Origin of the sequence: Fictibacillus norfolkensis, from assembly GCF_014836645.1 — a bacterium.
Lineage (GTDB): Bacteria > Bacillota > Bacilli > Bacillales > Fictibacillaceae > Fictibacillus > Fictibacillus norfolkensis.
In genome coordinates this window covers 115,344-173,014 of sequence record NZ_JACSQM010000006.1, presented here as the reverse complement: position 1 = coordinate 173,014, position 57,671 = coordinate 115,344, and the positions used below count along the sequence as shown (strand labels likewise).

Sequence of the window (57,671 nt, the reverse complement as noted above, 5' to 3'; positions counted from 1 at the left end):
GCGATTACAAACGAGAATTCGAAACGTTATTCAACGGAGAATATCCCGATGATCCAACCATCTATATTTCAAATTCTTCTGTAACCGATCCATCCGTTTCCCCTGACGGAGACAACCTGTTCATATTGGTAAATGCACCACATATACGAGCTGCTTCTTCTAAAAGCCTCGATGATTATGAGCAATACAGAGATTTAGTATATGACCGTCTAGAGTCGTTCGGTCTACATATTAGGCCGCATATACTGCATGAGAAGATGATAACTCCTCACGACATACAAGCTAAGTTTGGAGCATTTCGAGGGGCATTATATGGTATATCAGCGAATGAACGTAAGAACACGTTCCTCCGCCCTTCTAATCGCTCTAAAGACATCCGCAATTTGTATTTCGCTGGAGGTACAACCCATCCTGGAGGCGGCTCCCCGATGGTCATCATGAGCGGCCGCAATGTCGCCCGCGAACTGCTGAAGGGGTCAGTCCCCAAACAATTATCATAAATCAATGAAAACGAGCAAACGCCCGAAGCGTTTGCTCGTTTTTGAATTCATCTTTCATACTCTTTCCATTTTGTGGTACACTAATTTTCAAAAACATTGGGGGATATTGCATGGAAGTCCGTCTCTTAAAACCTGAAGATGCAAAAGCTTATTGGGAGCTTCGACTTGAAGCATTAAAATCAAATCCAGAAGCGTTTGCTTCAAGCTATGAAGAAGCGATTAGAAGAAAAGATCCACTAAAGGAAGTAGCGAGCAGATTACAAGAAGAAGGCAGCTATACGTTCGGCATGTATGATGAAGATCAGTTGATCGGCAATGTAACGTTAGTCCAGGAAAAAGCTTTAAAAATGCAGCACCGCGGCAACATTTATGCCATGTACGTAAGCGCTAATAACCGTAAAGCAGGTGTCGGTCGCTCTTTGATGAAAACCGTTATTGAACATGCAAAACGTATACCTGTTCTTGAAAAACTGAACTTAACAGTTGAAGCTAACAATGAAAAAGCAAAGAACCTTTACACTTCACTCGGTTTCAAAACATATGGATATGAAGAAAAAGCCCTTAAAGTAGATGATCAGTATCACGATGAAGAACACATGGTGCTGTTTTTATAGTATTGTTTAAAGTTTTTCCTTTTCAAGAGTATTTTTCTATGAATTAAACTGTCTTTGTCCATTTAGCTCCTTAAATGTAAACTGTTTTTGCACCTGTAACCGCTGTATGGATATACCATCTAGGGTATGCAACCCGTTATTACTAGAAATTTCACCTATAATTCTAGTAATTATTGAATTAATACGGCGAGATTCGGCCAGAATACGGCGAGTTTTGCACATATATCGGCGAGTCGACATTATTCGACTCCTGACACACTGCTCTATACCCCTCTCCCCAGAACTTGACCAACTAAAACAGAAACTTAGAAATTCAAAAAGAGCTGACAACACAGGCAACGACCTGTTTATCAGCTCTTTTACAAGTATCAGGCTATTTCACAGCAATCTGCTTCAACAGATCCCCTTTTTCAGCACTTGATACAAACACTCTTCCGCTAAACACTTTATAATTCTGTTTACGAACCTTGTTCAGAATCTCACGGTAATAGATCGCTGCTAGCTGGACAGGCATTCTTGATTCGATCGGATAGTGCTCTAGCGTTTCATTAAATTTTGCATAAAAGACTTCCGCACGAAGCGCTATACTCTCCCATGCCGCAATAAAGCGATCATCAACGATTTCCTTTTTCAAATCTTCTTCTGTATAGCTGTGTTCAGCCATCACTTTCGCTGGAACATACACTCTGTCACGATCTAAATCTTCTGCGATATCCCGTAATACATTCGTAAACTGCATGCCGATCCCAAGTGCGATCGCTCCTTCGCGAAGCCGATCTTTTTGTTCAGGAGCTAATATTGGTAATAGCATCAAACCAACTGTACTAGCAACATGATACGAGTAGTACTCTAATTCTTCCACCGTATCATAATGCGTCTTATACAGATCCATTTCTTGTCCTTTAACCATATCTAAAAAAGCTTGATGATCCATCTCAAAGTTTTGAAAAACATCCTGCAGTGCGATCCACATTGGCTCGGCTGCAGGAATTTTGCCGTTAAGAAACTGATTGAACTCTGCCTTAAAGACAGCTAGCTCTTTCTCGGGGCTATCTCCCTCATCTACAATATCATCTACCGTTCTGCAAAATGAGTACACGGCCCAAACGGCACGTCGCTTTTCTTCTGGTAAGTATGAAAATGCTTTATAAAAGGTTTTAGAATGAACTTTAATGATCTCTTCACAATAAAAATACGATTCCTGAACCGTTACCAACTGTTTCACGCCCTTTCAAGATATTTGGCTAGATGTTTTGCACTCTGCATAACGATGGGAACTCCTCCACCTGGATGGATCGATGCACCTACCGCGTACAGATTTTCATATGGAAGAGGTTTAATCTGTGGTCGAAACACACCAGATTGTTTTAAAGTAGGCGCAATACCAAAACTGCCTCCTTGGTAAAGCCCATCTGTAAGTGCATCGTTAGGTGTTCGAATTTCGCTCCACACGATAGAATCCTTCAGCCCTGGATATCCTCGTTTTTCCAATGAATGAATAATAAAATCTGCATAACTTTGTTTCTCTGACTCCCAATCTACCGTGTCTCCTGAAGGAACCGGAACAAGTACGTATAATACGCTTTTTCCTTCTGGCGCGAGTGTTGGGTCTATCTTTGAAGGATAGAACGTATAAATAGCTGGATCCTGAGGCAGCTTCTTTTGTAAAAACACTTCTTGCATATGTTCATCGAAGTGATCAGTCATAAAGAACTGATGAACATCCGCCTCATCATACATTCTGTCTAGGCCAAGATATAAAAGGAAACAACCAGAAGAAGATTCGTAGTTTTTCTTGACCGGCTTTGGTCCTGGAATGAGATGGTGAATACCAGGAAAATCACCATTATAAATGACCATGTCATGCAGATGAGTACCTTCTTTTGTCACAACCCCGTTACACGAGTTGCTTTGCAACGACAACGCTTCTACAGGGGTGCTCAAACGGATCTCCACACCTTGCTCGACTAGCTTTCTTTGGAGCAAGTCTACTACACTTCCATATCCGCCTTTTACATACCAGATCCCGTGAGCATGTTCACTAAATGGCACGAGCGAATACATGGCGGGGGAGTTTTCAGGTGATCCTCCGATATACAAGGTTTGAAACGAAAAAGCTTCCTGCATTCTCGGATGACTGAAATACGCTTCTGCTAATTTTTTTACAGATTGATAAGCTTTTAGTTTTGTAAGTGTGTGCAGGTTTTTCGGTGTCCAGAAATCTCTTCGGTTTACAAATGAACGATCTAAGAAGGCCGTTTTCCCTTGATGAAAACGCTCGTACATATCCGTTACGTAACGTAAGAACCCTTGCTCTTCTCCTGGAAACATTCTCTTAATCTCGTTAAGCTGTCCAGGCAAGTCACTCGTTTTATAAAAATGAGATCCATCTGGATAATTCAACTTATACATCGGACTGCACAAGATCAGCTCTAGTTCCTCACGCTCAATGCCAACCTCACTTAAAATCTCATAGATCATTTCAGGAAGCAGCACGATTGTAGGACCGCTATCAATTTTGTATCCTTCCTTTTCAAAAAAGTTCAGCCTGCCGCCAAGTCTGGAACTTTTCTCGTAGATCGTAACCTCTTTACCTTGTTTTCTTAAGTAGAGTGCTGTAATTAAGCCACCAATACCTCCGCCAACAATTCCAGCATTCATACGGATCGAACCTCCATTGCATCATGTTTCTCTGCCATCATGGTTGTTGTGATACGGGCTGATTCCATGATCGTAGGAAGACCGCTTCCCGGATGAGTACCACCGCCTACTAGCCATAATCCTTCGATTTCTTTTTGTTTATTATGTGGCCTAAAATACATCATCTGGGTTAATTGATGACCAAGGTTAAACGTTGCACCTTTGTAAACTGAGAGTTTGTTTTCCCAATCAAGCGGCGTGAACATATATTCTGTTTCGATATGCTGATCCAAATCTTTAAAATCTGTTCGTTCTTGAAGCTGCTCTAGAACTAGCTTTTTAAAATCATGCTTATGATGCTCCCAATCGATCAAGCTAAAATTGTTAGGAACAGGGGCTAAGATGTAAAGCGCTGATTTTCCTTCAGGAGCAAGAGTTGGATCTGTTACGGAAGGATTATGAATATAGATGGAAGGATCTTGAGACAAAATCTTCTTCTTCGTAATCTCTTCAACATTCTTGCGATAATCTTCAGAAAAAACAATTGTATGATGCGGAAGGTCGTATTTCTTATCCACACCCACGTAAAGCATAAATGCAGAACAAGAATAGCTCTTCTTCATCAATTTATCGCTCGTGTATTTTTTTGTAGATCCTTCAGGCATCAACTTTTCCATCGCATGAGCGAAGTCCGCATTAATCACTACTTCATCCGCAAACACTTTTTCACCTGAATCGAGTTGAAGTCCCTTCACTCTGCCTTTTTCAATAATGAGCTCTTTTACACCTGATGAAGTGACTACTTCACCACCGTACTCTTTAATTACTTTAACCATTGCCTCTGTAATTTTGTTCACACCGCCTACAGGATGATAAACCCCGTATGCGTGTTCCATATAAGAAAGAATCGTAAACGCACCCGGACATTCCCAAGGAGACATGCCCAAATATTTTGCCTGAAACGTAAAGGCGAGTCGGAGTCTTTCATCTGAAAAATACTTTGATAGTTGATCGTGCAATGAATTCGTCACCGTTAACTTCGGCAAAGCTTTTATAAATTTAAGCTGTAAATAATCCAACAAAGAATCATGCTTATTTTGTAAGATGGGCATGAGTGCTTCGAACTTCTCTTTTTCTTTCTTCATAAAACGTCGATAGCCTTCACCGTTTCCAGGAAAGACAGCTTCAATATTCTGATACATGACAGATTGATCAGTTGTAGAATCAATCGTTGCATCTTTAAATTTCAGCTGATACATCGGTTCAAGTCTTTTTAACTCGATATAATCTTCTAAGCGTCGATCTGCAAGCTGAAACATTTCCTCCAAGATGTGAGGCATATTTAAAAAGGTTGGACCCCTATCAAACGTATAACCATCTTGATGAAAAGCAGAAGTACGCCCACCGATAAACGGTTGTTTTTCGTATACTGTCACTTGATATCCCTTACTGGCTAATAGCATTCCCGCAGTTAGACCACCAGGACCCGCACCAATTACAGCTACTGGTTTCATACATGCATACCTACCTTCTACTTTTACAAACTATATACAAAATATTATACAAAAATTATACGATGTGTGTTCTACGATTGGCAAATTTAAAAGATATAAAAAAGCACACTCAAAAAAAGATTCATTGATGTGTGCTTCTTCACATATGGTGTGTATGTAACTTCGACGAAAAAAATAGAAAACCTTCCTAAACAGTTAAATAAAATAAACTTTAAACATAAAACATAAAATGAGATAAATGACCAAAAAAGCCTGTAGATTCTACAGGCTTTCTGAACATCATTCTTTTGAATGTTTTTCTTTATGATTAAGATAGTCTTCTTCTTCATTTTTTGGCTTTTTCTTTTTAGCTTGGCGCACAATTAATATGACAATAATGACAACTAATAATAAGCTGACATTCAAAAAGCCTCCAAAAAACTTAAAGAGTTCATCCATGCTGCTTCACCTCTTCTCAGCATTTTCCCCTTTTTTGCGGTTTTTAAACCGGTTCTCTACTAAGAAGATGCGTGAGGGGCAGCGTGACACTGACTTTCGTACCTTTTCCTAACTTGCTCGTATAATCAACTCTTCCTCCCATTGATTCAATGATTCGCGTAGATACCATCGTCCCCAAACCAGTACCTTGCTCTTTGGTAGAAAAGAAAAGAGAACCTACACGCGCGAGCTGTTCTTTTGTCATTCCTTTACCCGTATCCCTCACAATAATCTTAACAGTGTCATCCTCTTCCATTAGTTTTATTGTCACACGCCCTTCTGTTGGCGTTGCCTCTACTGCATTTTTCAAAATATTTATAAGTGCTTGTTTTAACTGATTGCGGTCCGTAGTAATGACAGCGTCTGATTCAATAGTGTGTGTGAGCGAAATTCCTTCCTTTAACGCATAAGGATTTAAAAGAATACTTAATTCCATGACTAATAAAGGAAGAGGAAATGTTTCAATCTTTTTAAATTCAGGTTTGGCAAAGTTTAGATAATCACTAATAATATTTTCCGCTCTGCCTAATTCACTTAGGATGAGTGGATAGTAATGCTTATGCCGCTCGTCTTCACCTTCCATCAACTGAAGAAATCCTTTTACAACGGTTAGCGGATTACGAACTTCATGTGCGATGGATGCAGCGAGTTCCCCGAGCGTATGCTGTTTCTCTGAACGTCGAATCTCATCTTTCATCAAGTTTCTTTCAATGACAGATTCATTAAGAACAGCTGCGAATACAAAGGCTAAAATTTGAATCGTACCAAAAACAGCTATATATGACAGAAGTCTTTGATCAAATACTAAAAAATCATCCTTTTTGAAATAAATGTAGATAAAAAGGATTATCAACTGAACAAGCGTGGGCCAAGAACCTATGATAATTGAAAGGTAAACTCTTTTTTTCGGATTGGATTGCCAGAAGTAATTATAGATGAGAAAAGGTACGGCACAAGAAATAACTGCTGTAATATACGCTAAGAACAGGGTTTCACCACCCATAGCTGTTCTGGTTAGCATAAGAGCAGCAATCGTTATTACCCCTGATATCGGACCACCATAAAAAATAGACAGGACGACCGGAACATACCTTAGATCCCAGTACAGAGAGGAATCATAATAGGCAAAATACATACAGAGCGATGCGGCTGCTCCATATAACAGTCCTAAAAAATATGGAGACCTCCCTATTTTTCGATGTTCGAACAAAAAGCTATAGCTCAATACGGGCGCAAGAACAATTAATACATGTAAAAGCAGCTTTTCAACGATCATACTTTACTCCTTAGTCCTTTAGTGTCTTATGCTCTATCAATACGACAAAAAAAGGGTAATTCCTTCAAGAATCACCCTTTCATAATGACTAAAGTCTTATTCCCAATCATATTCACCTATCATGCATCTTGCTTCAATTGGCTGTGATAGAGAGAATGATAGAATTTCTTGTTCTTGAGTAATTCATCATGTGTCCCTTTTTCAAGGATACCACCATCGTGAAGGACTAAGATTTGATCAGCCTGTTGAATCGTGTTCAATCGATGTGCGATCACAAAGCTGGTTCTTCCCTGCATAAGACGCTGCAAAGCTTCTTGTATCTTCATCTCGGTAATCGTATCAATAGAGCTAGTCGCTTCATCTAAGATCAGTAGTGACGGATCTGCTAAAATAGCTCTTGCGATAGATAGAAGCTGCTTCTGTCCTTGGCTGATGCCGCTTCCTTCTTGGTTCAGTATCGTTTTATACCCTTTAGGCAGTTTCTGAACGAAAGAATGAGCATTCGCTAGTTTAGCAGCGTTTACGACTTCTTCATCTGTCGCATTTAAACGCCCGTACCGAATATTTTCAAGGATGGTACCTTCAAACAAAAAAGAATCTTGAAGGACAAACCCCATATGACTGCGGAGCGAGCTTCTTTTCACTTTTTTAATATCATGTCCATCGATTAAGATCTGACCGCTATCGCTCTCGTAAAATCTAGAAAGCAGATTTACGATAGTTGTCTTGCCTGCACCAGTCGGTCCTACTAACGCTACCGTCTCTCCTTCTTTTACCGAAAAATTCAATCCACTCACGGTTTTTTCATCCTTTTCATAAGAGAAAGAAACATCTTGGAACACTACTTTACCTTTTACAGCAGACAGTTCAGCAGCATCTGTTTCATCCATCTCCTCTTGTGATTCATCCAGGATTTCAAAGACTCTCTCCGCACCAGCAACGGCAGACAATAACGTATTAAATTGGTTGGCTAAATCATTGAGCGGTCTTGTAAATTGTCTAGAATACTCAACGAATATAACGATCACGCCGATCGATACTTTCCCATTCAACGCAAGTACGCCGCCGATTCCAGCTATTAACGCAAAGCTTCCATTGTTAAGCACGTTCATCAACTTCGGAATAAAGCCTGAGAAGGTCTGCGCCCAATATCCAGACTCTCTCAACCGTTCATTCTTAGTCATGAATTCTTCCATTACTCTTTTTTCCTGCGAAAATGATTTAACGATGCGCTGGCCAGAAGTGATCTCTTCAATATAGCCATTGATCTCGCCCAGATTTCTTTGCTGTTCTTTAAACCGTGCGCCCGTTCTTTTCGTAATCCACTTTAACCCAAAGAACATGAGTGGCACGATAGATAAAGAGATCAGCGTCAATATCGGACTTAAATAGATCATGACACCGACTGTTCCAACCAGGGTGAGTATGCTTGAAAACACTTGAATAAACGAACTGTTTAACGTGGAACTGACGTTTTCTATATCATTCGTCACCCGGCTCATCAGTTCACCATGTTGCCGTTTATCAAAAAAGGAAATCGATAATCGGTGAAACTGGTTAAACAGATCGTTTCTCATTTTTAACACGGTATCTTGTGCGATTCCGATCATCCAATAGTTTTGCAGCCAAGTAGAAAGGGATTGACCTACAAAAACAATGATAAGACCTAATAAAAGTTTGTTTAGTCCTTCTATATTTTCTTTTACAATATATGAGTCTATAGCCATACCGATCAGAAAAGGCCCAAGTAAGCTTAATGCCGAGCTTATGATGACCATGAGCAAGACTAGACTAAGCAGGAATTTTTGATCAGAAAAGTAACTTCCGATTCGTTTAATGGTACTTGCCCAATTTTTCGGTTTTACTTTTTTTCCAAATAAATGGTTATGTGGATGAGGTCTGTTTGAATCCTTTGACATGCTGGAAGTCCTCCTCCCCAAACTGTGATTGAACGATTTTTACATATAAAGGTGAGGTGTTCAACAGTTCTTCATGTGTACCCCATGCCTCAACAGCTCCATCGTCTAAAAGCAAAATATGATCAGCTTCCATCGCAGTACTAATTTTTTGTGTAATAATGAACGTTGTACAAGAATACGTTCTTAACGCTTTTAACAGCTTTCCTTCTGTTTTCAAGTCCAAAGCACTCGTACTATCATCGAGCATGAGTATTTTTGGTTTACGAACGAGCGCTCTAGCAATAGACAAGCGCTGTTTCTGTCCGCCAGAAAGGTTTACACCTCGCTGGCCGACTCGCGTATCGTATTGGTTCGGTAATTTTTCCACAGTCTCGTGAATTTGTGCATCGATGGCTGCAGATATGATCTCATCAGAAGCAGCTCCCTCTTTACCCCATCCAATATTCTCTGAAATTGATCCGGTAAAAAGAACAGCTTCTTGAGGAACCACTCCAATTCCTTTTCGCAATGTTTCAATCGGATAATTCATTACATTTTTTCCATCAACTAGTACTTCGCCTCCTGTTACATCATATAACCTCGGTACGAGTTGAAAGAGTGAGGTCTTACCTGAACCAGTTGAACCAAGTATCGCTAACGTCTCTCCTGGTTTTACAGAAAAAGAAAGATCTTTTAGAACCGGAACATCACTTCCTGGATAGTGAAAAGAAACTTTATTAAATTCGACTGCTCCATTAACTATCTTCAGAGAGCGGTCTGTATCTTGTGATTCAACGAGGTCTATTTCTGTATCTAGCACTTCTCCAATTCGCTGTGCAGATGCTTTTGCACGCGAGAAAGCCATAATAATAAACGATATTATCGTCAGTACAGAGGAAATACGGAATGAGTAGTTTACGATCGCTACCACCTCTCCTACTTCAATTGACCCCATACTCACCTGTCTGCTGCCGAACCAAAGAATAAACAGAATTCCAATATTCATGACAAACAATAAGACAGGAATCGATACTTCGATCAAACGAAGAGAGGAGACTGTTTTTTCCTTCAACTCTCCACTCGCTTGTTCAAAGCGATTTTTCTCAAAATCTCTCCGTAAGAATGCTTTAATCAGTCGCATTCCCATCAGATTTTCACGCATGACACGATTCACACCATCCAGCTTATCTTGCACATCTCTAAACATACTTCCAGCCGTCTGGAGAACCCATTTTAAGAAAAATAACAAAAACGGTAATATAACGACTAGCACTAAAGCCAGTTTCGAGTTTACGATTAAAGACATGATCACACCACCGGCTAGTAATAGTGGTGCTCGAAGCATGATCCTCAAACTCATAAATACCGTATTCTGAAGTTGCGTTACATCATTCGTCATTCGTGTTATTAATGAAGAAGCAGGAAACTTATTGAAATTTACAAAAGAAAAGGACTGTACCTTCTCAAATACACGCCGTCTAATATCAAAACCATAGTTCTGACTAACATGTGCGGAGAAGAATGAATTTGCAATACCTGCTGCAAATGCGACTAGAGCTAGTCCAAACATGACAGCTCCCCAGTACTTTATAACACTCAAGTCGCTCTTCAAGATGCCATCATCAATAATCTTAGCCATGATCAACGGCTGCAGAAGTTCAACCCCAAGTTCAGTTAACGTTAAAAAAAGAGCAACACCTATTGCGACACGGTACGCTTTTAAATACGAAAATACTTTCCACATAATTTATCCCCCGAACGTTACCGATGTTTAACATACTTAACCATCTATTAATATTCTATCCTTTTTCTAAAAAATATTTAACTATTTCGACTTCTTATCCTATTTTTTAGTAAAAAGAAAACCCGCCTAAGTGTTCAGCGGGTCTTTTCTGTCTTATCTTCTTTTCCGTTCACTTCAATTTCTGCTTTCTTTGGCCACGTTTTTACATGGTCAGTTTCTAATATTCCCATCGTAACATCACCAATGTCTGTATCTTCTAAAAGCTTATCTCTCACCCGATACTTTATATCATCTGCGTCTGCCAGAGTAAATCCTTCTTTAAGTTCAATATAGCTTTCTACATGATATCTTCGGCCTTCTTGCAAAATTCGTAGTTCTTTAATATCCACGACATCTTGATCTGAAAGAATCACATTCGCAATACGGTCTTCAACTACTTTTGGGGCTGCAACTCCAATCAGTCCTCGAGTGTTTTCGATTCCTAACTTAAATGCTACAACAACGAGAAGGAATCCGATCAATAATGTTCCGATACCATCTAATATATATGCTCCGGTTAGGTCTGCTAATACGATAGATATAAGTGCTAATAAAGCCCCAGAAGTCGCGATTAAGTCTTCATAAAAAACTAAGCGGGTTGGGGGCGCAGCTAAAGCAACATTCTTAAAAGATTCCTTTACGATCCCGAAACCTTTTGCATCACTTCTCGTCTCGTGAACAATCTCCTTCATCGCCTTTATAAGAATAAAGCCATCAACTAAGATCGCTAGTATCATGATTGATATATTCAATAACAGATTCGTTGAAGAATGTGGATCTTGTATAAGCTTCCATCCTTTTAATATCGTTTCGTAAGCCATGATAGAAACTACGATTACAGCCACTAAAACGAACAGATTCACCACGCGGCCAAAACCTGCCGGAAATCGTTTAGTCGGTTCCTTTTCAGAAAGAGCACTTCCGAAAAATACAAACGCCTGATTTAGTGCATCTGCAGCCGAATGCAGAGTTGTTGCAAACATGGCACCACTTCCGCTGACTGCAGCAGCAATTCCTTTAGCAATAGCAAGTACTGTGTTTCCTATTGCGGCAATGCCGGACGATTTATTTCCTTTTTTAAGTAGTTCAATCAAAGGTCTGCCTCCACTCTTGTTTTGTTTTTTTTTTAATTAAAATAGTTAGGAATGTCATTTATCCTTATTGACTAGGTTAATCCAAATGTATATTGCGTGCCTCCTATAATATTTAATTAGGGTAGAAGCTCTCACTGCCTCCCCTTGGAAAGCTAGTATCTTGTTACGGAAATCACTTACTTCCAAAAGCAACAAATAATAAGAAAACACTTGTTACGCAGTTTTCTAAAAGATTGCTGCTTTAAGATGTTTTCTTTTTTTCTCTTCCTATGACAAGTTGATTGAAGCGCAAGGTGGCGAGACTCCTAATGGCGCAGAGCGGCAGGAGGCTCACCGTTCGCCCCATGGAAAGCGAGCAACCTGGAGCGGAAATCAACTACTTCCAAAAGCAACAAAGGATACGAAAAACATCTTTTTAATAAGAATTCCTGTAATGCTTCTTATTTAAACCACAATAAAAAAACAGGCTGCTACAAACAGCCTGTTCATAATCGTTAACTATGATACTTTCTCTTCATTATTACCTTGTGACTCTTTATAGCCACCTTCCCAATACTCAGCGTTCTTTATGCCTAGTTTGGTTGAATCAAAAACAGGATCTAACCCCGCTTTCTTTTGCTCCTCGTAATCTTTTAATACGCGAAGTGCCGGCTTAGCTAAGATCAGGATAGCGATCAAGTTCAGCCAAACCATGATTCCTAGGCCAAGATCTCCTAGGGCCCAAGCTAAGTCTGCTGTTTTCACAGCTCCGTAATACGTCGTTCCTAACAATACAATCTTAAGCAAGAACATAGGAATTTTGTTATTCCGGCCTCTCATGAGGTATGCGATATTCGTTTCTGCAATATAGTAATACGCCATGATCGTTGTGAATGCAAAGAAAAATAATGATACAGCAACGAATCCAGAACCGAAACCAGGAAGAACAGATTCAATGGCCTCTTGAGTAAAAGCAGTACCCGCTTCTACGTTAGGAATGTTCTCGACAATAAACGACTTGTCCGCTTCATTTTGAACGTTGTACATGCCTGTAAAGAGAATCATGAACGCTGTAGCTGTACATACAAGCCATGTGTCAATATATACAGAGAACGCTTGTACAAGTCCTTGTTTAGCAGGATGCGATACTTCAGCCGCCGCAGCTGGATGAGCCCCAGTTCCTTGACCCGCTTCGTTCGAATAGATTCCACGCTTAACGCCCCACATGATCGCTGAACCTACAATTCCACCAAATGCAGAATCAAAAGAGAACGCACTTCTGAAAATTAAAGAAAGCACCTCAGGAATTTGAGGAATATGAAAAGCAACGATGATTAATGAAACAAGCACATAGCCAATTGCCATAAACGGAACCACATATTGTGCTACATTGGCAATCCTTTTAACACCACCAAAAATGATAGCGGCTAAAATAATAATTAAGAAAATACCAGTTACGGACGGATTGATGTTAAAAGCATTATCAAGTCCAGCAGCAATTGAATTAGACTGGATACCTGGCATCAATAGCGCCATAGCAGCTAAAGCTGATACTGCGAAAATAATCCCGTACCATTTCCACCCGATGCCCTTTTCAATATAATATGCAGGACCACCTCGATATTCCCCGTCCTGTTTCACTTTATAAACTTGAGCAAGTGCTGATTCAACAAAAGCACTCGAAGCACCGATAAACGCGATCATCCACATCCAGAAAACCGCACCAGGTCCACCAAAGCCTATCGCTGTTGCTGTTCCTGCGATGTTACCCGTTCCTACTCGGCCTGATAACGCAATCGCTAATGCTTGGAAAGAGGAAACCCCCGCTTTAGAACTTTTTCCTTCTAACATGAGTTTAATCATTTCTTTAAAGTGACGAACTTGCAAAAATCTCGTTAAAATTGAAAATAATAGCCCTACGCCTAAACAAAAGTAAATCATCGGCTGACTCCATAGAATCGCCACTGCATCTCCTACAAACGTTTCAAAGCTGTTCAATAACTTTACCCCCTTGTATTTGACTGAAAATTTTCTCTATTTGTAATTATAAGATAAATCATATATGATTACAAATTGTGACTCAAAAAGCCAATATCTGTTTACGTTGTTTCCTTATTATGAAGTTAGTCATGGTAAGAAAACAAGATAAAATTCTTTCCAGTATGGACATTTGTATCTTTTGTCGTGTACAAGTTCCTAGTTGAATACCAAAATTCAGATAATTAATAGTAAAATATAAGCATTAATAGATGTGCAAAAAAACCACCTGATCATCAGATGGCTTTACATACCTATTATTTTGTTAATGCGTCTTGTTTACAATCGTCTTAAGCTTTGATTTCCGAATAATCTGGTTGACCACTTCAGAGAAAACGAGACCAATAGCAATGGATCCTGAAATCATAAAGGCTTTTGCTGCTAAATTAATCGCAACGTTGTAATCATTCTCCACGAAGCTTCTCATCGCATTGTATGCAATACCGCCTGGTACTAAAGGAATGATGCCAGCTACGCTATATATGATAACGGGTGTCTTATACTTTTTGGCAAAGTATTGTGAAGCGATAGCGATCGTAAACGATGCGATAACCGTTGCTAACACCATATCTACACCATTTGTTTCTAATAAAAAATAGAATATCCAACCTATCATTCCCACTAAGCCACAGTGAAACAGGGAGCGCTTTGGACCGTTAAAAATGATAACAAACGCTGCTGATGCTATAAAACTCGTAATGATCTGTTCAACAATTGTCATCGTGAACGCTCCTTCTTAAAAAAATGAAAAGATTACAGCAATTCCTGCACCTATTGCAAAAGCTGTTAAAAAAGCATCTGCGCCTTTAGCCAGGCCCGAAATAAGGTGTCCTGCCATTAAATCACGAACAGCATTCGTAATCAGCAACCCCGGTACCAAAGGCATAACGGACCCAATAATAATTTTATCCAGCTCACCACCAATTCCTGTCGAAACAAAGAAGAGAGCTTGTAATCCAATTAAAAGGGAAGCAGAAAACTCTGAGAAAAACTTTATCGGAACTAGCTGGTGAAAATAAAGAAGGGACAAGAACCCTAGTCCACCTGTAATAAAAGCGGGCAAAAAGTCTCTCCATTCCCCTTGAAACATGATCAAGAAGCAGCCTGAAGAGACAGCTGCTGCTAATACGTGAATCCACAAAGAATAAGGAGAACCTGATGCACTAATCATTTTTAGCTCTTTATATGCTTCTTCGATCGTAAATTCACCAGCGCTGATTCTACGCGATATGCCATTCACTTGTGCGACCTTCTCTAGATCTGTTGTTCGTTCGACGATTCGAATGAGCTTCGTCTTTGTCGGCTCATCACCTTCTACAGAAAAAAGAATTCCTGTTGGTGTTACGTAAGGGTGCGACTGATAAGCACCAAAAGAAGAAGCGATACGCATCATCGTATCCTCCACACGGTACGTTTCAGCTCCGCTTTGCAGCATAATTTTGCCTGCTAGTAGACAAACTGCCATTATATCGTAGGTTTCTTGTTTCTCCATTTCCATTTAGCATACTCTCCAATTAATTACTTACCTTCATTCTACCCAAAAGTAGAGCGTTAATATTTTTACAGTTTAACTGATTGTGACTAATTTCGGCAATGGAGTTGAACAAGTTTACAGATGTTACTACAATAAATTTAATTGGTTAGTCACCATACACATCAAATAAATAACTAAACCGATCCTTTTTATCCCTTTTCTTTTGGGGCAGCCCGCTTTTTTCCTGAAGTGAAACTGTAAACGAAGACAGGTATAGGACTGAGAAGCACATGAAACTAAGACTAACGATGCCAGTTAAAATCACCATACGGCATACCTCCTTTTGTGTATATGCAAAGGGTATGGTATGAAACGCGTTTCAGAGCAAGCAAAACTTTTTTAAAAGAAAAGGTGAAGGCATGACCAATATAAGAGATATCGCAAAGATGGCCGGTGTTTCTGTTACGACAGTCTCACGTGTAATCAATAATCATCCATATGTTAGCGAGGAAAAAGTATCTGCTGTAAAAGCTGCTATAAAAAAATTTAACTATCACCGTAACATTAACGCCGTTCATTTGAGCAAAGGAAAAACTCATTTAATCGGTGTAGTTGTTCCGTTCTCTAACCATCCTTACTTTGGTCTATTGATTGAAGGAATCGCGAATGCCGCATTAGATCATAATTATAAGCTTGTTCTTATTCAAACGAACTATGAAGAAACAAAAGAAATGGAAGCTTTGAGGATGCTTGAAGACAAGCAGATCGATGCGCTGATCATCTGTTCGAGGATCTGTCCATGGGACGTTATTGAAAGTTACAGTGTGTATGGACCTATCATCCTTTGTGAAGATTCAAGAAACAACAAGATTTCCTCTACATTTATTGATCATTATAAAACATTTACCATGGCTCTTGATTATTTATACCAAAAAGGACATCAACAAATCGGCTATACGATCGGAAGGCAGACAGGTACAAACAGCAGCCAGAGAGATGCTGCTTATAAAGACTTCTTAATAAGTAACGCCTTATGTTTTGAACCAAATTACATCTTCACAAATCGTTTTGATGTTGAAGATGGTGTTAACGTAGCAGAGCATCTATTGGACATGAAAAATCGTCCGACCGCTCTACTTGTCACGAGCGATCAAGTAGCCGCTGGAATCCTAACAGGTTGCAGAGAAAACGGCCTAGCCGTTCCAGACGACCTCGCAATCATGAGCTTTGATAATCAACCCATCTCAAGGGTTATGCATATTACAACACTTGAAATTCCTTTTTTTGAAGTCGGCAAAAAACTTTTTCAGCAAGCATTGAACGGTAAGGAAGCAGCACATGAAGAGGTTCAGGTACGATTGATTGAGCGGAAGACAGTTTAACATAAAAAGAAAGCTAGCACTTAGAAGGGGTTAAACTCACCTCGTAAGAGCTAGCTTTTTTGTTAAGGATGACTGTTTAATGTTGTTTTGTTTTTTTTCTCATACCAGGTATGAGTAGTGCTAATAATACCGCAACGCCTAGAATAATTAAGGCAGAATAGATCACCGATATTGAAGATCCTGTTGTATCCTTATTCTGCTCTTCCCCATCATCGACAGCTGATAGATTATCTTCTCTTCCAGAAGCGAATAGTCCCATCGTTTTAGCTTTAGATGCCGTACTATTATCCACCTTAACAGATTGATCAAACAATCCATCTTGCAAATCTTCCAATTGGTTATCTGCCGTCTTCGTAAACGTTAAATCCTTCTGCTCTTCCGGAAGCCGTTTTTTCTTTCCGGACAGAGATTCCTCTTGAAGATATTCAGTGCTTTCTTTAATCTGATTTTCTTCATATAGATTTGGCGCTAAATCTCTAATGCTTGCACCTGCAAATACTGTTTCTGGTCCAATGCATATGAGAAATAGTATCATGACCGATAAAATCTTTTTAATAAGCTTCATGCGCCTGGTCCGTATTTGTTTTCTTAGATGGTTTTTTCCATAATTGAACGGCATATGGAATTAACGACAATATGATAATCAAACCAACTAAGAAAAAACAGCCTATTAAATAATCATTATCTGCACCGTATTGTATGGACAGATATATAGCAGACATTGGATCATCATATTGGAAGTTAGGTGCTGCTAGAGCAAGTAATGGGCTAACAAAGAATAAGATTAGACCTACACTAGCAATCCATCCGATGAATTGACCAACATTAAACGCTGAGCGTACTAAGGTTGATGCAGCTGTAAGTAATAGTATAGTGAAAACAGAAAACTGAATCGAATTTGTATTTGATAATGAGTAGATCTCAAGACCAAACAAACTAATAACTAGACCTACGATCAAGTTCAACAACCCGAAAACAGAATTTTTCACTAAAAATGGAAGCGGGCTAAAATAATAACTGAAATAGCCAATTAGTAAACTACTGATTAAAATAACGATAAGAATTGCCACTGGCGGTACAGCTTTAACAGCTTGTGAATCTACCTGTGGATTATCACCAGAAACTTTTAATGGATTAGCTAAGTAATCATATACGTACCCATTACTTTGCCCATCTAGGTAAGTATTGCCGAGTACATCAAATACATCATCTCTTACCAACTTGGTAGATTCTACGTTCGTTGTCCATTTTTCATTTAATACCGTTGCATCATTCTGAACACTACTTACTTTTGTTTGTAGATCACCCGTATAATTTACGACTGATGTTTGTCTTTCACCTATATTATTCATTAAGTCATTAATCATCATTACTTCTTGATTAATGCTTTGTTGATTTGATATTAATTGTGAACCTTCATTAGCTTGAGATGGCTCATTCATTTTTATTTCTTGTAATTTCATTAACGCTTTGTTTGCACTATCTTCTATTGAACCTATGTTCTTCATAAGTTCCTGTTGTTGTTCGTCTAAGCTTAACTGATAATCCTGTTTAAAGTTAGTGAAGTTATCTCCTAATCCCTTCATTTCTTGCTGTGTTACTGGAAAATTAGTTTGAAGTTCATTCCATTTATTTCTTTCCTCTTCATCTAAACTAAGAGTCAGCTTTATTCGTGTCTTTAGGTCCTCATTAGAAAGTACTGCTTCTTTACTGCTGTTATCATTTCCTATTAGTACCGCTTCATATTGCGACAAAAGTGCAAAATAGGAAAGTGTTCCTTCCAAATTACCCATAGGAAGTGGAGAATTAAACAATCCGGACAAGCCGTTGTTTAATTTTAATATCTCTCCTTCTTTCTCTTGGATTTGAATAAATAATTTTAAATTACCTTCTCTTAGTTTTTTATTGGCATTAATAATCTCTTGATAATTTACAAAAAGATTATTATAAAGTTCCTTTAGCTTTGAATATTCTATTTTCCAGCTATCTTCATTCGCTTTTGTTTCAATTTTTACTTTTAAATCTGAAATTTTCACACTAATCGCTGTTAATTGTTCTATAGCTGTAATAACCTCTGGTTGTGGATTTGGAATTGCAACCAACAGATCTTTCACTTGTGTTACTTGTTGATTAATGGCGAGTAATTCATTCAACTCTTCATCAAAACTTGCTTTATTTGGATCTTCTGGATCAACTGGATTACCAATATCACCTGGATCTCCGTCTTGAGCATTTCCTAGTTGAGCTCGTGCAACTTTTATTTTTTCTTCTAACTGTCTTAGATCTGTCTGCCTTTGTTGACTTACATAAGCATCTATAATATCACTATGAATTACATCCATATCTGATATTTGTCTTTCAACTTGCTCTATTCTTTCTTTATTTAGATCATTAATAGATTGATTGTTACCTTCCAACAATTTATTTATCCCAGACATATTAGTAATAAACCTTTCACCTTGATCATTAAAAATACGTTGGGACTCGCTGTGTCTAGCGATAAAATTTTCTTTTCCAGCATCAATTAAAGCCAAATTTTGTTGTTGCGCTTCCCCCAATAAAGCCTGCTGATCAGCTTGATAATCTTTATATTTTTCGACATATTGAACAAATGATGAAAGTGTTTGTTCAAATTGATTTAAGCTATTTGCTCGTTGTGGTGATGTCTCATCCGCTTGCTTCATACTTGATTGAAGCTGAACAAGCATATCTTTTTGCCTTTCTAGCTCTCCGGCAAGTTCACCGGAACTAGGCTTATAAAAACTAATCATCGTTGTTTGGAACTCAATCTCTTTCTCCAATATACGGTCAAACTCTGTTCTAACCTTTTTCATATCTTGAGAGACATAGTTCCAATAAAGCGATGTCATTTGTTTATTTAATCGATTACCCGCATAATCCAGTTCACGTAATATTTTTTCTTTATTTACAGCCGTTAACTGCGATTGAACTGTGTATTGAAAATCAGCTTTAGTAGGCTGTTTTTCATCATATGTCATAACATTAGAAGTAAAGTTTGAAGGGATATAAACAACAGCATCATACTTCTTGTTTTTAAGACCGCTATCTGCTGCACTTCTGCTGATAACTGTGTACTTATAGTCTGATCCGTCTTTTAGAATAGCTGGAACTTCCCTGCCTAACTGTAATTGATTCTCCTCTTCTTCTGAACCGAGATCTTCATTTACAATTGCTATAGAACGGGTCCCGTTAGCTTTTACTTCCATAGGATTCTCCCCCAAAAAGTTCATAAACAGTTGGGGGAATACTAGAATAATAGCCACAGCCAGAAGCATCTTTATCCTATATTTCCATGAGTTCATCATGTGTATATCTTCCTTTCGATGACACTTAGAGGAATTTGAATTTTTGTTTCTTTTCCATTTTCTACGTAATAACCGTACCCTGCATGAACATCTTCTTCTTTCCTGTTATAAGGTAAGGTAAACAGGCTTTGTTCCGATTTTTTCATTAATACGAGCGCTTGGCGTATTTGCTTGATCTCATTCGTGAACAAGTCAAAACCTTTTGTGATTTCGTTGTTGTTTCCTGAGACAATAACATTAAATCCAAGATGACTGTAATTTTTCATGTACTTAGATAATCGATCTTGAAGCAGACTATCTGTAGATTGAAGGAACCTTGAGTACCCATCAACTACAAAGTATAAAGGGGTAAAAGTTTGATTCAATGTTGTGCCTTTTGATAAAGCTTCTACATATTCCCTCTCTCTGTGCTTAAGTATTTCTTCTGTTTGATCTAGCCATGCTGAGATTTGTTCTTTCGTTTCGAGATACACGACTTTTTCCTCTCCAACATAATTGGAAAGTCCACGATCCACTGAATCAAACATACCTATCGTTTCTGTATCTTGAAGCAAAATGGTATTTAGCATAACTCTTAACGCATTGGTTTTTCCTTTTTGCGTTTGTCCAACGATTAAGCAATGCTTGTTCTTAAGAAAGTTCACATAGACCGGCTGCACAAATTCCTCGTCAAGCCCAATTGGTAATATACCTGGTCTTTGATTCCCTTTTGTATATTGGGTGAAGTTCACCATCGTTAGTTCAGAAGGCAGCATTGGTATTGGTTCTGGACTCGTACTATCTTTGTACTTTTCAACAATGCCCATAATATCTTGTTTCATATATTCTAATAGTTCATAATCGTCATCGCCCCGAGTTGGCAGATAAACTTGAGAGAAATATGCTTCTTCTCGCTTAATAATTGCTCTTCCAGGGATAGGCTCTAACGAAAATGGCACCTTACCTAGAACAGTATACGATTCTGAATGATCCATTAAATAATGCACGATCTTAGTTTTTAAGTTATTCATGAGAGACTGTCTAACCGAATTGATTCTTGTAGCTGTAAAGATCATATAAATCCCTAACGTTTGTCCATCCCGTGCAAACTGAGTCATCTGCATTTCTAAGTCAGGCATCTCTTCTTTGACTAGATCAAAGTTATCAATCGTTAAAAATAGGATTGGTAGCTTTTGCTCGTGAAGTTTGTTATACATTTTTATACTGCTTACTTCACTTTTTTGAAATTGCTGTTTACGTTCTGCTATTTCATCTTTTAAAAATCTCATGAACTTTTCTATCTTTCTTTCTTCGTCCATCAAGAAGTAATCTGCCGTATGAGGAAGTTGTTTTAAAGGTAGAAGAGCACCATTTCCAAAGTCAAACAGATAATAGTGTAACTCCTCAGGACTTAACTTTGTTGCCATGGATAACAAAATTGTCATAACGGAATGTGACTTACCATAACCCGATGAACCGAAGATCCCAATGTTTCCATCATCCATTAATTTGTATACATAAGGAGTTTGTGACTGTTTCTCAGGCTCGTCAACTAAACCTAAATAAATATCAGAGTCTTTTTCCTCAAATTCTATTTTATGAATTAAACGATTGTTTAATGGAGGCAGCCAAGGACTGTTCAACTTTTTAATTCCCATTTCCTTCTGCAGCTCTTCAATTCGATCAACAATTACATCTATTTCTGCTTCTGCATCCTTTTTCTTTTTAGAATCGGATGATAGTCCGGATAAAGGTACCAGACCTAAATCTGTTACAAGTGCGACTTCATCTTCACTAACCACGTTTTCCTCCAAGTATGGCGCACCACTCCAAGCCGATTGGAATAATTCGTAAACTTCATTATTACCGACCTGAAGGTAACCTCTACCCGTCACTGTTATGGAAGAAGCATCAGCATTTTTTAAAATTTCTCTACTATCTGCTGCATCCTGAACCTTTAAAGCTATTTTAAATCGAGCATTACTCCAAATCTGATCGTCGATGACCCCGCCTGGTTTTTGTGTAGCAAGTATAAGATGCACACCCAAACTTCTTCCGATCCTCGCAGCACTGACTAATTCTTTAATGAATTCAGGTTCTTCACTTTTCAATTCTGCAAATTCATCAGAAATTAAAAACAGATGCGGCATCGGTTCTTTGGTTTCACCACGTTTATACAGATTTGTATATTCATTGATGTGGTTTACTTCATATTTATCAAATAGTCTTTGCCGTCTTTTTAACTCACTTTTGATGGAAGCAAGTGCCCTTGCAGTAAAGTTTCGGCTTCCTTCTATATTAGTGATTGTACCTAACAGATGTGGCATATTCTTAAATGGTTGGGCCATTCCGCCACCTTTATAATCAATTAACAAAAAGGCAACTTCATGAGGATGAAAATTAACAGCTAGAGATAAGATATAAGTTTGTAAGAATTCACTCTTACCAGACCCTGTCGTCCCTGCTAAAAGACCATGTGGACCATGAGCTTTTTCGTGCAAATTGAGTTCAACTAGATCTTCTTTACCCTTTAACCCTATTGGTACTGCAAGTGACTTAGAAGATTCTCTGGTTGTCCAATTGTGCTGAATCGGCAGATCTATAACTTCTTTTGCTCCAAATAGCTCAAGAAATGACACACTGTTTGGAATGGAATTTGTCATTCCAACAAGATGATTCAATGTCTTCAGGGTTCTTGCATATCTTTCATTTCCGTCTTGCTTATGTGCATCGAGTTTGAAAGGTATTTGTACAGCTTTTTTATCCTCGATTAATATGTCGCCCTCTGCCTCGTTGATGTAACGAACAAGAGTATGAATATTGTCAGTTAAACTTTCTTTTGTTTCTGCTGCAAACACTACCGAAATGCCTAAGTGAGAGTATTCTCCTTCTAAATATTCAAGCAATACATGTTCTGAAAGCAACTGTTGATCGAGTACGATAAAAACTAGATGAGGAGAAAACCTGATTTTATCTTTTTGGCTGTGCGTATCTAAATCTCGCTCCCGAATCAATTCATAAACTGAGGATAATAGTTGATCCCTCGTCTGTTCATTATAGATTAGACCTTTAGCATGAGAGTTAGGCAGCTGAAAATGAGGCAGCCATTTTACCCATTCCCATTGGCTGTAGTCTTTTTCATTAAAGATAAAAATTAACCGTACATCATGGTAGCTATGGAAAAATGCCAATTGGCCGATGAGCTGATGAAGTTCATTCTTCATTACTGATTCTTTCCCTATAAGACCCATTGCTCCATTTGATAAGTTAACGGTGATTGGAACGTTTTTAACTTCTTGGTATACTTTTTCCATCTTTTGTGATTGCTCTAGCAGGTCATCGATTTCCCTATTTGCCATATCTCCACTGTTTAAAGAAAGCGTATAGCTAGAAGGAACGTTTCCTAGTCCTATTCTTATTTGAAGAAGATCGTGGCTTTCAAGTGTTCTTTCCCAAATTCGATCAGATATTTCTTCTGTGTAATATTTCATCTGCTCAAACGACGGATAATGATACTGAAGGACATTCCTCTGCTTTTCCGCTAACTCTTCAAGTTCTTTTCTCTTGTTATCGAGATACAAGTTGTAAACCTTCTGGCGTTTAATCTTTCTTTTCTTGAAGTTTCCACGTTCTTTAAAATACTGAACCGAAGAAGTAACAAGTGTAGTAGCAAACATCACCATTGAAACGATAATAAAAATCCCTCTAGGTTGTACGATTGCAACAATACCCATAACAAGCATCATTAATAGAGGAGGCATGATAATTAACCAAAGACCTCTATTGGGGTTTTCACCCTCTTGTGATGGAAATGACAGCGTTACTTTATCTTTGGGTAGATCAAAAACCATTCGTGGTGTTCTTCGATAATTTGGATATTTCTTGCTCATTTCTGAAACAGGCTTCTTTGCTGCAGGGAGTTTGGTTGTGAAATCTTTTCTACTAATAACCTGAATTAAGTCTGTATCCAATAATTTAATGGACATGAAAGGCCAAAATAGAAGATCACCTACCTCAAATTTAGTAGGACCTGCAATTTTATGACCGTTCAGATAAAGCTCGCCTTTATTCGGTGAAATCATCCATCTCTCTCTAGCTTTTATTAGAACGAATGAAACTTCTTCAGAACCAAAGCTCTCTATAGGTTGATAAGTGAGATCAGCCTCAGAGCCTGTTGCAGAAAACGTGTACTCTTTTTCAAAACCAATATAATAAGATTTCTTTAATTCAATATCTGTTGTAAGGTAGATTCGTAATGTTTGATCTCCATCCGATACCTGAAATAAATTCTCTTCCGTCACAGGACCGATGACTTTACCATCTTGGTAAACCTCTATCTTTTCCTTGTTTCGACTGATTGTTAAAGGACCCTTGCTAAATGGAAATTTTCTAACCGTAACCGTATCTGAAATGTTCGGACCGATCGTTAACGATTTTAGAGACTCGTTATCCAAGTTGATCTGCTGATAGTTCATATTAAAAAACACCCATAGTGTGCTCATACTTCACCCCCTTTAATTCGCATTGGTCGGTTTCGGTGGTGTTGCAGGCTTTTGCTTCTTTTCAGCAGCTGCTGCTTCTTCCTTAGCCTTTTGTTCCATTGCTTCTTGTTCTTTTTGCTTTTCTTCTTCAGCTTTTCTTTCTTCTTCTTTAAGTCTCGCTTCTTCTTCTTTCATTGCTTCTTGCTCTTCGAGATACTCATCTATTTCAGCTTGTACTTCTTTAATTTTTTGCTGTTTTTCCTCACTGCTTAATTTATCATCAGACTTTAATACTTCACGATATTTAATAAGTGAGAACATAATAAGGTCCTTATCTTCTAACGAACGTGCAATGTCAAGCGCTTCCTTCGCATTCCCTCTTCCGATATGTATCCAATATTGAAAATAGAGAGGTTCCGATTGTAAAGAAACAGTGTTTTGGATATTTTCCTTTTGCTCTTCAGTCAGTGATTCATTGATTATGTATGATGACGCTAGCTGGTATTGAACTACATTAGGCATGTCCTCGACATCATAATCAGACATTACCTCAACGACTTCACTGTATTCTTTACCTAGAAAATGTTCGTTACTGCTAACAAATGCTTCTTGTCTGGGCTGTAAAAAGAACAGGGAATAGATCGTATATACAATAGCTGGGATGAAACATATCAATAATCCTAATGATGCATATTGTGTAAACTTCCATTTCTTTTGTGGAATATTTAGCATCAATTTATCTTTTTCATCTATATCATTTAATTTTTTTTGTATGAAAAGTAACAGTCCATTCAAATCATCTACTTCTAATGCCTCTTTAGCAGTGGTTGATAATTCGATGGTTTCATGAAGCTTTAAGTAATCATGAAAGGAATGTTTACCGTCTACTAAGAAAGCAATCGTAGCTTTAAGCTCTTTCCAAACTCTTTCATGCTCTGCTTCGTAAGGAGGAATACTTTCTTTCACTCCATAATGTAGAAAAGCTGGTGATAGACTTTGATCAAATACTATGTTTTCAGGACATACTACCAAATGTAAACGATTCAACGTGTGTTCTTTTACTTTTTTTGTTAATTGAAACGCAAACATCCATTTACTTCTATCATTTTGACTTGTTAATTCGGGAAAATACCGGTAATTAGAGTGGGGGAGGATAGTTATCTTAAGCTCGTTTTCATCAACGATAATGGACCGTTGGATATCTGTATCTAATTCTTTTAAAAGTTCTACTTCAATTACGTTATCTAGTTTTATTTTTTCTTTTTGAAATGCAAAAGTAATAGAATCCTCATCTCTACTAATCTGGGATTCTAAGATTTGTTCCAAATATGTTTTATTTTTTTCGGTCATTGCTTAGACCCCCTCAAAGAATTTCAAAACGATCACCTGTTAATATTCCACTCTCTATCAGCTTTTGGTTTCCGGAGAGTACAATATTTTTATTTGGCACACGTACCCAGTAACCGTCTCTAGGCGGAGAGTCAATTTCTTTTGTTTGCCAAACAATATCTATCACTTTTTTAACAGTATGGAAGTTTGAAAGTCGAAGATCAAAAGCTTCCCCTGTATAATTTTTTAAATCTACGGTAACTTCAATGTACATAATCATCACCTCAAAAAATGAAGAGCGCCTTTAATAAAGAAGGCGCCCCCATGAAACAAAGTACCAAAAGTTAAAAAGGTTACCCTCTAATTTGGCTTGCGATTTGGTTATCAGCGTCTTCTAGAGCTCTAGATGTATTGTTAAGTTGAGCGGAGATATCTTCAAGCAACTGTTGCATTTGAAGGAAAGATGGTTTTAATGCCTCATATTGTTGGCTGAAAGCTTTACTTGCTTCCCCTTCCCACATACCTTCTAATTGGCTGATCATTGCATTTAATCTAGAGATTTGTTCTCCTACTTGACTGCTTTCATTGGAGTAACGACCTGACATATCTACTAACTCTGCTGGTGTAACGCGAATAATTCCTGACATTTTCTTCTCTCCCTTATTTTTTAAAATTTATAAACAACGATCTTTAAGATCGGTTGCTTCTAACTAGAAATGGATAAATACACCTATATTTGCCCTATTATGGAAATAACGAAACCATAAATTTGTAAATTTTTGATACTATTTACTTATCACTACCAAAACCCTTGATATGAGTGACGTTAGAGCAACGGAATATTTTCTACCCAAACCAATTACTACCATATTTTTACACGATATTTCAATAACTATCTTGTCTTTTATCGAATTTTGAATCCTTATAACCATGATTAAAGTCCCAAAATATTTTTTCGTAAGTTAATCCCTCTCCCTTTTATACTATAAAATTACCTTTAATTTAAAACGTTGATTTGTATTCTCAAATAGTTTATATGGAGGTTAATCTTCAATTTTTTAAAGTAAAGCAGATAAAAAGACGCATGGACTCAAATCCCTGCGTCTTTTAGCTTTTAGATTCTATAATGATCTGCTTTCCAGTTCGTAATCGCTTGTTTAATTTCCTTCGGTTTCATGTTTTCAGCTGCTGCTTTCTCAGCCAAGAGCGGAAGTTCTTCGTCTGATGCGAATCGAAGGGCTACGATCTGCCCTGCTGTGAGTCTTCCATCCAACAACTTTCCTGTTAAAACGTAATAGCGCAAGTTCTCTTCTGCTCGAATCGCACGATCTTGAGCCTTCAATGGATATAAGCGAAGTAAAGCAAACATCACTAACAGACTGAGTCCCATCACAATGAGTATCACGCCTAGGAACTTATCATCTGCTTTAAACAGATAGACAATGCTCGCGATAAGACCTCCAAGCACGAGCAATGAAAGTACATAATGATAGATGGGGTGCATTCGTGCATGATTCTTATAATTTTGTGTATTCATTTTATTCTCCTCTTTGTGCTTATTCTATTCCCACTTAAACGTAAAACTTGCCACGATAAACGCTCCGATCAACCAACCGCCGAGAATCATGGCCTCCATGCCAAGATTTAAAAACGAAGCACCTACGTTCATCGTCTCACGAAGAGCATGGCTTAAGTGAGCGATCGGTAGAATTTGTACAAACGGCTGTAAAAACTCCGGCATATCTCGTATCGGAAAGAACACACCACCTAAGAACAGCATCGGAAACGATAGAAAACCAGCAATCGGTCCAGCACTCTCAGGAGTCTTGGCAATCCCTGCGATAATAAAGCCGATTGCCATAAAGGCTAACGTCCCAAGCGTTACGAACGCGATTACGGTTAACCATGACCCTCTTACTTCAATGCCGAACGCTGCCCAAGCGACAGCTAATACGATCATCGCTTGCAAACCGTTTAACATAAAACGAGCGGTGATCTGCGCTGCGATAAATGTAGAGGCTTTAAGTGTTGTTCCTTGCATACGACGTAAGATTCCACGTTCACGCCAGGATGAAATCTGGCCTGCTACTCCGTTCATATTATTGCTCATGATCATCATCGCCACAATTCCGGGTACTAGGAAGTCGATGTAACGAAGGTTCAGTGCTTCTACCCCTTTTGATTCTGTTACAACAACAGGCTCATAGCTCACTGATTTTTTACTGATCGCGTCCACCGCATTATCGACAAGCTGAAGTCCAACTTGGGACATCGCCATGTTTGTTTCATTATAATAAACAGGCAGTTTAAAAGGATCGGCTTTGTTTCCTGCAGCAAGATTTTCACCATAGCCTTTTGGAATGGTAACTACGAGCGTTAAATCACCTTGTTTCAGCTGACTTAACACATCTTTTTCGTTTGAACTTTTTTCAAGGGATACCGCTTCGTTTTTTTCCATTTCTTTTACTAAGTTCTTCGACTGTTCACTCTTATCCTGATCAACAACAGCTGCCGTAATGGAAACCCCGTTACCGTTTCCTAAGAATGAACCTAACATGACCATCAGAACGATAGGAAATGCGAGGGTCCAAAACAGTACTTGTCTGTTTCTGAGGAAGATCCGAAGCTGAGCAAGTGTTAGTAGGTAGTATGATCTCATCCTTCTCTTAACCTTCTTCCTGTCATGTGGATAAACACATCTTCAAGTGTTGCCGTTCTCGTTTGTAGATCGACAAGCTTCAGCTCTCTTTCAGAAGCGATAGCTATTAAACTCGTTAAAGTCTTCTGTAGATCATCCGTATAGAGAACATGTACATCTTTCTGACTGCCCACTTGCTTCACTCCGTCAATCTCTGATAAAACAATATCTACTTCATCGTTAAACTTAAATTCAACCGCGCTGTCCGACTGAAGATTTCTCACAAGTTCACTAGGCGTATCTAGAGCAATTAGCTTTCCTTGATCCATAATGGCGATACGGTCGCATAACACGTGTGCCTCATCCATATAATGAGTCGTCAGTACAACGGTTTTGCCCCGTTCCTTCAAGCGTAAAATAATATCCCATAACGTACGGCGTGCTTGTGGATCGAGTCCAGTCGTAGGTTCGTCCAAGAAAATAATCTGCGGATCGTGAACGAGTGCAAGTGCGATCGCAAGTCTCTGCTTTTGACCACCAGACAAACCTTTTATTCTGCTATTCTTTTTCTCTGTTAATAGCATGTCATCAATCAATTCAGGAATCGAGATATGTTCCCGGTAAAAACTGCCGTAAAGATGAAGGATCTCATCTACGGTCAATAGCTCAAAAAGAGTTGTAGATTGAAGCTGTACACCAATTACCTCTTTTACTTTATCAAGCTCTTTTGTGATATCAAATCCACCGACGATCGCCGTTCCTTCATCAGGCTTACGAAGACCAACTAACATCTCAAGCGTCGTCGTCTTCCCTGCTCCGTTCGGGCCGAGCAGACCAAATACTTCGCCATTATGTACAGAGAACTCACTTCCATCCACGGCAGTAAAATCTCCATATCGTTTCACCAGTTTCTGCACCTTTATTATTTCTTGCTGCGTTTCCATTGTTCACACTCCAAGCATACGTTTCACTGCTTCTTTTGTTTGCAGCAAAACATACCTTCAAATTTTGTCCATAGCTGTTTAAGCGTAGAGATCCATTCACATGCTCCGTCCATTGCGTCCGGCTGTATCGCGTAATAGCGATAGCGCCCCTCTTTTCGGTGTGTGACAAGACCTGCATTCTCTAGAACTTTCAAATGCTTTGAGATCGCAGGGAGCGACATATCAAAAGGCTGGGCTAACTCTCGCACACTCCTTTCTCCTTTTGATAGCTGCTCGATGATCGTACGCCGAGTCGGGTCAGATAGAACTGAAAATACATCATTTAAGTGTTCTGCATTATATTTAACCATTTGGTTAAGTATAATGTGCAACGTATCAGACTGTCAATTTATACCTGTCCTTTCTAACTAAACGTATACTGAATTTTTACAGAGGCTGTAATCTTATTCTCGCCTGGCTGTATTGGTGTTTCGACACTTTGTGCATATATAACAGCTTGAAACGGAACAGGTCTAGGAGGTAAGGATTGAGATACTTCTTGAACGTTGACCGGTACCGGTCGAAGTGTAACTTGTAATACCCTTGCCATCGAAATAGCTTTTTGCTGAGCATTTTGAATAGCTAATGACAATGCTTGATTATAAAAGGCATCTGGGTTTGCAACGGTGAATTGAATGGACGATATTGAGTTAGCTCCGTTCGCTACCGCTTGATCGATTGCCTGCCCTGTTTGCCGAATATCTTTTACCGTTACCTGCAACTGGTGCTCTACACGATATCCTCTAAATTGCTGCTGACCATTTTCATAGTTATATTGAGGTTCAATTCGAAAACTAGATGTTTGAATATCACTTTGAGAAATACCTAGTGACATCAGTGTTCGAATAACAGAAGCCGTTTTATCAGCGTTCTCTTTTTGAGCCACACTTAAATTTGGGTTTTCTGTAATGACACCTATTGTAAGAAGAGCTCGATCCGGCACAGCAGAAACAGAGCCTTCACCCGATACAATTAGGCGATTCATCGTTGTCAGGTCGTCTTGCTGCCTCATACCTGTATTTTGGAAACCTGGATGGTTGTAGTGCATAACAGACTCCTTTCGCCTAGTTACTCTATATAAGCTATGAGAGTTTATGGGAAAAAAGAAGAGCATATGAAGAGGGCTTTTGGGGAAGTTTTGCTAGGTCAAGAAGACTTATGCTCGGTCGTGTGGTTTTATGATCGTTCATGGGACGGTTATGCTCGTTCACGTGGTTTTATGATCGTTCGTGAAGATTTATGCTCGGTCACAGACTTTTATGCTCGTTCGTGAAGATTTATGCTCGGTCACAGACTTTTATGATCGTTCCCGAAGATTTATGCTCGCTTATAGAATTTTATGATCGTTCGCGGCAATTACGCTCGTTCGCTGCTAACACTAATATCCTTCTCCATAGAAAAAAGCTGACATCCCGGGAGAATGACAGCCTTTCCTTTCAAGCTATATCTTAGAAATAAAATTCATGAAGTTCTGAGAAGCAAATCCTCGGACCTCTTCTTCGGAATAATGTTTTAATAGCTCATTGATTAAGTTTTGAGTCATAGATGCATCTTCTAAATCCGTAATAAGTTGCGAGATGCCGTCAAAATCAGAGCCGAGGCCGATTTGTTTTACCCCGCCAAGTCCACAAAAATGGTCGATGTGCTTAATTAAGTCACCAATACTTGCTGCCCCTTCTTTCTTCGTAAATGGCGGGTTATACACAACATGCACGACTCCACCTTTACTAAACATCTCTTTTGCCATCTCATCCGTAAGGTTACGCGGATGGTCACACAGTACGCGTGAATTAGAATGACTGGCAAGCGGATAATCAGCAATGTCCATCACATCCCAAAAAGCTCGATCACATAAATGAGACACATCGGTTAAAATTTTATTTTTATTATTGAACGCCACGATTTCTTTTCCAAATACCGTCAGACCAGCTCCACGCGGTTCTTGTGCACCATCAGCTGCAAGATTCGCGTGATTCCATGTTAGGCCGATCAAAAGAACACCGAGTTGATGCAGGATGCTTAACTTCGTAAGATCATCACCGATCGCATCCACTCCTTCAAGCGTAAGCACTGCTCCGATTTCTCCATCCTTCAATGTTTGAAAGTCGTGCCAGTTCTTCAAATGCTTCATTTCTGGATTTTTACCAAGAACCTCTTTATAAAAATAATCTACTTGTTGAAGAGCAGATTGGAATTTTTGATCGCTCGGAATAAAGGGTTCAATAAAAATCGCAAAGAACTGTACGTTCACTTTTCCCTTTTGCAGCCGTTTCTTATTTGTAGCAAGCTGTGGCGCATCTGCATACCGCAGCCTGCCGTCCGTTTCCCATAGTTTTAATAATGCATCGCAATGCAAGTCAATGACATTCATGTTGATCCCACCATTTCTTTGTTAAATAATCTCCATATCCCAAAAAGAATACGTTTAGTTGAAATTTATTTTTGTTATAATGTAAAGTATATCTTAATTTACATATAAGGAAAGGCTTGATACGGGATGGAGAATAGTTCTTCTAATTTTATTAAAACAATCATCCAAAACGATCTGGAATCCGGAAATCATAAGAAAATCGTTACTCGTTTTCCTCCAGAACCAAATGGATATCTTCATATTGGACATGCAAAATCAATCGTAATCAACTTTGGACTTGCGGACGAGTTTGGCGGAGAAACAAATCTGCGCTTTGATGATACGAACCCATTAAAAGAGGACCAAGAATACGTTGATGCAATTAAGAAAGACGTTGAGTGGCTTGGGTTTGAATGGGAGAACCTTCGCTTTGCTTCCGATTACTTTGAAGAAATGTATGCGCGCGCTGTGCTTTTAATTAAAAAAGGAAAAGCGTATGTGGATGACCTGACTGCTGATGAGATTCGTGAATATCGCGGAACGTTGACAGAGCCAGGTAAAGAAAGTCCTTATCGCAACCGTTCTGTAAAAGAGAACTTAGATCTATTCGATCGCATGCGTAAAGGCGAGTTCGAGAACGGTCAAAAAGTACTTCGTGCGAAGATCGACATGAGTTCACCTAATATTAACTTACGTGACCCTGTCATCTATCGTGTCTCTCACGCTACTCATCACAATACCGGTGATACGTGGTGCATCTATCCGATGTATGCATTTGCTCATCCGATCGAGGATGCGATCGAAGGCGTTACACATTCTCTTTGTACAACAGAATTTGAAGACCAACGACCTCTTTACAACTGGGTTGTAGAAGAATGTGAGATGGAGAGCCAGCCACAGCAGATCGAATTCGGCCGCCTAGGATTGACGAATACGGTAATGAGTAAACGTAAGCTTAAGCAGCTTGTAGACGAAGGCTATGTGGATGGATGGGATGATCCACGCATGCCTACAATCTCCGGACTACGCCGTAAAGGGTACACACCAGAGTCAATCGTTGAGTTTGTAAAAGCAGCTGGTGTTTCTAAAGGGTCTGGTGTGACCGACACAGCGATGCTTGAGCACTTTATCCGTGAAGATCTTAAAGTAAAAGCACCTCGTACGATGGGTATTGTTGATCCATTAAAAGTGGTAATCACAAACTATCCTGAAGGACAGGTTGAAATGTTAGATGCTGAGATCAATCCAGAAAACCCTGAAATGGGATCACGTCAGATTCCGTTCTCGCGTGAAATTTATATCGAGCGTGAGGATTTTATGGAAGATCCTCCGAAAAAGTACTTCCGTCTCTTCCCTGGAAACGAAGTTCGCTTAAAGCACGCTTACTTCATTAAATGCGAAGATTTCATAAAAGATGAAAACGGTAATGTCGTTGAACTACATTGTACGTATGATGTGGAGACGAAATCCGGCTCAGGTTTTACAGGCCGTAAAGTAAAAGGAACACTTCACTGGGTAGAAGCGACACAAGCTGTACCTGCAGAGTTCCGTATTTATGAGCCACTTATCTCAGATGCAGATATGGAAAAGGAAGAAGATAGCGAAGGCAAGACATTCTTGGATTACGTGAACAAAGATTCTCTTATCGTAAAACAAGGATATATTGAAGCAAACATGAAGGACGCGAAACCTCAAGATAAGTTCCAGTTCTTCCGTCACGGCTACTTCAATGTTGATCCGAAACATACAACAAAAGATAAAATTGTATTTAATGAAATCGTTTCTCTGAAGAGTTCGTTTAAATTATAGACAATAAAAGAAGGATCCGGCTGGATCCTTCTTTTTGTATATGTATATTAGTTCTTTTTAACTTTATCTCTTTTTCGAGCTAAAAAGAATCACTTAGATAGAAACAAGCGCAATTACTATTAAAGACGAAACAAAAGTTTTGTATTCTTGTGTTCATTTTATAAGGGTTTTTAACGTGATTTTACTAGTATGCTAAATTAGCCCAGGTTAAATATCCATTATTTTTATTTACTAAAAAATGATGGGTACTTCTCCCAAATTTATCAGTGTGTTTCGCATCACCTTCACATACTATAGACGGATGATTATTTGCTACTGATAAATATAAAAACTTCAGATCTACCGGTTCATCCTTTTCAAAAATTAGCTTTCCATCTGTTGAATACCCTAATAACCTTGTTACACCAATAGTATTACTTGTAATAAACAGAACAAGGATTTCATCTTTATAAATTTTCGCATTGTTTATAGAATTAAGGACAAGATCTACTTTCAAACCATTATGTAACCAAAATGTTTTACCAGTGTTTTTGTTATAATAAAATTGAACAATTCCTTCAAATGATATATTGAACACTTCATCCTCTGAGTTTTTCTCTCCACATACCACATAAATATAGTTTTCCTCTACATTTGCATGCATAATATTGGAGATGCAAAAAGTTTTACTTTCACCTTTGAAAGTCCATCCGACTAATGAAGAATTCCAATTCAAATCATCAATAATCATTAATAAGCTCCCTGTTAGTAAATACACTTTATTAAGACCTAGGATATAGATAATTGCATATCGAAAAAAAGAATCAATCTAGTCTGTTGTAATTGGTTTAGAAGTACAAAAAATATTTAGACTCGATTATTATATAGTATATTAATTTGTGATTGATGGGATCTGAAATCTTCCCATTGAATGATTTTTCCCCAACTAAAAGAGTTTTCGTCTAACAATCCTTGAGGATATCCAATTTGTTTACATAACCACTCACCATGTTGATTTGCTTTAGCCACGTAATCCCAATCGTCTAAAGTAAAATCTGAAACAACAAGGTTAACAGACGATATTTCTTCTTTAAATCTCAACTTAACTATTTACTGTCCAGTAAAACAGCTTGTTTGAACCTAACTGCTTCATTTATAACTTTAATTTTTTCACTAGGAAAATATGTAATAAAAATCAATCATCTTTGTTTTAGGAGTTACCATTAATCCTTCGATAATAATATTTCCCTCTTTCAAACTTCCCTTCATGAGACACTCCTCTATTTTTATATCATTATTATTCATGTATACAGGACCTAGTCATTCTCAACCGATTATCTTACTATTTAGTACACATTATATGTACTCAATTGCAATTCCCACTTCTCCACTCTTCTGATCGATGTATGAGGTAATTTGACCAAAAGGAAACGAATAAATTGTAGACATTTCTTTTATATATGAAGGTTCTCCAACATTCCTTTTCAACCAATGATCATGAATGTCTTTCTTTTTTTTTATTTTAGAATTAGACCAGTCGTTGTAATTATTTATTAACGATTCTTCAGCATTTTCCAATACAATCCTTTAAAACAAAGTCATTTTTAAAATGTACAATTATCCAAAAGTTCATCTCATTCAATAGAATCGGTTTTTTAAACATGAATGTGCTTGATTCAACATTTGTAATTAATAAATACCTCGAAAATAAATTAATAAATTTCTCTTTCAGAATCTTGTTATCAAGAAATTCTCCATGAACATTAATATTAAAATTATTATCAGCCAAGTTATTCACCTTTATAAAGCGTTCTGGGTTATTCAGCTCAATTCAAAGGATATCTTACTCTCAATAATATCTACTTCTTCCCACTCTACATTCTTTGTATATAAATATTTATCTGTTCTCTCAAAGCCTAGCTTTTCTGCTATCTTTGCATCTGGTGTAGATATTATTAACTGTTCATTACCTAATTTCGATCCTTTAAACCACTCACCTTCATAATTAAAGAGTGGATCAATATAATACATTTCATCTACATCGCTTACTTTTACTTCTTTAGTAAATACTCCCGGAGAATATAACACAAAGCCCTTTTCATTAGGATGATAACTAATTAATTTTCTCTTGTTCTTCTGCTTCAGTAAACTTATATTCTTTCCCTTTATATCTTACGTAGGTTCCTTTACGAAACATAAATCTCAACCTTTAAAAATACCTAGAATTCTTCTCTGAAAGAATTATTTAATAAATAATTCAATATCCTTATCACTAAATGCCTTATTTATAATGTTTTCCTCTAGTAACCTCTTCTCTACTTGCTTAAGCAAAAATAGAGAATATGTAAATCTATACATTGCAAATATTTCCCTTTTTGTAGGTAATGGCATTGTAGTAAAACTCTTTTGGTTCAAACTGTTAATAAAACTTATCTCTATGTGATGATTGCTATCCAAATCACCATAAATTTCAATTGGTTTAACATGGTCAAAACTAAAATATTCATCTGTAACGCCTAAAGCATATAAGTATTGTGTTAGTTCATTTAAATCATTAATTTGATGTGCTGGATTATTAGGAGGAAATATCTCTTTGAAATAGGATTTCTTTAATAAGTGTATAAAGAAATATTGTAAAGCCTGCTCTTCATCATTGAAATTAGCGATATTTTCTTTTTGAGGACCTGGTTTTCTTTCAAAATTAACTTCAGAATACTCCCAAGAAAGACCATCCTTCAATACCTGAAGATAGTTTTCATAAGGCTGTTCAACCTCTTCTATACTTTCATTTATAATTTTAATCTTTAAACCTAATAGATTGGTAGCAGTAATAAGCTGATATTGATTCATATCTAATCATTCTTTCAAATTGCAAATTTTTTCATAGAAACTTTTGTTTCAATATATCGAGTGATGCCCTTACTTTTCAATACCATTTCTATTACTTACCTAGATATAATATTTTAATTTTTTCTTTTGTTAATAATTTTAAGTTAACATCATTTTCCCACTTTATACACAAGTCATTAAAGTGTTTTAACCTTGATGAAAAATTATACAAAACTAAGAAAGCACTTGGTGCTTCTCTGTTCTCAACTAAAATGATCTTATTTTCATCAATTGACAAATAGTATATGTTAAAGCTTCCGTTGTTTAACTTTTCTAAATTAATTAGTCCTTTTTTTTCTATAGAAATGGAGTAATACTTTTCACCAACGTTTAACTTCAATATCTGATTTAACAAATCTAATTGATTTTTTTCCAAATTTAATATTTCATTCTGTGTTGTTTGATCTCGTGTATAAACACCTAATACAGATTCAGCATATATACCTAAACCGCATATACTATCAGGTTTATTTTCAAATGTACCCTTTTCGAATTTTTTTCCTTTTTGTACAAGAAATAGTCTATATTCATTTTTTACATCGTCCATTTCAAGCTCTAGATACACTTCTTGTGAAAGTTCATCTTTTATTTTTTTATAAACATGAATACTATCCTCATCTTGTTTTTTTAGAACTGCATACTCTTGTCCAAGATTACACTGTAAAATATTAATCATTTTTTTGACATCGTTTTCTTCCACTTTTCTCATCGATGCTCCCGTGTTCTATTTAACATCTTCTATATTCGTAACTTTTCAAAAGAAAATATTACCTATTTCTTTCTTTTCTGTTTTTTCTCATCACTAAGTATTTTAGTAACAATTCATATGCATCACTTTCATTTTCAAAAGTTTCTATAATATTATTTCCCCCTTTTTCCAAGGATTGATATACCTTCCATTGGTTAGTATCTTTTATTAAACCCATTTCTAATTCACGAATCGGTTTTTCTGCTAGATTATAATCATTTTTCTCAATTCCCAAACTTTCAAGTTTATCTTTTAGATCATTTTTATTCATACCTTACCATCTTCCAATATGATATCCATATGATATCCATATGATTTAGCATCCATGTAAAACTCTTCTTTTAATAGCAATGCTGACCAATTTTCATTTGTGCGTTTAAACTTACTATAATTATCTAAGCAACTCTAACAAAAAAGTCTTTAAACCTAATTGTTATAGAGTATATTAATTTGTGTCTGGTGAGACCTGAAATCTTCCCATTGAATGACCTTTCCCCAACTAAAATAGTTTTCATCTAACAGTCCTTGAGTATATCCAATTTGTTTACATAACCACTCACCATGTTGATCTGCTTTAGCCATGTAATTCCAATCGTTTAAAGCAGAATCTGAAACAACAAGGTTAACAGAAATATATCGACATGATGCCCTTGCTATTTTTTCTATCGTAACATCAATTCTAATTTATCAAGCTCAATAACAAGTGGCTCATCGTAACTTTCAACGAGGTCAGTATCAAAATAAGCACGCAACGCTCCATTTATCCCCGAATTCACACTTGTATCTTCAATGCTTTCTTTACCAATTAAACCTAATAACTTTTCTAATTTCTCCAATAATGTATCAAGAAATTCATGCTCTCTTATTGTCTTTTTTTCAATTACTATGTCAATTACTTTTTTAATTTGTTCTTTAATCAATATCTGATTTTGCATAATAAATCTCCTATCTTGAAGGTATATGTCTAATTTCCTTGATCCAATCTAGAGGGTAATTTAAAGGTAACAAAACTTGATCTTCATCTCCTTTAAGCATTGCACCTGATTTAGTATATTGTTTTTCTGCTCTCCCAATATTTAGAATTATCCCCTCTGGTATTTCAATTATCGCTTCATAGCTTCGTGTGTTCTTCCATTCAGGAAGCAACGCTAAATCAATTTTAGTTTGAATTTTATTGGATGCAGGTGCAGTTGTTACAAATGATCCTCCAGCGTCTGCATTTCCTCCAAATGCTCTATAAACCGTAATCTTTTCTTTTGTAATAACTGTTCTATAATTTGCACTTTTAAAAGTACTTCCAATGCTTGAGGGTAAAGGTGCTTTATCAACTACTTTTACCATACTATCAATTCGTGTTGAATAGCTATCATTAGTTCTTTTACTAGCACTTGTTTTAGTCTTAGAAGCATGTTGAATTATTTTTTTAATATTCTTTGTATCTGAAGCAACAGTTTTAGACCCCATACTAGTTGCTAGCTCTTCTGGCCCAGATATTACAGGGATGTTTTGATTGACTATATTCTTTTTAACACTTTTCAGCTCCTGCGCTTTGCCTACTTGCTGCTTAGCATATTGAGTACTATACGGAATCCTATTTTGCAGCACCTTACCAATATCCATACGATCCAACGCATACCCCGCACTACCCACACCTGCAATTGCAAACGCATTAAATAGACTTTGATTTCTTTGCTCTTCTGACAACTCATTTCCGAACATATCTTTACCTGTAAAATACTCGCCGAATCCATTTGCAGATACAAGGCCATAAATACCGTATTCTGCTTTTTGAAGTCTCGTAAGACCTTGAGCTGTTTTATATGAATCGAGCATGTGATCGGCAGTATTTGCGGCTTTTACTGTTTTATAAATAGCGGATCCACCCTTAACCGCTCTTCCAGCCCAGCCGATGACCGGTATAAATCCAGCTGCTGCCATTGCACCTGCTGTAATGCGTTCGGCTTCCGAAAGCTTTCTTCCTGTAACTGGGTCAACACCTGTTGATGCACGGATGGAATCATAATACCCTGTGACTTCCCCAGTAAAGGTAGAGACCGTATCCCATGCTTTTTCATACCATGGACGGTTCTCCATCTCTTCCATTTCTTTTTGTATCTCTCTTGCTTCTTTTTGTTCCTTCTTAAAGTTTATGTACTTGTCATTCTCTTCATTTACTTTGGTGATTGCTTTGTAGACTTCGCTGTTATGGTAAGCTTCCGCATTAAAGTATAACGGTGATATGGTTTCACCTTGACGTGTCGCCTCCATTAATTGAGCAAATAGTGCATAAATATATTGTTCTTGTCCTTGAGACACAGCATATTCATCGGTTAATCTTTGATCTAACTCATTAACCTTTTCAACCGTTTCTGATCGACGCTTTTCAGCTTTATGCATTTCGTCTTCAAAAGCATCCTTTGAGAACACAGAAAGAGAGACCAGATCACTGATGTCGCTAAAAATGCTTTGTAGCGCATCCTGTTGATCTGCAACTATATCTTTTGCCATTCTCCCCGCTCGTTCTACGTTCTCCTCTAAAAATGGAACCTGAACAACCGTATCCCCCGAAAGATCGACTTCCTCTGTATCACCTGGAATTCCTTTGAAGAATAACACATTTATATCAATCAATTGTATCCATGCATCTACTACATCAATTTGCCCCTGATAAAAGCCCTTAATGGCTTCAGCTCCCTTACCTTGAAAGTCACTGTCGTCTGCAATCTTAGCAAGCTCTGTTTTTAAGGATTGAAACTGCTCTCTTAATCTTTCATATTGATGGGCTCTTTCTCCAGTTGCAGCATTTAAAGTTGAAGCTTCAAGTACATGACTTCTCATTTTCCAGATGCCCTCTTTCTATTTATTTCTAAAGATCGCTTCATCCTGATTCTTTAGAATCTCAATATTTGCTTTTGTATCCTCAATATTTTTTGTTACCACATTCATGTACTCAAGGATCATCTTATGAAGATTTTCTTCACGCTCCAGAAATTCTTTCGTAAACTGAAGTTCATTCTTTCCAAGTGCTTCAGCTGAAGGACTCGGAAGAGTAAGAGCATCAAGCGCTTTCTGTGTTTCACCCAGTTGTTGAGTAACATCATGAAATTGTAGCTTTATGGTTTGCATTAAAAGATCCTCCTTTTCAGATCATCAATTCGGCTTCCTAGTTCCTCAAGAGCATCTTCTCCCTTGTCTAGCAATTGACTAGCCTCATTCGCTAAACCTCCAATAACACTTAAAGATTCTCTTTCAATTTTTAATAAACCGATTACGACACCAATCTTTTGTTGATAATCCTCATAGTCATCGTTTACAATATCTTGCATAATCTTATATGCTTCTTCTCTCGATTGGTCAAAGGCGTTCGCTCGATTTCCCATCCACAAACTACCAAGCTCTGGTTCTAGTATCTTACGAATTTCTTGCATACTCGTGTTCTGTTCTTGATTAATCTCACCTTTAGCTCGCTGCAGCCTCGAAATTTTTTCATCAATGGCCGCAGTGCGACTTGATAAGCTACTATAGATAGCACTTAAATCATCTGAAAATCCCACACCTATACCTCCACATCGCCTAGTTACTTATTCATCAGGTCAAATTCCCTAACATTATATAAAAATACCATTAATAGTTATAATTTTCCACGTAGAATATACCCCTTTTTCTCCTAAAATAAACCAGTTTAAATAGTACTTTATTCACCACTTTTAAAAGTGAACAGAAAAATAGAACTAAGGACTTCCCTTAGTTCCTAATGTTAGCTGGAGGCCTTTCACCATACTGCAACTCTCGAATACTCAACCCAAAGTCCATCTCAAGGTGCGGATAATCCTTAAAACCAGCCCAATCTCCACCCCACTCGAAGCCCAAATCTTTGGCAATCGCAACCACTTCCATCCAATCCGACTGTCCATTCCCATTGTCATCTCGTTTGAGATCCCAGACCACCGAGCCATCATCCAGCTTAAGAGCAAAATCAATCGCTAGACCGTAGTTATGATAAGATTCGCCACCTTCAACATGGGTCACAATAGTCCCTTCTCTTGAACGGCCTTGTTCATACAGCCGATCCTGTTCTGCTGCGGATCGAAAATCATCGGTTATTACAATATTAATTCCTTTTTCAGACGCTTTTTGTATTAAAAGATCACGGTTCTCTGCCACAATCGGATGCAATTCAGTAGGCAGTGGTGTATTCCTCTTTTTCCATTCCAATGTGATCAGATAAAAGATAGATGCAAGGACTGCGAGAAATAGTATACTTTTAAATATTTTCAATGAAACAAACTCCTTTTGTAATGCAGCACTCTACCTACAGTTTATATCAATGAATGGATTGCGGAAAAGCAAACACTCTTTTAGGATCGTATTTTTGATTGATTCGTTGAAGTCTCTCAACATTTCTGCCAAAATACTCTTTTTCATAGTCTTTCAGTTCACTGTATGGAAAATTAACAAATGACCCTTTAGTGATGGTCTTCAAATATCTGAACCTTTTTTCCACCCATCTTCTATTTTCTTCTGCGACGGCTGGATCTTCCCATACGGATTGGATGCCTAAGATATAACGTGCTTTTCGGTAATAAAAAGCAGACTCTGTTTTATCGACATTTCGAATCTTACCTCCCATTGCATACACGGTGAGTGCTGCAAACACGGAACCTTCCGCACGCTTTTTCACAAGATTCACGATTGCTTCCACTTCTTCTCGATCGTATTCTTTATATACAAAGCGTCCAGTAGATTTAAACTTTTCATATGGCGGATAAGTAGACTGTACCTCCGTGACAGCTTCTAAAAATGTTAGAGATTTAGCATTGATTTGAAATCCGTCTATTTTTTTATAAACATCTAACAGTTTCAATGCTTCTTCCTTGGTTCCATAAAAAAATCCCCTGCCAAAGATAGCAAGTCCTTCAGACGCAGCGTTATACATCCTAGCATTCAAACACATTCGTTCATCTAAATTCACTAGCCACTTCTGCCATATTCTCAAAAATTTGCCTAGCTCCTTTGTTGTGGCATTAGGCTTATAGAGCTCAAACAATATCACTTGATCGACTTTAGGAGGAAGTTTGAACGTCATGGAGACGACTACTCCAAAGTTGCCTCCTCCTGCACCTTTGCATGCCCAGAACAGATCACGATTTTCTGTTTCATTCACTTTTAATAACTTACCTTTATCGTTGATTAACTCTAGTTCCACCAAGCTGTCACAACCTAAGCCAAATAAACGGCTAGAGAAGCCCCATCCTGCACCAAGCACAAAACCACTTACGCCTACAGTCGGACAAGTTCCTCCTGGAAATGGATATCCTCTAGAACCTACCGCTTGATAGAGATCTTTGTTTTGAATACCTGCTTGAACTTTAACCGTTCCGTCTTCCTCATTAACAGCTACATCATTCACCCGACTGATGTCGATGACCAAAACACCATTACCAGTCGAATAGCCTTCATAATGATGACCCCCTGATCGAATTCTGATATCCTTACCATATTTTTGTGCCCACAAAATGGCATGGCTTACATCTTCATATTCTGAACAGTAAACAATTACGCTAGGAAATTTTTGAATCGCTCTGTTCCATTCTTGACGTGCAGCGTCATATTGCGGATCATCCGGTAAAACAATTTCCCCCGTTAAACCTTGAAAGATATCCATCCTCAACACCCTTTTAAGAAAATGAATTACATTTTAAAGTTTATGAGGAGGTGGCATGGCCAAATTCTGATATACGAAAATAATAAAAGACCAGGTTACCCTGGTCTTTTATTCATATATTAAAGTTATTGTTGTGAACCGATCGCTTGAGCGAGGTTCGATTTAATGGAAACTTTCTCAAAGGATAAACCTAATTGAATAGCGGTCATTGCAATTTCAGGCCGGATGCCAGACAAGGTTGACTTTACTCCGATAAGACCAAGCGTTTCAATGAGAGAGAAAATCTGCTGAGCGACCATCGTATCAATGATTAATACACCAGAGAGATCGATAAAAAGATGTGTGATCTCTTTTTCTGTACATTGTGCTAGTGTGTTTTCAACGATATACTTGGCTCTTTGTGTATCGATCATACCGATTAATGGAAGAAGACCCATATGATTGTTCAGTGCGATGACGGGTGAGCTGAGCTCATTGATCATCTCTTGCTGCGCAATTAATTTTTCTTCGCTATAATTTTGGTTTTCTTCAACAAACCATGTCACAATTTTATTAAATGTATCAATAATAATCTTGTTCCAAGCATCTATGATAGATTGTGGATATTCCCCTTGATGAAGACTAACAAATTCTTGTATGAGATTTAAATATTGTTTTTGTACATTGAAGAATTCTTTCATAATCACTGTAACAGGCGTGTTTAAATGCTCATCGTCTCGAGCAATCATAAGCACCCATCTTTCAAAGTCTTTTAGAAACTTACTTTCTTCCGTTACAAAAACCTCACAAAAATGTTCGTGAAATTCGTGATTTTGCTTTTTTAGCGTTTCAATCGTCTTGGGATTTGTGGAAGCGTATACCCCCGCGGCCTTTGATTTATCAATTGATTGATACCAATCTTCCGTCAACTGCCATGTTTTTTCAATTAAAAAAGAATGCAGCGCCTTATCTCTATGCATCTCTTTTCCACTCTCCCCATCTACCCTAATTTATCATTACTTTAATCTTCGTCTTTAGCATCCCAATCTTCAGGAATGGGTTCACTCAAATACTCCTCAACCATTTTCTTATACTTTTCTAACTGCTCAAAATGAGTATTGAACTGTTCCTTATTAATAAGGTGCTGGTTACCGTCAAAAATGGTACGGATTTTATTCTGCTGAACTAAGCTTTCAACTAACGCTTCAGGCATTGATAAATATTCAGCCGTTTCTTTTATTGTAAGATACATACTCATACATCCTGTCTAACTTTTGTTTAATCTTAGCTTACAGCAAGAACGATATGGATTCAATATACCCTAAATCGTTACTTCAAAATCTAATTCGTAGATTTTTTATTTTGTATTAAATGGTTTTTCATTAAAATGACAAAAAGGAGTAGGATTACATCTACAAATCCATATACCAAACCGTAACTCCCAAGGTGATAAAGGAAACTCCCTAAGAGGGGTCCGATCGACATCCCCATGTATCTGAAAAAGTTATATGCACCGATTGCTGTAGCACGATTGGATTGAAACTCTTGTGTAAGAAGAGCTGTCTGAACGGGTAGTGACATCCCTAAGAATAGTCCAAAGAATGAGATCGAAATGATCAATAAGATGAGCGACACGTTCGAGACTAGGATAAATAAAAATAAAGAAATAACGTTCAAAAAGGCAGAGTATACAATCACTTTTCTTTCATTATATTTTCTCATTTTGCCGCCAATAAAGCTTCCCACTACGATTCCTAGTGATAGTGGCAGAAACACAAGACCTTTCTGTTCAACAGACAATGCGTATCTTTCACTCATAATAGCGGGTAGAAATACTAAAAAGTTATACAGAGCGTAGTATTGAATGAATCCTAAACCGATTACTGTGTACCCTATACGGTTTTGCAGAATCGTAAGAAAATCTTTTAATCTGAAGTTCTGTTTTTTTGATGTACTTGGTTTTGTTTCGTGCAGAAAGATGAAATTTCCTGCAAAGATGATACATCCAACACAGATTAATGCAATAAAAATCATATGAAAATCAAATGAAGCACTTAAAAAACCACCAACTACAGGACCTAAAACTGGTCCTAGTGATACCATCATTTGAAACGTTCCCATAGGTTGGATCCGATCTTTTCCTTCGAACAGATCACCAATAACCGTTACTGCTACAACGGAACCCGCAGCAATTCCGATGGCTTGCAGAGAGCGAAACACTAAAAGAAATTCAATGGATGAAGAAAAATAACATCCGATCGTAGCTACTAAATAGATCAGGATGCCTGATAGCATCACTTTACGCCGTCCGATTGAATCCGTAAGTGGTCCATAAATCATCTGCATCAAAGCAAGGAAAATCGTATAGATCGAGATCGAAAAGTTAACCAAGAAAGGTGTTGTATGAAGTTCTTTCGTCACCTCAGGAATAAGAGGTACGTAGATCGTTTGAGAAAAAGGACCGAGAAACGCAGCAAGTGCAACAAGGTAGACTAACAATCTGCGGTGCTTCACAAATAAAAACTCCTATCATTTATAAAATAAAAAAGTCTGCTGAAAAAATTCAGTCAGACTCCCCTTACATTAACTTTTTAAATTATACACCTAGTGAAGCACTTTTAATAAGATTTAGCTTGCAGCTGTTGAATTATTTTGATTGAGCTTTTCAAAGTCTTTTCTATATTTTTCATGGTAGATGGCTGGTTTAATATCTCTAATCATATAAGCCAGAATACTGATAAGAGGTGAAGCCGTTTTTCCCGTACATAATATCCTCACTATTTTCCTGAATTATATCTTTAATACTAGTTTATCTGAACAGCCACGTGAAACACATGCCAAGATACAATTTTGCTCATTCTTTTGTTCTTCACTAAGAAAATCATCAAAATGTTCAATCTTTCCTTCAGCTACTGGAATTTCACATGTACCACATCTACCTACTCTACATGAGTAGGGAATGTAAGTACCATTTGCTAACAAAACTTCTAGAAGGGTTTGTTTCTCTTCTACTATTAGTTCACTCCCATTTTGAAGAATCACTTTGAATGCTTTCATTGCCTTATTTTGAGTTGGTAGGAATCGCTCATAGTGCACGGAAGATTCAGGGTATCCTAGCTTTCCTGCTGCTATCCTAAACTGTTCAATAAACCCTTCAGGTCCACAAAAATAAACATGCGTTCCGATTGGATGATTTTCTAAGGAGGTGATTTGCAACCGTTGTTGTTGATCGGAAAAGTAGAAGTGGCTTTGAATCGGATAGTGCTTTTTTATGTATGGATGAAAAGCACAGCTATCCTCAGATTTAGAGGCGTAATGAAGTTCAAAGGTTTGTCCTTTTGCTGAGAGATCCTGCATCATAGAAAGGAATGGGGTAATCCCGATGCCCGCCGCATAAAACACATGATGTTTCGCTTTAAAGCTAAGATAAAAATGATTCCTTGGGGAACTGATCTGAAGTCGATCTCCCACTTTCATCTCCTGGTGCCAGTAAAATGAGCCGCCTTTAGAATCCTCACTTAATCGAACAGCAATTTCATATTTCGTACTATCATCTGGATGACTTACTAAAGAGTACTGTCTCACAATAAGTCCTGACCGTGTCTTTAGGTAAGTAGAAACATGCGTACCTCCACTAAATTTCGGAAGTCCCTTTCCCGTTTCTGATGACATCGTAAACTTCTTAACCTGCTTCGTTATCTTTTCTATAGAGGTAATCCGTACAAATAAAGTAGGTTCAATGGACAAATAGACTCCCTCCTAACCTGTAGCTGGATAGCCTAAAAATGCATGGTGAAGTTCAGAATAGTGGTCTGATACTTCAAGCTTTAATCTACATTGATGGCAAGTTAATTCAGTTTGTTGTTCTTCTGCTCTGTTCAGTTCATGACAACGGCAACAGAATATACTAATCCACTTCTCACCATAACCAATATATTGAGTCTCATCACTCGAGAAGCCGATACGTTTTGCCATCATTTGCACGGTATAAAGTTCAGAATAAGGCAGCACCACATAAAGAAAAGTTCCCATCTTTTGCTTACTTAGAAATTCTTCTAGCCACTCCCTTTTTTCAGCAGAAAAATGATACCACTCATAAGCCAACTTCTCTTTCTTCACGTGTTCGAACACACTACTTAAAACTCTTGATCCATACTCATCTGAACAAAAGATATATTTTCTTTTTCCTTTTATGAAGACTGCCTCAATGCTCATAACGTCTTCACCTGTTGGAGCTGTTTCTCTAAATACTCTAACACAGCTTTTTTATAGTTAGAGATTCCTTTGTACTCAATAATATGGGCAGGAAGTTCAGATAGGATTTCGTAAAATTGCTGCACCCACTCCGAATTTGTTGCTAGTTGTTCCAGAGCCAGCAAGTGTGTGTGAATGGAAAAGAGAATACTGTTTGTACGTGGTAGCCTGAATAACTTCTGCACCTCTACACGAATATGGACAAGCTCACCTGCGTTCTCACTTGTGACCTGTTTACGGAGACGTCCCCACTGATCAAAGGTTTCAAGCGATGTATCAAGTCGATCACCTGCCATAAGCGACCAATTCAAACGTTCCCAAGGTGTTCCTGCTTCAAGCCTCATGAGAAACTGTAGAATTCGTTGATCTAGCCCTTCTTCCTTAAAGCCTGGAATAGGATGATGAATGCTTTTAAATTTCATTCCTATGTTAAAAGCGAGAGACCAGTTGGCAGGAAAACAAAGCTGTCCTGCATCTAAATACAGATTATCGTCACGCTGTCTCATGTAAATGAGATCTTCTTGCACATGCTGACTAATAAAGAACAACGGTTCACATGGAAGAGAGTTTTTCTCACCAAAAATAAATTCAATCTTTTCATCCAATATCTTATTGGTAAATATCCAACTATTATTCTCTTTCTTTACTGAAAAATCTTGTGGGTACTTTGAAACTAAGTGATCGATCACGAGCTCAACAATCTCCCACTGCCCTGTCATAGAATGTAGCAGCGATTGATAACAACGTTCTGGGTGATCACTCAATAGTTTTCTCTTTAATAGCATCTCTTTTTTGTAGCTCGGGGTAACCTCTATGCTTAAAGGCTGTTTCATGGGGATTGAATTGTTGGAATAACGATACGTTGAATCTTTAAACGGATAAGGAAAATGTGCAAGATCACCTGTCCACTTCATACCTTCACCCTTTACAGAATATTCTTATAACTTATTGTAAAGAAAATCCATGTGCTTGGAAAGGCAAAAAAAAGAGAACCTACTTTTAACAAGTCAGTTCTCCTTCTTCTTGTCCGGATAATCACACAGCTCAATAATCTGTCCTTGTGAATGTGCGGGATTCATATAAATCAACCTTCTGCCAAAAGGATTTGTTCGATACGTATCTTTTAAAAAGGTATACCCTCTAGCTTCAAAGTCATCAATCGTTTGAAGAAGATCGTCCACTTCATAAGCCAGGTGATGCACACCCTTTCCTTTCTGTCGGATGAACCGCTCGATCGGAGATGTTTTGCTCGTAGGTTCAAGAAGTTCAATCACCTGATTTTCAAGCTCAATCACCGCAATGTGGGTTTCTACTCCAGGCTTCTCACTCGTATATCGTTCAGTCAGCTTTCCGCCTAGTACATTCGTATAAAATGCAATTGCTTCGTCTATTCGTCTCACGGCAATACCGGTATGGTCTAGTCTCATCACGTTCACCTCATTTAACTAGCATTATAGAGGGTTGTAGGGATTTAAGCAAAAAGGTGGTCCTATAAAGTTAGAACCACCTTCACAGATTATTTGATTCTAATTTTTTCGTGCCAATAAATACATAAAGTACGGTGCCCCAATGATGGTCACAATGATTCCTGCTGGGATTCCACTAGGATCTAATACTACTCTTCCGATCGTGTCAGCAGCCAGGAGTAAGATGCCTCCGATTAATGCTGCAACGGGAAGGAAGACTTGGTGTCTCGGACCTACTAGTGAACGTGCAATATGAGGAGCCATCAATCCTACAAAAGCAATTCCACCACTGACTGCTACAGAAGCCGACGCAAGTGCTACCGAGATCATGATCAAAGAAATTCGTTCTCTACTTACATTCACACCTACTCCGACAGATACGTTCTCGTGCAAATTCAACGTATTCAATACATTGGATTTAAACAACGTATAAGGAATCAGCAGCAAAATCCATGGCAGCAATGATAAAACAAACGTCCAATCATCGCCCCAAATCCTGCCTGCCATCCAGTTCGCCATGAACGAATAATCTTCCATATCTAATCTCGTAGATAGTGTCAATGTTGCTCCATACAAAGCGGCTGCTAAACCCACACCGACTAAAACGAGCCGGGTCGGTTCAACACCTTCGCCTTTTATGTAAGACATGATGTAGATCACAAACGCTGTTAGCATACCACCGAATAATGCAAATAACGGCAGTACATATAAAAAGCTTGTGGTTTCCACTGTAAAGAACATGATATACACCACAACCATCAGACCAGCACCAGCATTTATTCCTAAAATACCAGGGTCTGAAAGCGGGTTCTTCGTGATACTTTGGAGGATGGCACCAGACACAGCGAGCCCCATCCCCGCAAGAATAGCAACAATGATACGTGGTAAACGGAACTCAAAAAGAATTAAATTCTCCCTCGGAGTTCCTTGACCCATTATGGTTCGAAATAATTCTGAAGGTGTTAAGGAAGCAAAACCAGTTGCAACACTTATAATAAACACGGCTATTAGCAACAAGATCGCCGCAATCGTCGTTACTCTTACTCTCTTAATCTGGTGTGCATTCATCATGATAGTTTTCTCCCTCCCTTTCTTGCAAGGTAGAGGAAGAAAGGGACCCCGATCATAGCGACTACTGCACCAACTGGTGTTTCATAAGGAGCGTTTACCGTTCGGGCAAACGTATCTGCTAATACCATGAGCACACTCCCGAAGATTGCGGAACATGGAATGATCCACCGATAGTCCGTTCCAACTAAGAACCGAACGATATGCGGAACCATAAGACCTACAAATGCAATAGCACCAACGAGTGAAACTGCTGCGCCAGCTAGGATCAACACTACCGTCATGAGAACTATTTTCGTAAATAAGGTTCGTTGACCAAGGCCTCTCGCCACTTCTTCACCAAAGCTTAAAATGGTTAACTGCCTTGAGAACATAACAGCTACAATAATTCCAACCAACACGACAGGCACGATAATTTTCAGCTGATCCCAGTTTGTGCCTGACACACCACCTGCCGTCCAAAACGCAAGGTCTTGAGAAAGCTTAAAATATAATGCAATACCTTCTCCTAATGAAGAAAGCAGTGCAGAAACAGCTGCACCTGCTAACGTAATCCGGATTGGAGTCAATCCACCTCGGCTCATGGAGCCAAGTCCGAATACTAACATCGCACCTATTCCTGCACCTATAAAGGATAGAATCATCACGGTAAGGTAGTTCGCTCCTGTATTAAAAGCAAACACACAAGCAAGAGCAAGGCTTGCTCCCGCGTTCAAACCAAGTAGACCAGGGTCTGCTAACGGGTTTCTAGTCATCCCTTGCATGATTGCTCCACTCACAGCAAACGCCGCACCAACGATTGCTGCACCAAGCTCTCTCGGTAATCGAAGACTCATAATGATACGGTCAGCTTCCCTAGCAGGATCATAGTTGATCACAGCGTTCCAAACTGTTAGAAACTGAATCTTAGCGGCTCCCACAGATATCGCAAGAACGATACTCAACAAAAGAAGTGCGAACCCTAACAATAAAATAGCTGTCCCTACCGCTGGCCTAGAATACACTTTATTCTCTTTTATAAGCTTGGTTTTTGTTTTGAACATAGCGTTTGTCCCTTTTTATAAAGTGCTTATTATTTCTTATTCGTTAACTCTTCAACGATAATATCTAGTTCTTTTTCTAGCGAGATCGGGTCATTGAAATAGAATGACTCTGAATCAAACTTAATTGCGTTACCGTTCTTCACCGCCGGCAACTCTTTCCACACATCTGACTCCATGAATGAGTTATCAGGATTTCCTGCTCCTGTACCTACAAAGATATAATCTCCAGCGTATGTTGGGATCACTTCCGTAGAAATGGCTTTCCAGCCTGGGCCGAATACATCTTCTTCTAACTTCTTAGGAGCTTTAAGTTCTAGCGCTTGGTAGATAACTTCTGTCCCACGGCCCCAGTTTTTACCGTAAACATACATGTCTTTTCCGTATGCTTCCATAACCATGAACGTCTTGTCTTCACTGATTGCTGATTTTACTTTTTCACGTGCATCAGCGGCTTTCTTCTTCCACTCTTCTACCCATGATTTTGCTTCTTTTTCTTTATTAACCATCTTTCCGATCTCTACGTGCTGTTCCATGTAGTCATACTTGTCATACGTCATTGTAACAGTTGGAGCAATCTCTTCATATTTCTTAATATTTTTGTCATCAGAATACGTAATGATAAGATCCGGATCTAATTCTAGTAGTTTTTCATATGAATCAGCAGTTACCACTTCAGCTTTGTCTAATTTGTTTCCGTAAAACTTGTTTGCTTTTGGGTATTCATTTACTGCTACTGGTGTAATCCCTAAGTCTAGCAAGTTACCTGCATAAGTTGCAGCCATCATCGCAACACGTTTCGGTTCAGCTGGCACTTCAATCTCTTTACCTTTTTCGTCTTTATAGATTCTCGTTTCTTTTTTCGACGATTCCTTCTCACCTGTGCTTGCGCCTTCTTCTGACTTATTTCCGCATGCAGCTAGTACAAACACTAAAAGCAATGTCATAAAGCTAACGAGTAATTGTTTTGATGTTCTTTTCATTTTGTTATCCCCCTATATTTGACAATAAAAATCATTCTCAATTAACTGTAAAAAAGAAAGGCGAATTTACGCCAAGTTCTCAACTAACTTTACATTCTTAATCAGATTATACGTAAGACATACAGGTTTTCTCGTCCTCGGGTCAACACCGATCTCCGCATCAATATTAAATACATTGCGTAGGACTGTACGTGTCATTACCTCTTCAGCCGTACCCTCTTTTAAGATTGATCCGTCTTTCATCGCGACCATATGGTGAGCAAAGCGAGCCGCGTGGTTCAAATCATGAATGACCATTACGATTGTTCTCTTCTCATCCCGGTTCAACTGGTATAACAGCTCTAGGACTTCCAATTGATGAGACAGATCCAAGTATGTAGTCGGTTCATCCAACAAGATAATATCCGTTTCTTGAGCTAATGCCATCGCGATCCATACACGCTGGCGTTGCCCACCTGAAAGCGCATCTACAGATCGATCTTTGAACTCGAGGACACCTGTAACGTCTAATGCCCAATCTATTACTTCAAAATCTTTTTTCGTAAGCTTTCCGAAGCCTTTTTGATAAGGAAATCTTCCGTAAGAAACAAGTTCACCGACCGTAAGTCCTTCTGGTGAATCAGGTGACTGAGGAAGGATCGCCATCTTTTGAGCAATCTTTTTGGTAGATTCTTTGCTGACGGCTTTACCATCTAGATAAACCACACCGGATTTAGGACTCAGAATGCGCGACAACGTTTTTAAAACCGTTGACTTCCCGCAGCCATTCGGTCCGATGATTGTCGTGATCTTACCGTCTGGAATGGAAATGTTAAGATCCTTTACAATGTCTCGTTCACCATATGAGATTTGCAAATGCTCAGCATACAGTCTAGACACTTTATTCGCCCTCCTTTAAAACAATAATTTGAAATATATTTAAAGCATTAAACTTAATTGAAAATGATTATCAATCTCGTTCTCATTTTATTGGATATCGAGGAGAGTGTCAACGGAATTTTTTTGAAATTCATTAGTGAAGAATTAGATAATCTAAAATGTTATGATAATCTTAACTATAAAATTTTCGGAGGAAAACATTGAAGAAGCTCGTTAAAGTAGTTGCAGCTATAATTGAAAATGATAATGATGAAATCTTATGTGCTTTAAGATCTCCTAACATGGCAATACCAAACATGTGGGAGTTCCCTGGTGGAAAGGTAGAGCAGGGAGAGGACTTATATTCTGCTTTAAAAAGGGAAATTAGTGAAGAATTAGGGTGTTTAATTGAGACGAAGATTCTCTTTAACGATCATACCCATGAATATGAGAATTTTACGATTAACCTAATTACAATCAAAAGTAAAATTATTGATAGAAATCCAATCCCTAAAGAACATTCAAAACTAATTTGGTTAAAGAGAGAAAATTTATCATCATTAATTTGGGCACCAGCCGATATTCCAGCGGTAGAACAACTCATAAACGAATAAAAGTATAGACTTCTCATCTGAGAAGTCTATACTTTTATCGTAAATTCATTATATAAACTAGCAGGTACTTCATTCTCAAGTTTAATCTTTACGGTTATCGGCTTTTCACCTTCGTAATCAATCGAGTCCCCTTTGCCAATATAAATGTAAGGTTCCGTTTTTCCATCTAAATTTCTATACTTCCTGACAAATAGATGTAGGTTAACTCCTCTTTGTTTATTCTTAATAATATTTTGTCCTCTTTCAGAAAGTTGTGTAGTACTGTTAACTGATTGCCATTGAAAGAGTTGCTCGCTAAGAAATTTGTCTTTATATTTAATACTTTCTTTAATATCTTCTTCTTTGTGTAAGTCAATAAACAAAAAGTATTCTTTACCATTTGCCAATAGACCAGAGCCTCTAAAGGAACTATGAGTTTTTCTGTAATTAGAAAGAAATGCAGCGTCCATCATCTGATATTGCTCATATAGTTTAAAATGCGGAACACCATAGTATTCTTCTTTGTATTCTTTTTCATATCTAAAAATACCATAAGTCACAATATCTTCTAAGAACTTTTTGTATTCGTTATTTTCTAAAACTCTCGTAAAAAGTTCAGTTTTAGTCAACTTACCGTCTTCTAAAACAAATAATCGCGGCTTACTTTTCTTTTGTCCACTGTCGGAGTATTTCTGATCTAGACATTCAAAAGCATGTAGAATACTATCTCCATCTACATTTTTAATCAATTTGAGTATTTCATTTTTTGCCTTCCCAATATTAATTTCCTCATGATCTAATAAATAATTTATAATGACAAACTCATAAACCCTCTTAAGTGGAAGGTGACTAGATAGCTCTTTTAAAGTAGACTCAAAAACATCATTTAACAAAAGTGTCTTTAACTTTTCATCCTTTTCTACTTTTGCTACAAATTGCAAATAGGATTTTTCTTTACTAATAAATTTGATAGGATCAGGTGCACCATCATATTTAAGATAATCGATTAATAAATATGGGATATGCCCTTGATTTAAATTCTTAAATTCAAAGTATTCTTCCTTTAGATACTTCATAGAGTTGAAATTTTCTTTGTCGATTTGTTCTAGTATTCTTTCTTGCGAGATTTTATCCATTTGGATATGCGTACATCCTGGTATATTAGCAAAACCAGTAACTAGCGCAATCTTTAAACTCTCTTTATCGTAATAGCGACTTCCGTTCAGAGCCAAAGCAATTAAAAATGTTTTATTATGATTACCTATAAAATCTAACACTGTAAGAAAGCTTTTGTTAGCATGCTTTCTAAGTCCTCTCCCTAACTGTTGAATAAAAACAATAGGAGAATTTGTTGGTCTTAACATCAAAACAGAGTTAACAGAAGGAATATCAACACCCTCATTGAAGATATCAACGGTAAATATAAATTCTAATTCATCTGTGTCCTCTTCTAATCTATTAATATACATTTCTCGTTGATGGGGAGAGTGCTCTCCAAATAAACAAACACTGTTGTAGCCTCTTTTATTGAATTCAGCCGCCATATATTGCGCATGTTCTATACTTGCACAAAATCCTAAACACTTTCTTTTATCGCCATCATGACCATAAAAGTCCATCTTTTCAATTATGAAATCTACACGTTCGTTAACCTTTAATCTTTTAGTAATTTCAGCTATGTCATCAATATGAACATCACTAAGATCTACACTTTCAATGTCTGTTATTCCGAAGTAATGAAAAGGAATTACAAGTTCATCCTCTAAAGCCTCATGCAATCTCACTTCTAAAGCCACGTTATTATCAAAAAGATCAAATACATTTCCACTGTCACTTCTCTCTGGTGTTGCAGTCATGCCCAAAGTAAATTTAGGGTCAAAGTAATTTAAGACCTCTCGATAGGATGGACTGGTAGCGTGGTGGGCTTCATCAATAATTAGATATTCAAATTCATTTCTATCAAATTCCCGGTAGCATTTAGATAGGGTTTGAATGGTAGCGAAAACATAATCTACATTTTTCTGTTTGTAATTACCCGTTAATAAACCAAACGTAAGACCTTCGTTAGGTAAAAGTATTTCAAATGTTTCTTTAGCTTTTTTAAGAATTTCTTCTCTGTGTACGATGAACAATAATTTTCTTGGCATGTACCGTTTTACATCAAAAGCTGACATGTATGTTTTACCCGTTCCTGTAGCAGCAATTACGAGCGCTTTTTTCTCATCAAAATGTCGGAGTCTCTCGAGATTCTCTATGGCTCGCTTCTGCATCCGATTAGGTACAATATAGCCTTTATTTTCATAGATAACTTGTTGTGTTGGTGTTTTATTAATACTCTTTAAGAATGCTTCATAATCTTGAATAAAATCATTATTAGCTTCAGCACTAAATTCCCATAACGAATTGTATTCTTTTAATACTTTTTTTATAAAATTTGCATCCTCTTTAGCAATAACCTCAACATTCCATTCAATGTTACTTTTGAGGGCACTTTGAGTAATATTTGATGAACCGATAATAACTTTGAATGAATCCTGGTATTCAAATATATAAGCCTTTGTATGAAATCCAACTTCTTTATCTGTAACGAAAACCTTTAGTTCTACGTTATCAAATTCTTTAATTTTTTCTAATGCCTTAGCCTCTGTAAAGTTTAGGTAAGTTGAAGTAATAATCTTTCCTTTTACGCCTTTTTCTTGCGCCTCTTTCAAAGGATCAAGCAAAAGCTGAAGACCGCTAAAATTTACAAAAGCCACACTAAAATAAAATGAGATACACTCATTCATTGAACGAACAAGCTCGCCTAGCAAATTTTCTTTATCTGAGTTGACGATTAACTTCTTCTCAAAGTCCATAATAATCCCCTAATACCATAATTTTCTTTCTATTACTTAGACATACTACTATAAGTACTGCTTAATAAAAAGATCATTTTGCAAACAGTAATTTCTACATAAAAAAGAACTCTATAAAGAGCTCTTTTAATCAATACACCCTATTAAAACATCCCCAAAGCCTTCTTTGTCGCTGGACCTACAACACCATCAACTGTGAGCTTCTTAGCTTTTTGAAACTTGCGAACAGCGGCATCCGTATTGGCTCCGAATATACCGTCGACCCCTTTTGTACTGTAGCCTAGACTCGTAAGCCTTCGTTGAAGCTCCATGACTTCGGCACCACGGCTTCCCTTTTTCAGATTAACGACTGAGAATACAGGCACCGTCGAACTGTTTGTTACCTTGTATCCATTCGCTGCTGCTAAAGCAGGAAATGACTTACCTGAAGTTGTGATCACAACAGGGGTATTAACCGAAATCCTAGCATATAACCACTGCACCTCGTTGTTGTACATACGGATACAGCCTGCGCTTACATACTTACCTATCGAACTTGCATTATTGTTTCCATGGATGGCATACGTCGTGCCCCATGTTCCATTTGCATTTAAGCCTAACCATCTGTTTCCTAAGGGATTCCGCGGATCTCCACCTGGAATGTTTCCTGTATAATATGGCCGATTCGTGATCTTGTTTACAATTTTAAACTTACCCTCTGGTGTATAGGATGGCAGTTTACCTGTAGCCACTTTGAAAACCTTCGATAATTTATTATTCTCAAAATACGCAAGCTGGTTTGTTGACTTATTTATGACGATAAATGATGAGGCTGCTGCCTTCACTGGTTGAACTAGTAAGAACATGAAACCAAACATCAGTAATGCAATCAGTACTTTTTTTGTTTTCATTCCTTCTCTCCTATTCTTTATTGAAATAACAAATCCTCATATTCTATGCGAGGGTATAGGAGATGCATTACTACTTTCATGAAAAATTTAATCAAAAAAACATGAATAATTCGCTTGTACGATGAATAGACTGGTAGGTTATATTTGTCTTATACATATGAACAGAAAGAAGATGGAATGATGCGAAATGTTATGTTGAAAAACAACCATAGAGTGGAGATTCGCGAAGCTGTAAGTGATGATGCAGGGAACATCATCGATTTTTATAATGTGGTTGGCGGTGAAAGTGATTTTTTATCCTTCGGAGCTGGCGAATTTAAACGAGAAATAGAGGATTATAGTGATTACATTGTCTCTGTCGAAAATGAACCTAATTCGATCATGCTGCTTGCGACAATCGATTCTGTGATTATTGCGATCGCAACCATCAACTCCTCACAGAAGGAAAGAACGAAACATGTTGGAACATTGGGAATTGTTGTTTCTAAAAAATATGCGGGGTTGGGATTAGGCAAAGCTTTGATGAATGAACTTATAGAGTGGGCAAGACAAAATGGAATCACGCGAAAGATTAGTCTCGTAACAAACGAGCATAATACGAAGGCAATCGACCTTTATAAAAAATTCGGTTTTGAAGAGGAAGGTTTGCTGAAGCAAGATAATTTTATTTACGGAACCTATCAGAACACGGTAATGATGGGGTTGATTTTATAGTAAAAGGTACCTGCATTTAGACAGGTACCTTCTTTTATTTAATCACCTTTAATCTCAAGCAGCTTCTGCCTCAATCCGATTTCCATCGTAGCCAGCTCTTCTTCTGCAAGACGTCGTTTAACTCGTC

General features: G+C 37.8%; 55 protein-coding genes (2 of these 55 cut by a window edge). 7 read left to right on the top strand and 48 right to left on the bottom strand.

Annotation, left to right across the window (positions count from 1 at the left end; all coding sequences use genetic code 11):
- Both H9648_RS14535 and H9648_RS14530 read left to right on the top strand, forming a co-directional pair.
- Positions 1–500 carry the end of a phytoene desaturase family protein gene (locus tag H9648_RS14535; protein WP_191754519.1) on the top strand. Its footprint begins 991 nt before the window's first position, so only the last 500 of its 1,491 coding nucleotides appear in the window; its start codon lies off the left edge, out of view; the stop codon is at positions 498–500.
- Between the two features lie 110 nt (positions 501–610).
- Positions 611–1,114: a GNAT family N-acetyltransferase gene (locus tag H9648_RS14530; protein ID WP_191754518.1), complete on the top strand. Its 504-nt coding sequence runs from the start codon at positions 611–613 to the stop codon at positions 1,112–1,114.
- A gap of 373 nt (positions 1,115–1,487) precedes the next feature.
- Here the strand turns inward: H9648_RS14530 and H9648_RS14525 are convergent, their stop codons facing one another.
- The 11 genes from H9648_RS14525 to H9648_RS14475 all read right to left on the bottom strand — a co-directional run bounded on the left by H9648_RS14525 (position 1,488) and on the right by H9648_RS14475 (position 15,310).
- Positions 1,488–2,330, bottom strand: a complete 843-nt coding sequence (locus tag H9648_RS14525; RefSeq protein ID WP_191754517.1) for a phytoene/squalene synthase family protein — start codon at positions 2,328–2,330, stop codon at positions 1,488–1,490.
- A gap of 5 nt (positions 2,331–2,335) precedes the next feature.
- Positions 2,336–3,775 (bottom strand): phytoene desaturase family protein, encoded by a 1,440-nt coding sequence (locus H9648_RS14520; RefSeq protein WP_191754516.1) that lies wholly within the window; start codon positions 3,773–3,775, stop codon positions 2,336–2,338.
- A complete protein-coding gene (locus H9648_RS14515) occupies positions 3,772–5,268 on the bottom strand; it encodes a phytoene desaturase family protein (protein ID WP_191754515.1) in 1,497 nt (498 codons plus the stop codon). The genes H9648_RS14520 and H9648_RS14515 overlap by 4 nt, the downstream gene beginning before the upstream one ends.
- Before the next feature lie 279 nt (positions 5,269–5,547).
- Complete coding sequence (locus tag H9648_RS14510) at positions 5,548–5,706, bottom strand: hypothetical protein (RefSeq protein ID WP_191754514.1); 159 nt, start codon at positions 5,704–5,706, stop codon at positions 5,548–5,550.
- Between the two features lie 43 nt (positions 5,707–5,749).
- Positions 5,750–7,021: an ATP-binding protein gene (locus tag H9648_RS14505; RefSeq protein WP_191754513.1), complete on the bottom strand. Its 1,272-nt coding sequence runs from the start codon at positions 7,019–7,021 to the stop codon at positions 5,750–5,752.
- A gap of 119 nt (positions 7,022–7,140) precedes the next feature.
- Positions 7,141–8,940 (bottom strand): ABC transporter ATP-binding protein, encoded by a 1,800-nt coding sequence (locus H9648_RS14500; protein WP_191754512.1) that lies wholly within the window; start codon positions 8,938–8,940, stop codon positions 7,141–7,143.
- Entirely contained in the window at positions 8,906–10,663 is a 1,758-nt protein-coding gene (locus tag H9648_RS14495; protein WP_191754511.1) for an ABC transporter ATP-binding protein, read from the bottom strand. The genes H9648_RS14500 and H9648_RS14495 overlap by 35 nt, the downstream gene beginning before the upstream one ends.
- A gap of 134 nt (positions 10,664–10,797) precedes the next feature.
- The gene (locus tag H9648_RS14490; RefSeq protein WP_191754510.1) at positions 10,798–11,796 is read right to left on the bottom strand and encodes a cation diffusion facilitator family transporter; all 999 of its coding nucleotides are present in this window, start codon (positions 11,794–11,796) and stop codon (positions 10,798–10,800) included.
- A gap of 498 nt (positions 11,797–12,294) precedes the next feature.
- On the bottom strand, positions 12,295–13,716 hold the full coding sequence (locus H9648_RS14485) for an alanine/glycine:cation symporter family protein (RefSeq protein ID WP_191754612.1): 1,422 nt from the start codon (positions 13,714–13,716) through the stop codon (positions 12,295–12,297).
- Between the two features lie 361 nt (positions 13,717–14,077).
- Positions 14,078–14,533, bottom strand: coding sequence for a threonine/serine exporter family protein (locus tag H9648_RS14480; protein ID WP_191754509.1), 456 nt, complete (start codon positions 14,531–14,533; stop codon positions 14,078–14,080).
- 15 nt (positions 14,534–14,548) lie between these two features.
- A complete protein-coding gene (locus H9648_RS14475; protein WP_191754508.1) occupies positions 14,549–15,310 on the bottom strand; it encodes a threonine/serine exporter family protein in 762 nt (253 codons plus the stop codon).
- A gap of 395 nt (positions 15,311–15,705) precedes the next feature.
- On the opposite strand from H9648_RS14475, the gene H9648_RS14470 reads away from it, so the two are divergent.
- Positions 15,706–16,668 (top strand): LacI family DNA-binding transcriptional regulator, encoded by a 963-nt coding sequence (locus tag H9648_RS14470; protein ID WP_191754507.1) that lies wholly within the window; start codon positions 15,706–15,708, stop codon positions 16,666–16,668.
- A gap of 76 nt (positions 16,669–16,744) precedes the next feature.
- Here H9648_RS14470 and essA read toward each other — a convergent pair whose 3' ends face one another.
- From essA to H9648_RS14415, 11 genes are all read right to left on the bottom strand, one after another.
- Positions 16,745–17,233 (bottom strand): type VII secretion protein EssA, encoded by a 489-nt coding sequence (gene essA, locus H9648_RS14465; protein WP_191754506.1) that lies wholly within the window; start codon positions 17,231–17,233, stop codon positions 16,745–16,747.
- Positions 17,220–19,994: a type VII secretion protein EsaA gene (esaA, locus tag H9648_RS14460; RefSeq protein WP_191754505.1), complete on the bottom strand. Its 2,775-nt coding sequence runs from the start codon at positions 19,992–19,994 to the stop codon at positions 17,220–17,222. The genes essA and esaA overlap by 14 nt, the downstream gene beginning before the upstream one ends.
- Positions 19,991–24,475, bottom strand: coding sequence for a type VII secretion protein EssC (essC, locus tag H9648_RS14455; RefSeq protein ID WP_191754504.1), 4,485 nt, complete (start codon positions 24,473–24,475; stop codon positions 19,991–19,993). Before essC ends, esaA begins: the two co-directional genes overlap by 4 nt.
- A 12-nt stretch (positions 24,476–24,487) precedes the next feature.
- Complete coding sequence (gene essB / locus H9648_RS14450; RefSeq protein ID WP_191754503.1) at positions 24,488–25,804, bottom strand: type VII secretion protein EssB; 1,317 nt, start codon at positions 25,802–25,804, stop codon at positions 24,488–24,490.
- Positions 25,805–25,817: 13 nt separating this feature from the next.
- The gene (gene yukD, locus H9648_RS14445) at positions 25,818–26,057 is read right to left on the bottom strand and encodes an ESX secretion system protein YukD (protein WP_144704142.1); all 240 of its coding nucleotides are present in this window, start codon (positions 26,055–26,057) and stop codon (positions 25,818–25,820) included.
- Positions 26,058–26,136: 79 nt separating this feature from the next.
- On the bottom strand, positions 26,137–26,430 hold the full coding sequence (locus tag H9648_RS14440) for a WXG100 family type VII secretion target (protein WP_191754502.1): 294 nt from the start codon (positions 26,428–26,430) through the stop codon (positions 26,137–26,139).
- Between the two features lie 467 nt (positions 26,431–26,897).
- Positions 26,898–27,320 carry a DUF6526 family protein gene (locus H9648_RS14435; protein ID WP_191754501.1) on the bottom strand — a complete coding sequence of 141 codons (423 nt, stop codon included), beginning with the start codon at positions 27,318–27,320 and terminating at the stop codon, positions 26,898–26,900.
- 24 nt (positions 27,321–27,344) lie between these two features.
- Entirely contained in the window at positions 27,345–28,442 is a 1,098-nt protein-coding gene (locus H9648_RS14430) for an ABC transporter permease (RefSeq protein ID WP_191754500.1), read from the bottom strand.
- On the bottom strand, positions 28,439–29,365 hold the full coding sequence (locus H9648_RS14425) for an ABC transporter ATP-binding protein (RefSeq protein ID WP_191754499.1): 927 nt from the start codon (positions 29,363–29,365) through the stop codon (positions 28,439–28,441). The genes H9648_RS14430 and H9648_RS14425 overlap by 4 nt, the downstream gene beginning before the upstream one ends.
- Before the next feature lie 23 nt (positions 29,366–29,388).
- Positions 29,389–29,715 carry an ArsR/SmtB family transcription factor gene (locus H9648_RS14420; RefSeq protein WP_191754611.1) on the bottom strand — a complete coding sequence of 109 codons (327 nt, stop codon included), beginning with the start codon at positions 29,713–29,715 and terminating at the stop codon, positions 29,389–29,391.
- 53 nt (positions 29,716–29,768) lie between these two features.
- Positions 29,769–30,452, bottom strand: a complete 684-nt coding sequence (locus tag H9648_RS14415) for an SIMPL domain-containing protein (protein ID WP_191754498.1) — start codon at positions 30,450–30,452, stop codon at positions 29,769–29,771.
- Positions 30,453–30,518: 66 nt separating this feature from the next.
- Between H9648_RS14415 and H9648_RS14410 the strand changes: the two genes are divergently transcribed.
- A complete protein-coding gene (locus H9648_RS14410) occupies positions 30,519–30,677 on the top strand; it encodes a hypothetical protein (RefSeq protein ID WP_191754497.1) in 159 nt (52 codons plus the stop codon).
- Between the two features lie 168 nt (positions 30,678–30,845).
- Here H9648_RS14410 and H9648_RS14405 read toward each other — a convergent pair whose 3' ends face one another.
- A complete protein-coding gene (locus H9648_RS14405; protein ID WP_191754496.1) occupies positions 30,846–31,775 on the bottom strand; it encodes a dipeptidase in 930 nt (309 codons plus the stop codon).
- Positions 31,776–31,901: 126 nt separating this feature from the next.
- Here H9648_RS14405 and H9648_RS14400 point away from each other — a divergent pair, with 126 nt between their 5' ends.
- The gene (locus H9648_RS14400; RefSeq protein WP_191754495.1) at positions 31,902–33,563 is read left to right on the top strand and encodes a glutamine--tRNA ligase/YqeY domain fusion protein; all 1,662 of its coding nucleotides are present in this window, start codon (positions 31,902–31,904) and stop codon (positions 33,561–33,563) included.
- A 184-nt stretch (positions 33,564–33,747) separates the two neighbouring features.
- Here the strand turns inward: H9648_RS14400 and H9648_RS14395 are convergent, their stop codons facing one another.
- The 22 genes from H9648_RS14395 to H9648_RS14290 form a co-directional block, all read right to left on the bottom strand.
- Complete coding sequence (locus tag H9648_RS14395; RefSeq protein ID WP_191754494.1) at positions 33,748–34,293, bottom strand: hypothetical protein; 546 nt, start codon at positions 34,291–34,293, stop codon at positions 33,748–33,750.
- A 1,070-nt stretch (positions 34,294–35,363) separates the two neighbouring features.
- Positions 35,364–35,630, bottom strand: coding sequence for a hypothetical protein (locus H9648_RS14390; protein ID WP_191754493.1), 267 nt, complete (start codon positions 35,628–35,630; stop codon positions 35,364–35,366).
- 153 nt (positions 35,631–35,783) lie between these two features.
- Positions 35,784–36,392: a hypothetical protein gene (locus H9648_RS14385; RefSeq protein ID WP_191754492.1), complete on the bottom strand. Its 609-nt coding sequence runs from the start codon at positions 36,390–36,392 to the stop codon at positions 35,784–35,786.
- Between the two features lie 91 nt (positions 36,393–36,483).
- Positions 36,484–37,140, bottom strand: coding sequence for a hypothetical protein (locus H9648_RS14380; protein ID WP_191754491.1), 657 nt, complete (start codon positions 37,138–37,140; stop codon positions 36,484–36,486).
- A 58-nt stretch (positions 37,141–37,198) separates the two neighbouring features.
- Positions 37,199–37,450, bottom strand: coding sequence for a hypothetical protein (locus H9648_RS14375; protein ID WP_191754490.1), 252 nt, complete (start codon positions 37,448–37,450; stop codon positions 37,199–37,201).
- Between the two features lie 391 nt (positions 37,451–37,841).
- Positions 37,842–38,114 carry a hypothetical protein gene (locus H9648_RS14370; RefSeq protein ID WP_191754489.1) on the bottom strand — a complete coding sequence of 91 codons (273 nt, stop codon included), beginning with the start codon at positions 38,112–38,114 and terminating at the stop codon, positions 37,842–37,844.
- 10 nt (positions 38,115–38,124) lie between these two features.
- Positions 38,125–40,017 (bottom strand): ribonuclease YeeF family protein, encoded by a 1,893-nt coding sequence (locus H9648_RS14365; protein ID WP_191754488.1) that lies wholly within the window; start codon positions 40,015–40,017, stop codon positions 38,125–38,127.
- Positions 40,018–40,035: 18 nt separating this feature from the next.
- Positions 40,036–40,305 (bottom strand): DUF5344 family protein, encoded by a 270-nt coding sequence (locus tag H9648_RS14360; protein WP_191754487.1) that lies wholly within the window; start codon positions 40,303–40,305, stop codon positions 40,036–40,038.
- Positions 40,305–40,733 carry a YwqH-like family protein gene (locus H9648_RS14355; protein WP_191754486.1) on the bottom strand — a complete coding sequence of 143 codons (429 nt, stop codon included), beginning with the start codon at positions 40,731–40,733 and terminating at the stop codon, positions 40,305–40,307. The genes H9648_RS14360 and H9648_RS14355 overlap by 1 nt, the downstream gene beginning before the upstream one ends.
- Before the next feature lie 190 nt (positions 40,734–40,923).
- A complete protein-coding gene (locus H9648_RS14350; RefSeq protein ID WP_191754485.1) occupies positions 40,924–41,457 on the bottom strand; it encodes a M15 family metallopeptidase in 534 nt (177 codons plus the stop codon).
- Positions 41,458–41,503: 46 nt separating this feature from the next.
- Complete coding sequence (locus H9648_RS14345) at positions 41,504–42,844, bottom strand: FAD-binding oxidoreductase (RefSeq protein ID WP_191754484.1); 1,341 nt, start codon at positions 42,842–42,844, stop codon at positions 41,504–41,506.
- 125 nt (positions 42,845–42,969) lie between these two features.
- Positions 42,970–43,803 (bottom strand): STAS domain-containing protein, encoded by an 834-nt coding sequence (locus H9648_RS14340; RefSeq protein WP_191754483.1) that lies wholly within the window; start codon positions 43,801–43,803, stop codon positions 42,970–42,972.
- A 41-nt stretch (positions 43,804–43,844) separates the two neighbouring features.
- A complete protein-coding gene (locus H9648_RS14335; protein WP_191754482.1) occupies positions 43,845–44,075 on the bottom strand; it encodes an excisionase family DNA-binding protein in 231 nt (76 codons plus the stop codon).
- 89 nt (positions 44,076–44,164) lie between these two features.
- A complete protein-coding gene (locus H9648_RS14330; RefSeq protein ID WP_191754481.1) occupies positions 44,165–45,337 on the bottom strand; it encodes an MFS transporter in 1,173 nt (390 codons plus the stop codon).
- Between the two features lie 276 nt (positions 45,338–45,613).
- Positions 45,614–46,570 carry a PDR/VanB family oxidoreductase gene (locus tag H9648_RS14325; RefSeq protein WP_191754480.1) on the bottom strand — a complete coding sequence of 319 codons (957 nt, stop codon included), beginning with the start codon at positions 46,568–46,570 and terminating at the stop codon, positions 45,614–45,616.
- Positions 46,571–46,582: 12 nt separating this feature from the next.
- A complete protein-coding gene (locus tag H9648_RS14320) occupies positions 46,583–47,038 on the bottom strand; it encodes a dimethylamine monooxygenase subunit DmmA family protein (RefSeq protein WP_191754479.1) in 456 nt (151 codons plus the stop codon).
- Positions 47,035–47,991: a heme-dependent oxidative N-demethylase family protein gene (locus H9648_RS14315; protein WP_191754478.1), complete on the bottom strand. Its 957-nt coding sequence runs from the start codon at positions 47,989–47,991 to the stop codon at positions 47,035–47,037. The genes H9648_RS14320 and H9648_RS14315 overlap by 4 nt, the downstream gene beginning before the upstream one ends.
- 93 nt (positions 47,992–48,084) lie before the next feature.
- Entirely contained in the window at positions 48,085–48,504 is a 420-nt protein-coding gene (locus H9648_RS14310; protein ID WP_191754477.1) for a VOC family protein, read from the bottom strand.
- Positions 48,505–48,603: 99 nt separating this feature from the next.
- Entirely contained in the window at positions 48,604–49,614 is a 1,011-nt protein-coding gene (locus H9648_RS14305; protein ID WP_191754476.1) for a FecCD family ABC transporter permease, read from the bottom strand.
- Entirely contained in the window at positions 49,611–50,654 is a 1,044-nt protein-coding gene (locus tag H9648_RS14300; protein WP_191754475.1) for a FecCD family ABC transporter permease, read from the bottom strand. Before H9648_RS14300 ends, H9648_RS14305 begins: the two co-directional genes overlap by 4 nt.
- 29 nt (positions 50,655–50,683) lie before the next feature.
- Complete coding sequence (locus H9648_RS14295) at positions 50,684–51,634, bottom strand: iron-hydroxamate ABC transporter substrate-binding protein (RefSeq protein ID WP_191754474.1); 951 nt, start codon at positions 51,632–51,634, stop codon at positions 50,684–50,686.
- Between the two features lie 66 nt (positions 51,635–51,700).
- On the bottom strand, positions 51,701–52,513 hold the full coding sequence (locus tag H9648_RS14290; protein ID WP_191754473.1) for an ABC transporter ATP-binding protein: 813 nt from the start codon (positions 52,511–52,513) through the stop codon (positions 51,701–51,703).
- Between the two features lie 200 nt (positions 52,514–52,713).
- Between H9648_RS14290 and H9648_RS14285 the strand changes: the two genes are divergently transcribed.
- A complete protein-coding gene (locus tag H9648_RS14285) occupies positions 52,714–53,106 on the top strand; it encodes a (deoxy)nucleoside triphosphate pyrophosphohydrolase (protein WP_191754472.1) in 393 nt (130 codons plus the stop codon).
- A 26-nt stretch (positions 53,107–53,132) separates the two neighbouring features.
- On the opposite strand, the gene H9648_RS14280 is transcribed toward H9648_RS14285, so the two are convergent.
- Positions 53,133–55,940 (bottom strand): DEAD/DEAH box helicase, encoded by a 2,808-nt coding sequence (locus H9648_RS14280; RefSeq protein ID WP_191754471.1) that lies wholly within the window; start codon positions 55,938–55,940, stop codon positions 53,133–53,135.
- 143 nt (positions 55,941–56,083) lie between these two features.
- Positions 56,084–56,830: a L,D-transpeptidase family protein gene (locus H9648_RS14275; protein ID WP_191754470.1), complete on the bottom strand. Its 747-nt coding sequence runs from the start codon at positions 56,828–56,830 to the stop codon at positions 56,084–56,086.
- 144 nt (positions 56,831–56,974) lie between these two features.
- On the opposite strand from H9648_RS14275, the gene H9648_RS14270 reads away from it, so the two are divergent.
- Complete coding sequence (locus H9648_RS14270; RefSeq protein ID WP_225218908.1) at positions 56,975–57,544, top strand: GNAT family N-acetyltransferase; 570 nt, start codon at positions 56,975–56,977, stop codon at positions 57,542–57,544.
- 38 nt (positions 57,545–57,582) lie between these two features.
- On the opposite strand, the gene H9648_RS14265 is transcribed toward H9648_RS14270, so the two are convergent.
- A protein-coding gene (locus tag H9648_RS14265) for a toxic anion resistance protein (RefSeq protein ID WP_191754469.1) crosses the window boundary here: on the bottom strand, positions 57,583–57,671 show its 3' end. The gene runs 1,084 nt beyond the window's last position; only the last 89 of its 1,173 coding nucleotides appear in the window; its start codon lies beyond the right edge, outside the window; its stop codon occupies positions 57,583–57,585.

Bases quoted from the DNA above. Each gene is read 5' to 3' on its own strand.
- H9648_RS14305 (WP_191754476.1), bottom strand. From the start codon at position 49,614: ATGATGAATGCACACCAGATTAAGAGAGTAAGAGTAACGACGATTGCG.
- H9648_RS14425 (WP_191754499.1), bottom strand. From the start codon at position 29,365: ATGGAAACGCAGCAAGAAATAATAAAGGTGCAGAAACTGGTGAAACGA.
- essB (WP_191754503.1), bottom strand. From the start codon at position 25,804: ATGACCGAAAAAAATAAAACATATTTGGAACAAATCTTAGAATCCCAG.
- H9648_RS14485 (WP_191754612.1), bottom strand. From the start codon at position 13,716: ATGATTTACTTTTGTTTAGGCGTAGGGCTATTATTTTCAATTTTAACG.
- H9648_RS14380 (WP_191754491.1), bottom strand. From the start codon at position 37,140: ATGAGAAAAGTGGAAGAAAACGATGTCAAAAAAATGATTAATATTTTA.
- H9648_RS14480 (WP_191754509.1), bottom strand. From the start codon at position 14,533: ATGACAATTGTTGAACAGATCATTACGAGTTTTATAGCATCAGCAGCG.
- H9648_RS14370 (WP_191754489.1), bottom strand. From the start codon at position 38,114: ATGCAAAATCAGATATTGATTAAAGAACAAATTAAAAAAGTAATTGAC.
- H9648_RS14300 (WP_191754475.1), bottom strand. From the start codon at position 50,654: ATGTTCAAAACAAAAACCAAGCTTATAAAAGAGAATAAAGTGTATTCT.
- yukD (WP_144704142.1), bottom strand. From the start codon at position 26,057: ATGTACATTGAAGTTACCGTAGATTTAAAAAATTATACAGGGGAAGCT.
- H9648_RS14315 (WP_191754478.1), bottom strand. From the start codon at position 47,991: ATGAAGTGGACAGGTGATCTTGCACATTTTCCTTATCCGTTTAAAGAT.
- H9648_RS14405 (WP_191754496.1), bottom strand. From the start codon at position 31,775: ATGAATGTCATTGACTTGCATTGCGATGCATTATTAAAACTATGGGAA.
- H9648_RS14385 (WP_191754492.1), bottom strand. From the start codon at position 36,392: ATGAATCAATATCAGCTTATTACTGCTACCAATCTATTAGGTTTAAAG.
- H9648_RS14415 (WP_191754498.1), bottom strand. From the start codon at position 30,452: ATGCACTACAACCATCCAGGTTTCCAAAATACAGGTATGAGGCAGCAA.
- H9648_RS14435 (WP_191754501.1), bottom strand. From the start codon at position 27,320: ATGAATACACAAAATTATAAGAATCATGCACGAATGCACCCCATCTAT.
- esaA (WP_191754505.1), bottom strand. From the start codon at position 19,994: ATGATGAACTCATGGAAATATAGGATAAAGATGCTTCTGGCTGTGGCT.
- H9648_RS14320 (WP_191754479.1), bottom strand. From the start codon at position 47,038: ATGAGCATTGAGGCAGTCTTCATAAAAGGAAAAAGAAAATATATCTTT.
- H9648_RS14530 (WP_191754518.1), top strand. From the start codon at position 611: ATGGAAGTCCGTCTCTTAAAACCTGAAGATGCAAAAGCTTATTGGGAG.
- essC (WP_191754504.1), bottom strand. From the start codon at position 24,475: ATGAGCACACTATGGGTGTTTTTTAATATGAACTATCAGCAGATCAAC.
- H9648_RS14280 (WP_191754471.1), bottom strand. From the start codon at position 55,940: ATGGACTTTGAGAAGAAGTTAATCGTCAACTCAGATAAAGAAAATTTG.
- H9648_RS14440 (WP_191754502.1), bottom strand. From the start codon at position 26,430: ATGTCAGGAATTATTCGCGTTACACCAGCAGAGTTAGTAGATATGTCA.
- H9648_RS14360 (WP_191754487.1), bottom strand. From the start codon at position 40,305: ATGCAAACCATAAAGCTACAATTTCATGATGTTACTCAACAACTGGGT.
- H9648_RS14345 (WP_191754484.1), bottom strand. From the start codon at position 42,844: ATGGATATCTTTCAAGGTTTAACGGGGGAAATTGTTTTACCGGATGAT.
- H9648_RS14495 (WP_191754511.1), bottom strand. From the start codon at position 10,663: ATGTGGAAAGTATTTTCGTATTTAAAAGCGTACCGTGTCGCAATAGGT.
- H9648_RS14470 (WP_191754507.1), top strand. From the start codon at position 15,706: ATGACCAATATAAGAGATATCGCAAAGATGGCCGGTGTTTCTGTTACG.
- H9648_RS14400 (WP_191754495.1), top strand. From the start codon at position 31,902: ATGGAGAATAGTTCTTCTAATTTTATTAAAACAATCATCCAAAACGAT.
- H9648_RS14430 (WP_191754500.1), bottom strand. From the start codon at position 28,442: ATGAGATCATACTACCTACTAACACTTGCTCAGCTTCGGATCTTCCTC.
- H9648_RS14520 (WP_191754516.1), bottom strand. From the start codon at position 3,775: ATGAATGCTGGAATTGTTGGCGGAGGTATTGGTGGCTTAATTACAGCA.
- H9648_RS14515 (WP_191754515.1), bottom strand. From the start codon at position 5,268: ATGAAACCAGTAGCTGTAATTGGTGCGGGTCCTGGTGGTCTAACTGCG.
- H9648_RS14395 (WP_191754494.1), bottom strand. From the start codon at position 34,293: ATGATTATTGATGATTTGAATTGGAATTCTTCATTAGTCGGATGGACT.
- essA (WP_191754506.1), bottom strand. From the start codon at position 17,233: ATGAAGCTTATTAAAAAGATTTTATCGGTCATGATACTATTTCTCATA.
- H9648_RS14335 (WP_191754482.1), bottom strand. From the start codon at position 44,075: ATGTATCTTACAATAAAAGAAACGGCTGAATATTTATCAATGCCTGAA.
- H9648_RS14310 (WP_191754477.1), bottom strand. From the start codon at position 48,504: ATGAGACTAGACCATACCGGTATTGCCGTGAGACGAATAGACGAAGCA.
- H9648_RS14505 (WP_191754513.1), bottom strand. From the start codon at position 7,021: ATGATCGTTGAAAAGCTGCTTTTACATGTATTAATTGTTCTTGCGCCC.
- H9648_RS14500 (WP_191754512.1), bottom strand. From the start codon at position 8,940: ATGTCAAAGGATTCAAACAGACCTCATCCACATAACCATTTATTTGGA.
- H9648_RS14375 (WP_191754490.1), bottom strand. From the start codon at position 37,450: ATGAATAAAAATGATCTAAAAGATAAACTTGAAAGTTTGGGAATTGAG.
- H9648_RS14410 (WP_191754497.1), top strand. From the start codon at position 30,519: ATGAAGAGGGCTTTTGGGGAAGTTTTGCTAGGTCAAGAAGACTTATGC.
- H9648_RS14475 (WP_191754508.1), bottom strand. From the start codon at position 15,310: ATGGAAATGGAGAAACAAGAAACCTACGATATAATGGCAGTTTGTCTA.
- H9648_RS14295 (WP_191754474.1), bottom strand. From the start codon at position 51,634: ATGAAAAGAACATCAAAACAATTACTCGTTAGCTTTATGACATTGCTT.
- H9648_RS14275 (WP_191754470.1), bottom strand. From the start codon at position 56,830: ATGAAAACAAAAAAAGTACTGATTGCATTACTGATGTTTGGTTTCATG.
- H9648_RS14420 (WP_191754611.1), bottom strand. From the start codon at position 29,715: ATGGTTAAATATAATGCAGAACACTTAAATGATGTATTTTCAGTTCTA.
- H9648_RS14340 (WP_191754483.1), bottom strand. From the start codon at position 43,803: ATGCATAGAGATAAGGCGCTGCATTCTTTTTTAATTGAAAAAACATGG.
- H9648_RS14510 (WP_191754514.1), bottom strand. From the start codon at position 5,706: ATGGATGAACTCTTTAAGTTTTTTGGAGGCTTTTTGAATGTCAGCTTA.
- H9648_RS14365 (WP_191754488.1), bottom strand. From the start codon at position 40,017: ATGAGAAGTCATGTACTTGAAGCTTCAACTTTAAATGCTGCAACTGGA.